The organism is Sphingobium sp. B2D3A (genome assembly GCF_025961795.1).
GTDB lineage: Bacteria > Pseudomonadota > Alphaproteobacteria > Sphingomonadales > Sphingomonadaceae > Sphingobium.
The window spans coordinates 1478641-1534206 of record NZ_JAOQOI010000001.1; the positions used below are offsets into that span (position 1 = coordinate 1478641).

Consider the following 55566-nt stretch of genomic DNA (forward strand, 5'->3'; position numbering starts at 1 on the left):
CTTGCGACCGCCCTTGGCCTTGAACAGATCGACCTGCATCTGCGCGGCCTCCGAAAGCAGGCCCTTATGCACGGAAAGCATCCGGTTGTAGTCGGAGACCATCGCGGCATTGTCCGGCCCCTGGCAGAGAAGCACGGCGACGTTCAGGCCCGAGCGCAGGTGCCACATGTCCTGCCCCTTATTCTCACCGATCAGGATCGGCGGCGGCGGCGGCACTTCGATCAGCGGGACATTCTGCGGAATGGGAACGGGAATGTTCTGCAGCGGCGCTTCAGCGACCTGCTTGGCGGTGCAGCCGGCCAGGGCCAGCAGCGGCAGAGCGGACAGTGCGACTGCGGCCTTGATCCGCCGGCCCCCGATCATGCTCAATGCCATAACGTTCTTCCTCCCGAGGGGGCGCCATGGGTGGCGGCCCTGTTCCCATCAAGAGGCGCTTATCCTCCTCTGATTCCACCAAGGCAAGACCCTTATGGACTCGATTCGTCGCACCGGTGGGAACCCGCGACTCGCCGAGATTCAGAGCTTTGTGGCGATGCGGTTCATCGCCGTTCAAAGTGCAATCAGTGTCGGGTGCCGGGGTGGGTGCCGGCCGCCTTTGCGCCGACCATATGCTGCAACACGATCACGCGCTGCCGCTCACGGTGCCAGTCGCGCGAGGGGTTGGCCTGAATTTGCGCCAGCAGGCTCTGCAGCTCCTGGCGGCGATGCTCGATGGTGACCGGATCCATGCGGAAATCTCCTTCGATTGTACCGCTAGGAATACGTGCGCGCTGGCGACCGGTTCCCGCTCGCAAGCGCCTTCCAGCAGCAATGCATCGCACATGTGCGCCTTTTCATCCGGCCGGGGATCACCAAGCCGGGATCACCAGCAGGCGGATTGCGCCGGATCGCATTTTTTCGGATAGTCGAGGGCGTTGGAAAACATCCGGCAATCGGAAAGGGATCGAGGACATGAAAACAAGACGGTCGGCGCTGCTTCTCGCGGTCGTGAGCGCATCCCTGCTCCTGTCTGCTTGCGCGACGGTGAAGGGTCTTGGCCGGGACATCGAGTCCGTGGGGCAGGCAGGTCAGGACGCGATCAACTGATCCTTGGCAACTGATCCCTGGCAACTGACCCTTGGCTGACAAAAGCCCGGCCCGCTGAGGTCAGCGCGCCGGGCTCATGCTACAGCTCTGCGTCGGTCCGGTTTAGCGGCAGACGACATCGCCCCGGTCGACCGACCGTCCGATCATCGCCCCGGCACCCGCGCCCAGCACGGCACCCAGGATCGAGGAACGGCCGCGATCGAGCTGATCGCCAAGCAAGCCGCCCAGCGCCGCACCGACGATCAGGCCGGTGGTGCCGTCCGACCGGCGGCAATAATAGCGATCGTCATAGCCCCGATACACGCGGGTATCGCGGTAGACGCGCACCGGCGCATAGCCGCCGCGATAGTAACGGTCCGCATAATAGCCGCGATAGCGCGGGTCCGGCCGGTTATAGTCATAGGCGTAGACGACGCGCGGGGCAGGGCGCACGACAGGGCGGCGGTCGATTACCACTACCCGGTCACGGCCCCGGCGGTCGTCCCGATCCCAGCGGCGATTGTCATGACGATAATCGCGCCGATCGTCGCGATCGCGCTGCCAATGCCGGTCATGCCCGCGACCCGGGTCGGCAAAAGCGGGGGTGGCGGCAAGACCGCCCACTGTCACGGCACCCAGCGCCAGCGCCGCGATGCTGTTCTTCAGAGCCTTGTACATCTGTCTCACTCCGATCCTTATTCTGTCTCTCCCGGCAGCGGGAGATCGGATCGGACTGTATCGCGAGTCGCCTGAACCGGTGGCGACGGGCGGTTCATTTGGGGGAAAGGGGGAAGGACGCCCTTGAGGTCAATGACGGTTGGGCATGCGATCCCACAACCGGAGGGTTAACTTGAACCCGAACCTTGTCCAGTCGGACAGGCGGCAGGGCCGCCTGTCCTTCCGGCTTAGTGCTGTTTGAGAAGAGGACTGACAAGATGGCTCGACACCGAGAGATCGCTTTGCGCATCGTGTTCGAAAGCAAAACAACGATCTGATCTCAAATACAAACCTTCGTCATCCAAAATTTCCCAATACCATTCACCGTTCCGGCTTTGAAAAACGCTAGAAACTAGCATGTCTCAATTCCTTTTTGAGTGAAGGGAATGCTGGCCCGTCCAGGTTTAGGAAAAGCGAAATTTGAGGCTTCCGGAGGTCAGGGTGCATATTAGTCTATTCGACCGCTCCCCCTTATTCCTAAGAATTGGCTAATCCGGCCCTTACTTAAGGTCAGCTATTTTTCCGGCTTGTGATTCACGCCGGGGCGCCTCCTTTATTAGTGGTTGAATGATTACTCCGCCGCCACCCCGGCCCGCGAGAACATGTCCTCGCCGCTATCGCTTTCGGCCTCGCCGTCATTGGCGCGCATTTTCTTGCGGCGGTCGAAGCTGTCCCACACCTCGTTCCAGTTGCCGCGCGTGGCGCCCTTGGAATATTCGGTGGCGCGCGTTTCGAAGAAGTTGGCGTGCTCCACGCCGTTGAGCAGCGGGGTGAGCCAGGGCAGCGGGTGTTCCTCGATCATGTAGATCGGCTGGAAGCCGAGCTGGCCCAGCCGCCAGTCGGCGATGTAGCGGATGTAGCGCTTGATCTCCTTGGCGGTCATGCCGGGCACCGGGCCTTGCTCGAAGGCGAGGTCGATGAAGGCATCCTCCAGCCGCACGGTCTTCTGGCAGCAATCGATAATGTCTTCCTTCACCGCCTTGGTCAGGCAGTCGCGCTCCTTCACGAACTCGTGGAACAGGCGCACGATGCCCTCGCAGTGCAGGCTCTCGTCGCGCACCGACCAGGTGACGATCTGGCCCATGCCCTTCATCTTGTTGAAGCGCGGGAAGTTCATCAGCATCGCGAAGCTGGCGAAGAGCTGCATGCCCTCGGTGAAGCCGCCGAACATGGCGAGGGTGCGGGCGATGTCCTCATCGCTGTCCACGCCGAACTGCTGCATATAATCATGCTTGGCGCGCATCTCGTCATATTCGAGGAACATCGAATATTCGCTCTCGGGCATGCCGATGGTGTCGAGCAGGTGCGAATAGGCCGCGATGTGGATCGTCTCCATGTTGCTGAACGCGGTCAGCATCATCTTGATCTCGGTCGGCTTGAACACGCGGCCATATTTGTCGTGGTAGCAATCCTGCACTTCCACGTCCGCCTGGGTGAAGAAGCGGAAGATCTGCGTCAGCAGGTTGCGCTCATGGTCGGAGAGCTTCTGCGCCCAGTCGCGGCAATCCTCGCCCAGAGGCACTTCCTCGGGCATCCAGTGGACCTGCTGCTGGCGCTTCCAATAGTCATAGGCCCAGGGATATTCGAAGGGCTTGTAGACCTTGGAGGCTTGGAGAAGCGACATTTTTCCGGGCTCCGCAATTGGGATGGCTGTAGGGCACAAATAACTAGATGAAGGGGGATGCTAGTCCAATCCACCACAATGTCTAGCGGTGTTGTGGCGTTCATCCACAGTAAATTTTGTGTCCCCGGCCTTGACTTTCGCCAGCGCCGCAGGCCGCCGTCGGTTCAGCCGGCCATGCGCTCCAGCCCCCAGGCGAACAGCGCGAGGATGAGCGCGAAGGAGAGCGCCATGGTGCCGGCGATCCGCTTGCCATAGACCCCCTGCGGCGTCCGTGCCTTGCGCGCGAGGATGAGGGCACCGCAGAGCGCCGCAGTGCCCGAGACGCCGGCCATGATGAGCGCCGGGAGGGTCATTTCCAGAAGATGTCGCGCCGTCCCCGGCTGAGGCGAGTGCGGAACATCTGCACATACATCCACATGCCGGAAATCGCGAAGAAGACGAGCGCGAAGCCGGAGAGGAGGGAGATGATCACGCCGACCGGGCCGAAAAACTCGCCCGAGTGGAGATGATGGAACAGGCCGACCAGCTTGCGGGCGGGGTTCGGCGCGGCTTGCTGGGCGGCGGGCGCACCCGCAGACGGGCTAGCCTTCTGTACCGCGACTGGCGTCTGCGCGGCCGGCGGGGCACCGCGCTCCTCGGTCTCGAACACGCTCCCCCGCGCGACCATCGCGGCGAAATGGCTGCCCAAGCCGGTCAGGGCGATGAACAGCATGAACAGGCCGATGAAGACGGTGGTCCAGCGGTGCCATTTACGCATGGGTGCATCCTTTCGTGCGGAAGGCAGGTGTAGCGTCGGGAGGACGGGCGATCGCCATCACCGGCCGCGCCAGCGATCGACATAGACGGTCACCGTCTTGGTCTTGCGCGCGCCCACGCCGAAGACGACGATGCCGAGGAAATAGCCGAAATCATACCATCCGCCATTATTGGGCACGGCATAGACGGCGACATCGTCCGCGATCAGCGACAGCGCCCAGGCGAAGGGGAAGATGAAGCCGTGCCACAGGCCGAGCAGGAAGCCGGGCGTATCCGGCGCGCTGCTCACCGCCGCGGCGCTTTGCCGGGCGCATCCGCCGAGGATCAGCAACAGGGCTGCCGGTAAGGCGAGCGCGGCGCCGGTGCCGGCGGACGGGCGGGGCATGGGATGCATGGTCATCGCGTCGGTCATCCGCTGCTCTGTGACCGCTCCGGCGGCCGGACGCATTGACCCGTATCAAAAGCCGCGCGCGCCGTCTCGCGCCGGATTGCGCTCGGCGTTGCCCGTGAACGGCCCAGTCGTGGCTGCGATGCGCTGGATGGGGCGGGGTATTCGGAACGCTCCGCCGCCTCGGCCGTTCTGTCTTCAGTACCATCTAGTTCATTGTATCTGCAGAGAAAAGGAGCGAGCCATGTTCGAGAAGTGGCGCATCAAGGAGCATATGGAAGTCGCGGATGCGAGCGGCCGCCATGTCGGCACCGTCGACAAGGTGGACGGCGATCTGCTGGTCCTCACCCGCACGGATTCGGCGGACAGCCGCCATCACCAGATCAACCTCGATTATGTCGACAGCATCCATGACGATCGCGTCACGCTCAAGCCCGATACGCCGATGCCCGAGGGCCTGACAATTGGCGGCGGCTATGCCGATGGCACGCGCCCCGGCGTCCAGTCCGGCGGTGTGAAGACGGACAGCTATGCCGGCAGCGCGGCGACCACCAGCACGACCGGCACCAACGAGAATTCGCAGATCTTCGGCACCAGTGGCCTCGGCACCGGTATGGGCGGCTCCGGCACGCCCTCGACCTGAGGCACATTCGCCCGAACAACCCCGGTGGCCGGGTCCCTCCCGCCCGGCCACCAACACATAGCTGCGACGAAAGAGCGCCTGCATACGTCCGTCCGATGCACCGGGACGGCCCAACGTGCGTCAGGCGCGATTGATCGCGCAGCCCTTGTTCCCTGGCCTGTCGACCCTATCTGATAGGGAACAGGTTCAGTGAATGCTGCACCCAAAGGGGTAGAAAGTCGCTTCGGCGGTGATCTCCCACACACAGCCGAGCGGCTGAAAAGGGTCCGGTCTCCCATCCCCCCACCCCCCGGGAGGCCGGACTTCTTTTCCGCTCTATCTTCCGAAAAATTTAGTCCCAAGGTCAGTCGCGCAAGAAGCCCTGCAGCGCGGCCAGCGTCGCCTGCGGGTCGCTCTCCTGCAGATTGTGCGTGGCATTGGGCAGCGCATGGCCGCGCACATCCGTCGCCTCGGCCTGCCACACGCCAATATGTCATCGAACAGGCGCGGATAGAGGCCCTTGCCGGCCCAGATGGCGAGCAGCGGGCAGGTGATCTTCTTCCCCGCCGCCAGATCGGCGTGGTCCAGATCCAGATCGACCGAGGCCGAGGCGCGATAATCCTCGCACATCGCATGCAGCATCGCGGGGTCGAGCCGGTGGCGGTTATACTCCCGCTCGATCTCGCTGGTCGCATTGGCAGCGGCGGCCTGATAGCGCGCCAGCGTCTCCTCTTCCGGAATGGGCGCGGGGCGCAGGAAGCTGAACCAGTGATAATAGCCGCGCACGAAGCCGAGCGTGACATGGCTGTAGAGATAATGCTCCGGCAATATGTCCAGCACGGCGAGCTTGCGGACCTTCTCGGGATGATCCAGCGCCATCCGCCGCCCGACCCGCGCGCCGCGATCATGGCCGACGAGCAGGAAGCGCGCATGGCCCAGCTGCGCCATCACCTCCACGCCATCCTGCGCCATCGCCCGCTTGGAATAAGCCGAATGATCCGCGCCGCCCTCCGGCTTGCTGCTATCCCCATAACCGCGCAGATCGGCCAGCACGACGGTGTAATCCCGCGCCAGCGTCGGGGCGACGAGATGCCAGGTGACAAGCGACTCCGGCGCGCCATGGAGCATGAGCAACGGCGGCCCCGATCCGCCCGTGACAACATTGATCTCCGCGCCGCTGGTCTTGATCCGCAGGTTGCGAAAGCCGGGGTAGAGCTTCTGCCAGAGCGGCGGGGCGGGGGCCTGCGCCGTGGCGGGCGGGATGCTGGGGGCGAGGCTCGCGGCGCCGACGGCGGCGGTGTGCTTGATGAAGTCGCGTCGGCTGTTCATTGGCGGCCTCTCCTACGGATAATCTAAGTGCGTTGCTCAATTTACTGCAGTTAGGCCCTTATCACGATTTCTACTTGTTCTGGTTTAAGCCCCAACGCGTTGGCTAGCCCCAACTTGGCCTCCGAAATTGTCAGATGTAGATCAGGGCCATCTACTTCATTTTCTGGATTTTCGTTTACATATACAAATGAGATTTTCTCGTTATGCAGATCAACACTAGCTGTCTTCCAACCCGCACTTTGCCAAGCCATGCTTTGTGATCTCATTTGGTTGGCCCACCATGCTTGGTATTGCCTTGCGCTCGTAGGTAACGAAAATCCGAGAATGTGTTCTACTTCATCGAAAGTTGTGTTCCACACGCCTTGATCAAGGCGAGCGAGATATGTGGTAAGATTGACGTACTTAGACATATTCTCTCCTGCGCAATATGAGATTTATATGTCAATTATACATCTACGTCAAGATCACTCCGCCGCCTCGCTCACCGCGTTCTTCCCCAACAACGGCGCCAGATACCGCCCCGTATAGCTCCGCTTCTCCTTCACCACCTGCTCGGGCGTGCCGGTCGCGACGATCTCGCCGCCCTTCACGCCGCCTTCCGGCCCCAGGTCGATGATCCAGTCGGCGGTCTTGATGACATCGAGATTATGCTCGATCACCACCACGCTGTTGCCCTGTTCGACGAGCGCGTGGAGCACTTCGAGCAGTTTGCGCACATCCTCGAAGTGGAGGCCGGTGGTGGGCTCATCGAGGATGTAGAGCGTGTTACCGGTGGCGCGGCGGCTCAGTTCCTTGGCGAGTTTCACGCGCTGGGCCTCGCCGCCTGAGAGCGTTGTCGCCTGCTGGCCGACCTTCACATAGCCCAGACCCACTTCCGCGAGCATGGCCATGCGGTCGCGGATCGGCGGCACGGCCTTGAAGAACTCGACGGCGTCTTCCACCGTCATGTCCAGCACGTCGGCGATGCTGTGGCCCTTGAACTTCACCTCCAGTGTCTCGCGGTTGTAGCGCTTGCCGTGGCATTCCTCGCAGGTGACGTAGACGTCCGGCAGGAAGTGCATCTCGATCTTGATGACGCCATCGCCCTGGCAGGCCTCGCAGCGGCCGCCCTTCACGTTGAAGGAGAAGCGGCCGGGCTTGTAGCCGCGCGCCTGGCTCTCGGGCAGGCCGGCGAACCAGTCGCGGATGTTAGTGAAGGCGCCGGTATAGGTCGCCGGGTTGGAGCGCGGGGTGCGGCCAATGGGCGACTGATCGATGTCGATCACCTTGTCGAGATGCTCCAGCCCCTCGATCTTGTCATGCGCACCGGCGATCACGCGGGCGCCATTCAGCGCGCGGGCGCTGGCGGCATAGAGCGTGTCGATGGTGAAGCTGGACTTGCCCGAGCCGGAGACGCCGGTGATGCAGGTGAAGGTGCCGAGCGGGATGGACGCGCTGACGCCCTTGAGATTGTTCGCGCGCGCATTCTTCACGGTCAGCTTCTTGCCGCTGCCCTTGCGGCGCTTGGCGGCGACGGGGATTTCGCGCGTGCCGTTGAGATAATCGGCGGTGAGCGAGCCCTGCGTCGCCAGCACATCGGCCAGCGTGCCCTGCGCAACGATCTCGCCGCCATGCACGCCGGCGCCCGGCCCCATGTCCACGATATGGTCGGCCGCGCGGATCGCGTCCTCATCATGCTCCACGACGATGACGGTGTTGCCGAGATCGCGCAGGCGCTTGAGCGTCACCAGCAGCATGTCGTTGTCGCGCTGGTGGAGGCCGATGCTTGGCTCGTCCAGCACATAAAGCACGCCGGAGAGGCCCGAGCCGATCTGGCTGGCCAAGCGGATGCGCTGGCTCTCGCCGCCCGAGAGCGTGCCGCTGGTGCGGTCCAGATTGAGATAATCGAGCCCGACATTGTTGAGGAAGCCGAGGCGCTCGATGATCTCCTTGAGGATGGCCTTGGCGATCTGGTTCTGCTGATCGGTCAGCTGCTGGGGCAGGGCAGTGAACCAGGCAAGCGCATCCACCACGCTCATGCGGGTGGGGGTGGCGATGTCCTGCATCGCGACCTTCACGGCCAGCGCCTCGGGCTTGAGGCGCGCGCCGCCGCAGGTCTCGCAGGGCTGCGCGGTCTGGAACTTGCCCAGCTCCTCGCGCATCCAGGCGCTGTCGGTCTGCAGCATCCGGCGGTTGAGATTGCCGATCACGCCCTCGAACGGCTTGGAGACGCTGTAGCTCTTGCGCCCATCCTGGAAGGTGAGGGTGACCGGCTTGCCGCCCGTGCCGTGCAGGATGATGAGGCGCACCTCACCCGGCAGTTCGCTCCACGGCGTCTCGAGGCTGAAGCCATAGGCCTTTGCGAGGGAGGCGAGCACCTGCATGTAATAAGGGCTCGGCGGATTGGACTTGGCCCAGGGCACGATCGCGCCCTTTTTGAGGGTCAGCGCCTCATTGGGGACGACGAGCTGCTCGTCAAACTCCAGCTTCTCGCCCAGACCATCGCAGGCCGGGCAAGCGCCCTGCGGCGCGTTGAACGAGAACAGGCGCGGCTCGATCTCCTGAATGGTGAAGCCGCTGACCGGGCAGGCGAATTTTTCTGAGAAGATGATGCGGTTGGCCGGGATGCCGGCGTTTTTCATGCCGGTCTTGCCTTTGGCACTGCCTCCGTTCGCATCGAGCGAAGTCGAGATGCCAGCAGAGTTCTCCTCTTGTGTCTCGACTTCGCTCGACACGAACGGGGAGGGCGTGCTGCCCAGTTCTGCCACCGTCCCCTCAGCCAAATCCACATAAGCCAGCCCCTCGGCCAGCTTGAGCGCCGTCTCGAAGCTCTCCGCCAGCCGCTGCGCCATATCCTCGCGGACCACCACGCGGTCCACCACCACCTCGATGTCGTGCTTGTACTTCTTGTCGAGCGCGGGCGCTTCCTCGATGGGGTAGAATTCGCCATCGATGCGCACGCGGGTGAAGCCGGCGCGCTGCCATTCGGCCAGCTCCTTGCGATACTCGCCCTTGCGGCCGCGCACGACCGGGGCGAGCAGATAGACCCGCGTCCCCTCCGGCAGCGCCAGCACGCGGTCGACCATCTGGCTCACCGTCTGCGCGCTGATCGGCAGGCCCGTGGCGGGGGAGTAAGGCACGCCCACGCGCGCCCAGAGCAGGCGCATATAGTCGTAGATCTCGGTCACGGTCGCGACCGTGGAGCGCGGGTTGCGGCTCGTGGTCTTCTGCTCGATTGAGATGGCCGGCGAAAGGCCGTCGATATGTTCGACATCCGGCTTCTGCATCATCTCCAGGAACTGGCGCGCATAAGCGGAGAGGGACTCCACATAGCGCCGCTGCCCCTCGGCATAGATGGTGTCGAAGGCGAGGCTCGACTTGCCGCTGCCGGAGAGGCCCGTGATGACGACCAGCGCATCGCGCGGCAGATCCACGTCAATGCCCTTGAGATTGTGCTCGCGCGCGCCGCGCACCGAAATATGGGTAAGGCTCATGGGCGGTGTTCTATCTCTGTTCCTGAAGGGAATCCAGCGGCAAGGTTCAGCCAGAGGCACAGATAGGATCGCCCGAGGCCAGATGCGAGATGGCCCGACGGACATTCGCGCGATTGACCGTGCATCGAGTCTTGATCTTAATCATTGTACCAACAGGCCGTGGCGTGGAATGCCCGGCCCGACAGACGACGGAGAACGACATGACCCTGGCACGTTACGCACGACTGGCGACCCTTGCAGGCACCATGATGGTTTCAGCCACCGTCGCGCTGGCGCAGGACACGCCGCAGGAGCAGGAAGAGCGGCGTGTGCTCCATGCCGAGCAGGCAAAGCTGGCTGCGCAGCAGATGAGCGATTTCGAAGCGCAGAAGAAAGCCATTGCCGACGAGCAGGCCGCGCGCGAACAGACCTATCGCGACGCGCTGGCGGCGCGGGATGCGAAGATCGCCGCCGAACAGGCGCAGGCCGCCGAGGCGCGGGCGAAGTGGGAAGCAGATGTCGCGGCCTGTCTGGCTGGCGACAAGACCAAATGCGCGCCGCTCCCGCCCAAGACCAGAAAGTAGGAGGCCGTCCCTGCGCGTCACCTCCTGGCAAACGCTAGGGGCTGACGTCGTGGACCAGGTGCTCAAGCTCGGCGGGGTCTGGATAGACGCCCGCCAGCACGTGATCGAAATGGGTGCGCACCATGTCGTTGCATGAACAGGCGCGCTGACGCAGCCGATCCGCATCCAGCACGACGAGCGAGCCGCGCCGGGTCTGGACGAGCCCGTCGGTCTTGAAACTCTTGATCAGGCGGCTGGCATAGCTGCGCGCAATGCCGAGAAGGGACCCGAATTCCTCCTGCGTCATCATCACCTGATTGTTGCCAGTGCGATCGACAGCGGCCGTCAGCCATTTGGCCGCCCGCATCTCCAGACTGTGAACGGCGTTACACGCGACCGACTGGAAAATCTGGGCGAGCAGACAGTCCGCATAGCGGCTGAGCAGATCGCGAATGGCGGGAGAACTCGCCTTCAGCGTCTCCAGCGTCGCAGAATCGAACCGGGCGAAATAGCCGCCATGCATTACGCAGGAGCGGGAGTAAGCCGCCAGCCGCCCGCTGCTGACGATGCCACCCACAGCGCCCTCCCGTCCGACCATCGCGATCTCGACCGACGAGCCGTCGTCCATCAGGACGTGGAATGTGGCGACCGCATCGCCAAGGGGGAAATAAGCGGCGACCACCGTATCGCCGGGGTCGTACAGGGTCGCGCCCGTCGGCAGCCGCACGACGCGCGCCACTTTGGCCATCAGGGCCAGATCGGCAGGGTTCAGCGCTGCCACCAGATTGTTATGATCGATGCCGGGCGAGACGATGTCGTGCATGCGATGCATAACGATCAGCCCCCGCCGCAGTTCCCATCTATGTTCAAAAGTGAACAGACATCCATCAACTCACCGCGCATAGAGGCACCGCAGAGCCGCGTTCATGATAGTAAACGGGCCGCAAAGGGTCAGTAACAGGGGCAGGCCGGCGCCTCTCGTTGAATGTTCGAGGAACCGGGGATGCTGAATGTTCTTTTGCTTGAAGATGAAATGCTTATCGCGCTCGACCTTGAGTTGACGTTGCGCGAATTGGGGGCGGATGAAGTCTATCCCGTCGCCACAGTGAGCCAGGCGATTACAGCTCTGGAAAGCGGCAATATCACCGGTGCGATCGTCGATTATAATCTGGGCGGCGAAACCTCGGAGCCGGTTTTGATGGAACTGGAGGCGCGCAAAATCCCGTTCGTGGTGATGAGCGGCTATCCGGACAGCAGCTATCTGGGCGATGGCACCAGGGATTGGCCAATGCTTCCCAAGCCGGCGGGGCTGAGCGCCCTGCGCGAGGTTCTTGCCAGCATGAAAGCCTCGAAAAGCTAGGCGGGAGGCGCTATCGCCGTGACGCGAGGCTGGCGAAGCAGGGCGCATTCCAAGCGTGGCGAATACTTGACCATGCTAATGATTGTGCTACTATCGGCCTCCTCAGGAGCAGGATAGACTGATGACGATCACGGCCACACCCATCACCCCCCGTTTCGGCGCCGAGATTTCTGGCGTGGACATCAGCAAGCCGCTGGATGCGGATACGGTCGCCGAGCTGATCGCTCAGCAGGATCGCTGGGGCGTGACCGTCTACCGGAACACCGGGCTGGACGATGAGGGGCAGATCGCCTTCGCACGCAATTTCGGCCATCTGGAGAGCCTGCCGCCCCGCGAGGGCCGCCCGCGCATCTTCCTGTTCAACGCCGGTAATCTGAATGCGCAGGGCGAGATCAACTGGGATCCGGGCGCCACGACCTATCGCAAGGGCGACCAGATCTGGCACACGGACAGCAGCTTCATGGATCTGCGCACGTCCTATTCCATGCTCCGCGCCGTGGAAGTGCCGCCGTCGGGCGGGCCGACCTGGTTTGCCGATGCACGCTCGGCTTATGACGACCTGCCGCAGGACGTGAAGGACAAGATCGAAAATCTGGAATGCGAGCACAGCCTCTGGTGGTCGCGCAAGCAGGGCGGCGCAGAAATCAGCCGCGAGGATATCGAGGCGCGTCACCGCCCGGTCCACAAGCTGGTGCATGTCCACAAGGGTTCGGGCCGCAAGATGATCTACGCCGGCGCGCACTGCTATCGCGTCGTCGGCTGGGGCTGGGAAGAGAGCCGCGAACTCATCGATTATCTCAACAACTTCGCGACGCAGGACCAATATGCCATCAGCGTCGATTACGCCGTTGGCGACATGGTGATCTGGGACAATCTCGCGGTGTTCCACAAGGGCGGCCAGTTCGACTGGAACGAGCGTCGCGACATGCGCCGCGCCACCGTGCGGGAAGCGCCGGCACCCGAGGTCGAGGACGATCCGTTCGGCGAGCTGTTCCGGACTGCGCCCCCGATTTCGCCCAAGGGCGCCGCGGCGGCTTGATCCTCACTTTGCGGGCTTTCCCGCAGCCGTTGGCATTTGTCGCACGTACCGGTCTGCTTGCCTTGTGGCGCCAAGCGACTACTATCGGGTGGACGAGGGCAAAGAAACACCGGCCGGTGGCTGGCGGGGGCCGCGACCGGACTCGGTATTCTTCGTGGAATGTTGCGCTGCAATATCGTTTGTTCCGCCGATACTTCGCGAAATAGATCCGAAATTACAAAGACTTTCCGAATTTTCCGACAGGACGAATGCGGCTCGGAAAAAATCCTGTTGCGTTGCACAAGATAATCTGATTCCATGTGAACGTTGCACAACGGAGGCTTAAGCTGCCGGTAACCAGGCAGGGCATAGTCTCCAAGACGTAAAATGATGGAGGCAGCATTGGGTCAGCATTCCAAGCCGACTGACGGGGCCGTAACCCTCGCGGAACTGCGCGAGTTCGCCTCCTTCCCGGCTGCAACGCAGCGTTACATCCGCCGCTCTCTCGATGTCGCCTTCCATCGCGGCGCGCCCATGGAAACCTGGGGACGCGACGTGGTCGAGGCGGCGAGCATCAAGGCGCAGAGCCGGCTCTATGGCAGGCTGGACGAGATCAAGGCGCGGGTGCCCGATGATAGCGGCCTGGATCAGGTCGAGCCGTTCATGGCACCACTGGTCACCGTCTCCGCCTTCGACCTTGGCCAGAACCGGCTGAACAGTTTCTCGGCCTATCGTTTCCTCTACGAGCGTCTCATCGGCGCAGGGTCACGCCCCTGGCTGCCCGGCGCCTTCTGCGCCGCCGCCAGCCTGCCGCACCTCCACCCCGAACGCCGCCGGGCACTGCTCCAGTCGATCAGCGAAGCTGCCGCCACGGCTGCGGGCTGGTCGAGCCGCGAGCCGAGCTTCTACCCGGAATGGGTGGAAAAGGTGGATGTGAGCAAGGAGCCGCACTGAGGGCTGGCGTGCCGCTGGTTCAGGCGACCTGACGGTACATTCAAAAACGTCGTCACCCCGGACTTGATCCGGGGTCCCGCTACCTTCTGCACTTAAGAGCGCAAGCCCGTTCCGGTAGTCCCCATCCAACGCATCACAAGAAGCTTAACCCCGGATCAAGTCCGGCGTGACGAAGCGGGGTAGGGCGGCCCTACTCTTATGCGGCGCCATCGGTGTCGCTCACTCCGCCGCCAGCAAATCCTCCGCCGCCTGCAGGTCCACCGACACCAGCCGGCTCACACCCTGCTCGATCATCGTCACCCCGAACAGCCGGTGCATCCGGCTCATGGTAACGGCATTGTGCGTCACGATCAGATAGCGGGTCGCGGTATCCTGCACCATCCGCTCCAACAGCCCGCAGAAACGCTCGATATTGGCATCGTCCAGCGGCGCATCGACCTCGTCGAGCACGCAGATTGGTGCCGGATTGGTTAGAAATAATCCAAAAATAAGGGCGACTGCGGTAAGAGCCTGCTCGCCGCCCGAAAGGAGCGTGAGCGTTGTCAGCCGCTTGCCCGGCGGCTGCGCCAAGATTTCAAGACCGGCCTCCAGCGGATCATCGCTCTCGATCAGTTCCAGATGCGCGCTTCCGCCCTGGAAGAGTGTGCTGAACAGGCGTTGGAAATGGCCGTTCACGGCCTCGAAGGCCGCGAGCAGCCGTTGCCGCCCTTCGCGGTTGAGATGGCCGATGGAGCCGCGCAGCTGGTTGATCGCGGTGGTGAGTTCCTCGCTTTCGGCGCGGCTCCTGGTCTGCGTCTCCTCCAGCTCGGACAGTTCCGAGGCGGCGACGAGATTGACCGGGCCGATCCGCTCGCGGTCCAGCACCAGCTTGTCATAGCGGGCCTGCTCTTCGGAGGCGGCGACGACCTCCTCGCTCGCGAAGCCAAGCTTGCTCGGCAGCACGGGGGGCGGGCAGGAGAAGCGCTCGCCGCAGGCCTGGCCGATTTCCCGGCGGCGCGCGACGGCATGTTCGGCGCGCGCCTGCGCTCCGGCCCGCGCCTCGCGGGCGGTGGAGAGAGCTTCGTTGGCATTGGCGAGCGCCTTCTCGGCGGCGATCAATGTCGCCTCGGCGGCGGCTTCCTCGCTACGGCTGCGCTCGACAGCGGCCTGGTGGTCGCGAGCGGCCTGCGTCAGGGCATCGAGTTCCGTCGCCAGCGCTGCGGGCCGATCGCGCAGCCCGTCCAGTTCGCTGGCCTGCGCTTCGGCGCGCGTCTTCATCTCGGCGACGCGGCGCACGGCATCGCCAGCGCGCGCTTTCCAGCCCGCCACATCGCTGCGGATCGCCTTCACGCGCTCCTCATCGGCGGCCAGCGCCCGCTCGGCCATGGCCCGCTCGGCCTGCACCTGGCCGATCGCGGCCCGGCACCGTTCCGCGCCGGACTTGAGCAGATCGACGCGCGCAGCGGTGTCGTCACCGGCCGGGAGCGCATCATGGGTAGCCTGCGCGCTCTCCAACTCGCGCTCGGCGGTGGTGAGATCGGCAGAGGCTTCCTGTTGGCGCCGGTCGAGGTCCGCCCGCTGTCCGGCAAGGCGTTCCAGTGCGGTCGCCACTTCGCCGAGCGTGCGCTCCGCCCCGCGCAGGGCCGTGTCGGCAGCGCTCATCGCCTCGCGGGCAGCGCGCTCGTCGGTGCCGGCTTCGCGCAACGATGCCTCAGCGGCCGCCAAGGCCTGCTCGGCAGCGCTGACGGTGGCGGCGACGGCAGGCCGCTCCCGCTCGATCGCAGCAAGGCGGTTGATGCGGATCAGCCGCTCGGCCGCCGCGCCACCGCCCTCCTGCGCCACAAAGCCGTCCCAGCGCCGCAATTGCCCGTCGCGCGTGACAAGGCGCTGGCCCACCGCAAGCGGCTGGCCGTCATCCTGCTCGACCACGGCGATCTGGGCGAGACGGCGGGCGAGTGCCTCGGGCGCGCGCACATGGGAGGCGAGGGCATCACATCCATCCGGCAAAGCGGGGTCGCGCGCATCGATAGCGGCGCCGCTCCAGCGGGCCAGACCTTGCGCCCCCAGCGCGGCCTGCAAATCGTCGCCCAGCGCGGCGGCGAGCGCGTGCTCATAGCCGGGGTCGACGCGCAGCGCATCGATGGCGCGATCACCGCTGCCCTGCGTCTCCAGCCCGCGGGCCAGTGCCTTGGCTTCGCTGTCCAGCGCGGCGACGGTGGCGCGGGCGGCGGCGAGCGCGCGCTGTTGCTCGGCGACCGCCTGCGTATGCGTCTCGCGCGCCTGCGCAGCGGCGGCGATGCGCGCCTCGGCATCGGTGCGCCCGGTGAGGGCATCGGCCTTGGCTTGCTCGGCCGCGCGCTGGCGGGTGGCGAGCGGCGCGGCATCGGGCAGGGCGGTGAGGGCCGAGGCGATCCGCTCGGCCTCGCCGCGGGCGCGGGCGAGCTTCTGCCGCGCGGCATTCAATCCAGCCTCGGCAACCCGGCGCTCAGCCTGTTCACCGGCCAGTCGCGCCATGGCTTGTGCCAGCGCAACCTCGGCATCGCGGCTGGCCGTCTCGGCCTCCGCGAGACGCGTGACGAAGGCCGGCAGCGTCGTCTTCGCCGCCTTGATCCGCTCGGAGAGCGTCGCATCCTCGGCCTGCAGCGCCTCGATGGCATTGGCGGCATCGGCGGCAAGCGCACCCTCACGTTGCTGGTCTTCGCTCACGCGGGCGAGCTGGCTTTCCAGCTCGGCGATCCGGCGCAGCAGGGTATCGCGTTCGCCTGTCAGCCGCTCCAGCGCGAAACGGGCCTCGGTCGCGGCTTCTCGCGCCTCGTTGGCGGCGCTGCGTGCGCGCGCCAGTGTCTCGATGGCGGACTGCTGATGAGCGGCGGCGCCCAGCTGCGCCTCCTGCGCCACCCGCACCAGAGCCTCGGCCTTCTCGGCATCCTGCGCGGCGCGGTCGGCTTCGGTCGCGGCCTCGCGATGGCGGGCGAAGAACACGCGGCCCTCGGCCAGCACGATCTTTTCGCTCAATTCCGTGTAGCGCTCGGCGGCCCGCGCTTGTCGACGGAGCGCATTGGCGCGCACGTCCATTTCGGCAAGGATCTCGTCCAGCCGGGCGAGGTTGGCCGCGCTGGCCCGCAATTTCTGCTCGGCATCCTTGCGGCGCACATGCAGGCCGGCGATGCCCGCCGCTTCTTCCAGCATCGCGCGGCGCTCGGCGGGCTTGGCGGCGATGACGGCGGCGATCTTGCCCTGGCTGACCAGTGCCGGGCTGTGCGGACCGGTCGCAGCATCGGCGAAGAGCAATGCGACATCCTTGGCGCGCACGTCCCGCCCATTGGCGCGATAGGCGCTGCCCGCGCCCCGCTCGATGCGCCGCATGACTTCCAGCTCGCCATCGCTGCCCATGTCGATCGCCGGCAGCACGGTGCCCGGCGGCACGCTGGCGAACAGTCCGACTTCGGCAAAATCGCGCGCCGGGCGGGTGGCGGTGCCGGCGAAGATCACATCGTCCATGCCGCCGCCGCGCATGGATTTGGGGCTGGATTCGCCCATCACCCAGCGGATCGCCTCCAGCAGATTGGATTTGCCGCAGCCATTCGGCCCGACGATGCCGGTCAGCCCCGGCTCGATCCGCAACTCGGTCGGCTCGACGAAGCTCTTGAAGCCGGTCAGCTTGAGGCGGCGAATCTGCATGGCTTAGCGGGCAGGGCGGCCCAGCCGGACTGACCCAGCCTGCGAGGCGGTGCGCCGTCCGACGCCCCCCCCGATGCTATGGCCCCCCAGCCTCGCCAATCAGGCGCCTGCGTTCTTCAGCTGCTCGACGAGCTGCGGCCAAGTCGACACATTGTCGAGCTTGCTGCCGTTCATGATGAAGCTCGGCGTGCCGGTGATGGAATATTGCGCCGTGTCGCGCTCCACATTGGCGGCGAGCGTTTCGGCCGTCTTGGGGTCGGCGAGGCACTGGCGGGCCTTGGCCTCGGGCACGCCGCGCTCCATGGCGAACTCGATCAGCCCGGCAGCCTCGGCCATGCGCTGGAAGCGCTGATCCGGCGCGGCCGACATCGCGTTCTTATACGCATCCTCGCCGGCGGACTGCAGCTTCTCGATGATCGCCTGCTGATTGGTGAAGAACTGGTGGGTCAGCGGGAAGAAGGCTTCCGGCCCGGTGCAGCGGGCCAGCATCGCCATGCTGATGTCGAGCGGGTTCATCACGAAGTTGCGGAACTCGAAGCTGACCTTGCCCGTGTTCACATAATCGCGCTCGAGCACATCCTTGGATTCCTCGGAGAAGTGCGCGCAGTGCGGGCAGGTGTTGGATGCGAACTCGATGATCTTGATCGGCGCATCCGGGTTGCCCATGCGGATGCCGCCCTCGGGCGTCGCGACGACCTGCTGCGCCCATGTGGTCCCCGCCGGCGCGGCCTTGCCCTCCACCTTGCCGATGGGCGCGCTCGAGTTGCTGTCCTGAGAGCCGCAGGCGGCGAGAGCCAGCAGAGCGAGGGCGAGCGGGGCGGTAGCAAGGCGTTTCATGGGACGGATGGGCCTCATCGATCGGGGGGACGGAAAGTGGCTGTGCGGGCCGGTCTAGCTCACTTGCCGGACGCGGGCAATGGCGGCAGCAGGGGGCGCAGCGCGTCCCACGTATGCACATTCTCCAGCGGTTTGCCGTTGAGCAGGAAGAAGGGCGTGCCGGTGAATTCCTTGATCGTGCCGGCGCTGGAGGTCAGCCCGAGCACCGTCTTGAGCATCGCCTCGTCGGCCAGGCATTTGCCCTGCGCCGCTGGCGTCAGGCCGCGCCTGGCGAGGAGCGGGCCAAGGCCGGTGCCCTCGGCAATGGCGGTCAGCTGCGCGGCGCGATTGGCGGCCGGCGGCTTGCCTTCCTGCGCCTGGGCAAAGCTCTGCGCGCGGGTCATCCAGGCCTGATAATCGGCGAACATCGCTTCATGATTGCCAACGAACCGCGTCGCGCCGCCGCAGCGCGCGAGCAGCGCCGCCGTCAGGTCGAAGGGATCGCGCACGAAATTGCGCAGCTCCAGCGAGACGAGGCCGCGCCGGATCCACTGGGCCTTGAGCGCGGGCGTTCCGGTCGCCTGAAAATCCGCGCAATGCGAGCAGGTGTAGCTCAGATATTCGACCAGCTTGGTGGGCGCCGCCGGATTGCCGACCACGAAGGCGCCGTTCGCACCCAGCGTTACGGTCTGGCTCCAGTCGCGCGTCGCGCTGCGCTGCGCACTGGCGGGGGCTGGCAGCAGCAGGGCGAGGGCAAGCGTCAGCGCCGCAAGGCATAGGGCACCCAGTGCGGCGATCTGTCGGGAGACGGACGAAGCTGGCGAGATGACGGTCATGGGCATGGTCCCGTGGTGGAAATTTGGCTTAGCTGATCTTGGGTGGGCGCACAGGGTTGGAGAAGCTGCGCGCCATTGATTCGAGCACGGTGCGCAGTTCCGGGTCGCTCACTTCGCGCAGGCCCTCGCCCAGCTCCTGGGGGATCGGGCGCAGCATCGTGGGCGGCGGGCGATGCACCGGCTCACGCGGGATGACCTGGCCCTGCTTGATGGCGACGCGGGAGACGGCCTCATAGCCGAAGAAGCGGTTCACCCGCTCGATGATCTCCGGCACGATATGCTGGACCATCGGCGCATGGCCGCTGGCGACGGTCAGCTGCAGTGTCCCGCCCGAGCGCTTGCCGGTGGGGAAGCGGATCGAGTCGGGGCTGGTCAGCTCCGCATAGCGCTTGCCGACAATCTCGGCCCAGCGCGTGACGATGCTCGATTGGATGAAGCCGAATTTGCGGAAGGCGGCCCGGCCAATGTCCGGCATGAGATCGGAAATCGCGCGGGGCGCGTTGATTCGCGGCCGTTCCTGCGGAGGCGCCTCGGCCTTGCCGGCCCCATTGGCCTTGCGCGCGGCCGGGCGTTTGGCCCGGCTGGCCTTTGTGGGCGCCTGCGCATCTGGGGTGGCTTCTGTCATGGCTGCGTCCATGCCATAGGCACGCCATGGCCGTCGATGGATTAATCGCAACGCGGGGGATGGAAGAGGCGGTCGCGCCGGCGTTGCTGGCGCATTATCGCCGCCATGCCCGCTCGCTGCCCTGGCGCAGCCCGCCCGGCGCGTCCCCGCCGGCCCCGTACCGCGTCTGGCTCTCGGAAATCATGCTCCAGCAGACGACGGTGGCGGCCGTCGCGCCTTATTATGAGCGCTTTGTGGCGCGCTGGCCCACGGTCGAGGCGCTGGCGGCTGCCGAGGATGGCGATCTGATGGCCGCCTGGGCAGGTCTTGGCTATTATGCCCGCGCCCGCAATCTGCTGGCCTGCGCGCGCTATGTGGCAGGGGCGCTGGGCGGGCGCTTCCCTGCCGACGAAGCGGGATTGCGTGCGCTGCCGGGAATCGGGGCCTACACAGCGGCGGCGGTCGCCGCGATCGCCTTCGAGCAGCGCGCCGTGGTGGTGGATGGCAATGTCGAGCGCGTAGTGAGCCGGCTGTTCGCGGTGGAGACGGCTCTGCCGGCCGCAAAGCCGATCCTGCGCGCGCTGGCCGCCCGCATCACGCCACAGGATCTTGCCGGCGATTTCGCGCAGGCCATGATGGATCTGGGCGCGACGGTCTGCACCCCGCGCAATCCCGCCTGCCTCGCCTGTCCGCTCTCGGAGCTTTGTGCCGCGCGGGCGACGGGCGAGCCGGCGCGCTATCCGCTCAAGGCCGCGAAAAAGGCGCGCCCGACGCGCGGCGGCACCGCCTGGTGGGTGGAGACCGGCGATGCTGTCTGGCTCGTCCGGCGACCGGACAAGGGCCTGCTCGGCGGAATGCTGGCGCTGCCGACCAGCGACTGGAGCGAGGCGCCAGAGTCTCTGCCGCTTGCGCCGTTGGCGGGCGGGTGGCGCGTGCTCAACCAGCCGGTGCGCCATGTGTTCACGCATTTCGCGCTCGACCTGCGCGTGGCCATGCTGCGGATCGAGGGCGAGACCGACCCTGCCGCGCTTGCAAGCGCCCTGGGGCCGGGCCAATTGTGGCCCCTCGACACGCTGGCCGATGCGGGGCTGCCCACCGTCTTTGCCCGGGCGGCGCAAGCAGCACTGGACGCCAGAGAGCAGGAGAATGCGCATCATGACCCGGCCTGATCTGCCCGCGCGGCAGGCAATCACCTTCACCGGCGGCACGCTCGACCGCGCCGATCAGCTGCGCGTGCACCCCGACCGGCTGGCCGGGGCCTGGGCCGATCCGCGCGCGCGCATCGTGCAACTCGATGGGCTGGACCCGGTGATCGAGGCAGATGGCACGCTCGCCAGCGAGCTGGTGCCGCCCGGCGCGGTGCTGGCCGACCACGCCCTGCTCGGGCTGCGCGAGGATGGCACGCCGGTCTTTGTGTCGCTGCTCGTCGAGCACAGCGTCGAGCCCCCGAGCTTTCCCGCGAAAGTGTGGGACATCATCCCGCAGCTCACCATGGCCGAAGCCGCGCATTATGCGGCGGCGCGCAGCCTGGTGGACTGGCATGATCGCCACCGTTTCTGCGCACGCTGCGGCGGCGATACCCATCCGATCAAGGCCGGCTGGGCGCGCCAGTGCAGCCGGTGCAGCGCGGAGCATTTTCCGCGCACCGATCCGGTGGTCATCATGCTGGCCGAATATCGCGGCAAGGTGCTGATCGGGCGCAATCCGCGCTTTCCGGCCGGCCGCTTTTCCGCACTGGCCGGCTTTGTCGAGCCGGGCGAAACCATCGAGGAAGCCGTGCGGCGGGAGCTGTGGGAAGAATGCGGCGTGCGCACCGGGCAGGTCGACTATCTGTTCAGCCAACCCTGGCCGTTCCCCTCCCAGCTCATGGTCGCCTGCATCGCGCAGGCCAATGATGACGCGTTGACGCTGGATGAGGATGAAATCGCCGAGGCCATCTGGGTGAGCGTTGAAGACGTCCGCGCCGCTCTGGCCGGGGAGGAAGGCGCCAGGTTCCTGCCGCCGTCCCCCATCGCGGTCGCCCATCACATGCTGCGCTACTGGTTGGAGAGCAGGCAGACGGAACAGCCGCCCGCTGCCTAATCGCGGTGCCGAAGCATCCAGTCGCCGGATTGCTCGCTTTGCGCCTGTCGCAAGGCCGCGTCTCGGCCCAATCCGCCAAAGCGCGGCAAAATGATGCCGAGGCGGGTGCGCTCGGCATCATTGCGGTGCGGCGCCGGCGCGGCGGCGTCCTTATCGGAAGATTCGAACAATGAAAACGCCGCCGACATGCCGTTCCGTCCGGGTCAGACGGCCGAAACGCTGAGCGTGCGCGGCTCTGCCGGGGGCAGGCCTTCGCTCTTCGCCTGCGCCAGCAGCTCTTTCTTGCGGGCGAGCATCCGGTCGCGCAGTTCCACCAGGTCGACGTCGGTCTTGCGGCACTGGGCGAACATGCCCTTGGAGGGCTGTTCCTCCTCCTTGACGTGATGCTCGATCTCTTCCGAGAGCACCTTCACCTTGGCATCGTAGAAATCTTCCTGCGGAGAGCCGGCTTCGATCTCGTTGATCAGCACCTTGGCGCCGTCATGCTCGACATAGGCCTCGTCCATGAGATCATCTTCGATCTTGCCGCGAAAGGCCGGATAGAAGATCTCTTCTTCCAGCATGGTGTGGATCTTGAGTTCGGTGCAGATTTCCCGGGCCAGCGATTCCTTGCGGCCAGCCGCATTGGCCTTCTCGAACTTCTCGAACAGATCCTCGACCGTGCGATGATCCGCTTTGAGCAGGGCAATCGCGTCGGTGAATGTTTCAGTCGCCATGAGATGCTCCTGTGGGTTGATGTTATCAACAAAAGGATCGGCAAGGCCTGGTGGTTCCCTATAAAAAATGTTGCTGTCCTCGGTTCGTCGCAAAGCGGGGCGGCTGGTCGGAAGGCACCTGACGCAGCCGCATTGCGTCGCCTCGCCGCGGGAGCTAAAGCGCGGCCTTTCATCAGACATCATTCGGACCGCGTCTTTCATGCTCAGCCTTAACGAAGCTCTCGATCGCGCCCGGTCGCTGGTCACCGCGGCCCGCAAGGCGGGCGCGGATGCGGCCGACGCCGTCTATGGCTGCGATGCCTCGTCCGGCGTGACGGTGCGGCTGGGCGCGCTGGAGGATGTCGAGCAATCCGAGTCCGAGCATTTCGGCCTGCGCGTGTTTGTCGGCCAACGCTCGGCCAGCGTCTCTTCATCGGACCTGACGCCCCGCACGCTCGAAACCTTGGTCGAGCGCGCCGTGGCCATGGCCCGCGAGGCGCCGGAAGATGCCTATGCCGGTCTCGCGCCCGAGCAGATGCTGATGCGGCGCCGGCTGCCCTCGCTCGATATCGAGGATGATGAGGAGCCGACGCCGGCCCAACTGCGCGAGAGGGCGCTGGCGGCGGAAGATTCAGCACGCAGCGTGCTTGGCGTGACCAACAGCGAAGGCGCCGGCGCGGGCTTCTCCCGCGCGCAGGCGGCTCTGGCCACCAGCCACGGCTTCTCGGGCGCTTATGCCGGGACTAGCCATTCGCTCTATGCCAGCGTGCTGGCGGGTGAGGGCGCCGCGATGCAGCGGGACTTTGCCAGCCACAGCGCCCGGCATCTCGATGATCTGGAAGGGCCGGACAGCATCGGCCAGCGCGCCGGCGCGCGCGCGGTCTCGCGGCTCAACGCGCGCCGGGTGCCGAGCGGTACGATGCCGGTGATCTTCGATCCGCGCGTGGGTAACAGCCTGATCGGGCATCTGCTCGGCGCCATCGCCGGGCCATCCGTCACCCGCAAGGCGACATTCCTGCTCGACAGCCTCGGCCAGCGCATTCTGCCCGAGGGGCTGAGCGTGATCGACGATCCGCTGCGCGAGCGGGGCCTGCGTTCGCGCCCGTTTGATGGCGAAGGACTGCCAACTGGGCGGCGGCGCCTCATTGATGACGGCGTGCTGACCGGCTGGATGCTCGACAGCGCCTCGGCCCGCCAACTCGGCCTTGATCCCACCGGCCATGCCACGCGGGGCGGTGGCTCGCCGGGGGTTGGCGCGAGCAATGTGCATCTGGAAGGCGGCACGGCCAGCGTGCGCGATCTGTTCGCGGACGTGAAGCGCGGCGTATTCATCACCGAACTGATCGGCCAGGGCGTCAACGGCGTCACCGGCGATTACAGCCGGGGCGCCTCCGGCTTCCTGATCGAGAACGGCACGGTGAGCCACGCCGTGTCTGAAATCACCATCGCGGGCAATCTCAAGGAGATGTTCGGGCGGATCATCGCTGCGAACGATCTCACCTTCCGCCGCGCCATCAACGTGCCCACCCTGCGCATCGACGGGATGACCGTTGCCGGGGAGTGAGCCCCCCTCTCTGGATCTTCTGGCCGATATTCTGGCCATAGCCGACGCTGCCGGCCTGCTGGCCATGCGTTTCTGGGAAGCCGGCGCACCCATGCACGGCCATTGGGAGAAGCGGCCCGGCGAGCCGGTGAGCGAGGCCGATCTCGCCGCCGATGCGCTGCTGCGCACACAGCTTGGCGCGCTTCTGCCCGACGCCGCCTGGCTCTCCGAGGAAAGCGCGGAGACGCCCGGACGTGCCGGTGCCCGGCGCGCGTGGATCATCGACCCCATCGACGGCACCCGCGATTTCGTGCGGGGCCGGGCGGGCTGGGCGGTCTCGGTCGCATTGGTGGAGGATGGCGTCCCGACCGTCGCGGTGCTGACCGCACCGGCGCGCAACGAGCGTTGGTGGGCGGTGCGCGGCGCCGGTGCCTGGCGGGAGCGCACGGGGGCACAGCCGGAGCGGCTCGCCGTGGGCGATCACGCTACGCTCTCGGGCGCACGCGTGCCGCTCGATCATCTGGGCGGCATCGATATCGACTACCGGATGGTCGCCAAGCCCAACAGCATCGCCCTTCGCATGGCGATGGTGGCGGCCAATGAAGCCGATCTGGTGGCAGGCTTGCGACGCGGGGCGGAATGGGATCTGGCGGCCGCGACCCTTATCGCGCAGGAAGCCGGCGCCCGCGTCACCGATGCGCTGGGCGAACCCATCATCTTCAACAAGCCCGACCCCTATGTGACGGGGATGCTCTGCGCCGTGCCCGCCTTGCACGATGCGGGCCTGGGGCGGCTGCGCGCGCGGGCGCTCAGGCTGCTCAAGCAGGGATGATCGGATTGTCTGGGCGCGGCTGCGCTCAGGCCTTGAGCCGGACGACCTGCCGCAGCCGCGATTCGCGCGCGAGGCTGAGATAGGCCTCCACCAGACGATCGTGCATCAGGCGCTGTGCAGGTTCCGCGGCGACTTGCGCCAGACGGCGATGTTCATTGGCGCGGTTGCGATAATAAGCGTGACGTGACGGAATCATGCATGTCCTCCCGCCTGCCTCTTCAGCAGATCGCGCCCATGCAGAAATTGATCGGGATCAAGCCTGTGAAACGGGCGCGCCTTGGCGTGGTCGGTTCCAGAGCGATGGATCACGCGGCGCGGGCGGGTAGAGGCTGGTGCGCCGACCGGCCTGCGTACCGGCTCGGAGCAGCCAACCCAGCTTCTCCGCCTTGCTGGTGAACAGGCGCCGACGCAGCGCCTCCTGCGGGTCGGCGGCGACCTTCCGGGCAATGCCGCCATAGATGCCCGCGGCAGCCAGCACCGCCCATGCCGAGCGGAACGGCAGCTTTGGGGTGCCAAGCCGGGCGCTGTCTTCATAGCGCGCCGCCATCGCCGCCACGCGCCCCGTGACCGCCGCGAGGGCTGGGCGCTGCTCCGCCGCCATAGGGTCGGCCGGGTCGATGCCAGCCTCGATGAGCCAGTCCGCGGGTAGATAGCAGCGCCCGCCTGCCGCATCCTCGGCGACATCGCGGGAGATATTGGCGAGCTGGAAGGCCAGCCCCAGATCGCAAGCGCGGTCCAGCGTCGACTCGTCATCGGGCGCGACGCCCATCACAATGGCCATCATGCAGCCGACCGCACCCGCGACATGGTAGCAATAGCGCAGCAGATCGTCCTCGGTCTGCGGTCGCCAGCCCTGCGCATCGAGCGCGAAGCCTTCGATGAGATCGTCCATATAGCGGCGCGGAATGGCACATTCGGCCGCGACCAGCGCCCCGCCGGCAAAGGCAGGATCGTCCAGCCCGGCCCGCCCCGCGAGAGCGCGCTCGGTTCGCGCGCGAATGTCCGCCAGCCGGGCCATGGGGTCGCCGGTCGCCTGCATGGTCCCGCCATGATCCTGCCCGTCAGCTATGTCGTCGCAGGCGCGACACCAGCCATAGAGCAACCACGCCCGCTCGCGCGTCTCCCGGTCGAACAGCCGCGAGGCCGTGCGAAAGCTCTTCGACCCCCGCGCAATGCTCTCCTGCGCGAGACCGACAAGGGCAGGGCGTTGCTCCAGCATCTAGCCCCTCCCCTTCAGGGGAGGGGATGGGGTGGGGGACGGCGCTGCCCAACGGGCTGGTGCTGAATTCAAACGCGTCAGTATTGCCTCCAGAACCTCGGTCAGATTGATGCGCACATCTTCGTTAGTGAACCGCAGAACGCGATGACCTTCCGCGGTTAACGCAGCATCCCTGCGCGCATCTTCTTCCGGATCGTGCGTATCGCCATCCACCTCGACGATCAGCTTTTTGGCGGGGCAGAAGAAATCCACAATGAACGGCCCCAGCACATGCTGCCGACGAAATTTGTGCCCGCCAAGCTGGGACCGACTCAGATGTCGCCAGAGAATGATCTCGCATGGCGTCGCCTCGTGCCGCATCGCTTTTGCGTGGATCAGAAGGCGTGCATCTTGCGTCACGGGCGCTCCCCACCCCAACCCCTCCCCTGAAGGGGAGGGGCTCATGTTTCCCCTCAAAGCCGGTCGACCTTCATCGCGAAGATCGTCTCATGGGGCGTGTAGGCGGCCATCGCGTCCAGCAGGTCGTCCAGCGTCTCGCGGGCGATGAGGATGTTGGCGTGGGGCGGGCGGATGAAGCCGGTTTCGATCATCTGGCGATTGAAGCCGATCAGCTGATCGTAGAAGCCGCCGGTGTTGAGCAGCCCGACCGGCTTGTCATGATAACCAAGCTGCGCCCAGCTCACGGCTTCCCACAGCTCGTCCATCGTGCCGACGCCGCCCGGCAGCGTCACGAACCCATCGGAAAGCGTGGTGAACAGCGCCTTGCGGCTATGCATATCCGGCACGACGTGCAGTTCGGTGAGGCCGCGATGGGCGACCTCGGCATTCACCAGTGCCTCGGGGATCACACCGATCACCTCGCCGCCGGCCGCCAGCGCGGAATCCGCAATGGCGCCCATCAGTCCGACCTTGCCGCCGCCATAGACGACGCCGATGCCGCGCCGGGCCAGCCCGGTGCCGACGGCGCGCGCGGTCTCCATGTAGATCGGGTCGGGCGGGGTGGCGGAGCCGCAATAGACGGCCAGCCGGTTGAACGATGTCATGCCAGATCCTCGAGCATCAGGGCCGCCGTCGCGCGGGCCGAGCCGACGACGCCGGGAATGCCGGCGCCCGGATGGGTGCCCGCGCCGACAAAATAGAGATTGTTGATCACATCGTCGCGATTGTGGGTACGGAACCAGGCGCTCTGGGTGAGCAGCGGCTCCAGGCTGAAGGCGCTGCCCAGATGCGCGTTGAGATCATGGGTGAAGTCGCTCGGTGCATAGGAGAACTGCACCTTGATGCGCGAGCGGATGTCCGGGATCAGCCGGCGCTCGATCTCGTCGAGAATGCGCCCGGTGAGGATCGGCCCCACCTCGTTCCAGTCCACTGGCAGCTTGCCCTGATGCGGCACCGGGGCGAGCGCATAGAAGGTCGAGTGGCCCGGCGGCGCCAGATCGGGGTCGGTGACGGTCGGGTGATGCAGGTAGAGCGAGAAATCCTGCGACAGCACGCCATGGTCGAAGATGTCGGTCAGCAGTTCCTTATAGCGCGGGCCGAACAGGATCATGTGGTGCGGGATGCCCGGCCAGGTCCCCTCGATGCCGAAGTGGACGACGAACAGGCTGGGGCTCCAGCGCTTGCGGAACAGCTTGGCGCCCTGCCGCTGGCCGCGCGGATGGTCGGCCAGCAGGTCGGCATAGCTGTGCATGATGTCGGCATTGCTCGCCACCGCGTCGGCCTCAATGTGCAGGCCTGAGCGGGTCACGACGCCCGTCGCGCGATCACCCACCGTCTCGATCTTGGCGACCGGATCGCCGAGGATCAGCGTGCCGCCCAGCCGCTCGAAATGCGTGACCATGCCGCGCACCAGCGCATGGGTACCGCCCTTGGCGAACCAGACGCCGCCCTGCTTCTCCAGCTTGTGAATCAGCGCGTAGATGGCGCTGGTCGTCATCGGGTTGCCGCCGACCAGCAGCGTGTGGAAGCTCAGCGCCTGGCGCAGCTTCTCGTTCTTCACGAAGCTGGAGACCATGGAATAGACGGAGCGCCACGCCTGATGCTGGGCGAGGTCCGGCGCGGCCTTGAGCATCGACTTGAAGTCGAGGAAGGCGACATGCCCCAGCTTCTCATAGCCCTCGCGATAGACCTCGGCGCTATAGGCGAGGAAGCGCTGGTAGCCGGCGATGTCGGCGGGATCGAGCTTGGCGATCTCGCGGTTGAGCGCGGCATCGTCATTGCCATAATCGAAGGTCGTGCCGTCCTGCCAGTGCAGACGGTAGAAGGGGCTGACCGGCAACAGCGTCACGTCCTGCGCCATGTCGTGGCCGGTCAGGCGCCACAGCTGGGCAAGGCAATCCGGGTCGGTGATGACGGTCGGCCCGGCATCGAAGGTGAAGCCCTCCTTCTGCCACATATAGGCGCGGCCGCCGGGCAGTTCGCGCCCTTCCACGATAGTGGTGGCGATGCCCGCCGATTGCAGGCGCAGGCCGAGGGCAAGGCCCGCAAAACCGGCGCCGATGACGATGGCTGTCTTCATCCGCGTGTCGCTCCAAGGGCTGAAATGGCTCGGCTGACGGGAACAGGAGGCTTCCCGGTCAGAACGCGCAGCTTGTCGAAAAGGGTGCTCTGCCCGGCATAAAAGCGGGCGATGAGGGATGGGTCAAGCCGGTAGAAGCGCGCCAGCACCCGCCAGCGCTCCTGCGGCTCGGCGGCGCGGAAGAGCAGCCGCGAGAGCATCCGGTAATAAGCCTGGCCCCGCCAGTGCGCGGCGCCGCGCGCGCGCATCGCCTGATGCAGGGCTGGGCCGGAAAGATCGTCCATCGCCGCGATGGCGAGCGCGTTGCGCACCGCGTCCGGCAGCGAATAGCCGGTGAGTGCGTGGAAAAAGCCGCCGCGCAGTCCGGCCTTGGCGACGCCGGGGGACTCGGCCTCCCACAGCCGCGCGAAATCGCCGCCCATGCACACGGGCAGCACGCCGGTCTCGCTATGGCCGCGCGCCGCGCCCTCCCAGCCCTGCGCCTGGGCATAAGCCGCAATTCTCGCCGCGAGCAGGGGCTCATCCAGCGCCGGGCCATCGGCATAATAAGTGTCTTCGATGAACAGCTCGGTGGGGGAGAGCGGCAGGGTGTAGACGAAGCGATAGCCGTCCTGCTGATCGACGGTCGCGTCCATGATGATCGGCTCGGCAAGGCCGTGGGGGGTATGACACAGCCAGCTCGCCCCGACGAATTTCTGATAGCCCAGCTCCAGCGCGCTCATGTCGCCCGGCCCGCGCGCATCGATGACGCCGCGCGCCTCGATCACGCGTCCATCGGCCAAAGTGACGCTGTTCGGCGTGAGTGCGGTTGCCGCCCGGTCGAACAGCAGGTCACCCTCCGGCATGGCGCGGTGCAGGCGCATCCCCAGCCGCTCGCTGGTCAGCGTCGCATAGCTGCTCGGCAGGCGCCGCTCCTGACCCGGGAAGCGCACGTCATAGCCGCCCCAGCCATGCACGATCAGCGGTTCGATCAGCCAGCGATCGGCGGACGCGACATCCTCGGCAAAGCAGGACCAGAGCTGATTGCCGCCGGCGCGCGCGGCTTCCTCGATCACCACGACGCGCAGCTCAGGTCGCCGCGCGCGCAGGGTCAGCGCGATCAGGCTGCCGGCAAGGCCGCCGCCGACAATGGCCAGATCGATAGGTCGTGCGCCTGTCATCCGCGCAGCCCTAGCCGAGGGGGAGGCGCTTGGCTATCGGCCAGTGATGGGTGAACGATGCCCGAAGGGGCGGGGGAACTCATCCCTGCGCTTGGCGAGCGACTGGCGCGAACGCTTTACCGATTATCGTTTCCCTCGCAGGCGGGGCTCCCTATAGCATCGCCATGCAGCCCGCGATGCTGATCCTTGCGTCCATTCTGGCGATGTCCGGCATCATCGCGGTGCGTTACCTGCTTTCCAGTGGCGGGTTCGCGCTGGCGACCCGGATGACACGCCCCGGCCATTATGCCGGGCTGCGCCGGCAGATCGGTGCGGAAATCCGCTGGTCGCTCCTCTCGGCGCTGATCTTCGGCCTGCCGGCAGGGATTGTCGCCTGGGGCTGGCAGAGCCACGGCTGGACGCTGATCTACACGGATGTCGATGCCTACCCGCTCTGGTATCTGCCGATCTCGGTGCTGCTCTATCTCGCCGCGCACGATACATGGTTCTACTGGACGCACCGGCTGCTCCACCGCCCGGCCTGGTTTCGCGTCGCCCATGCGGTGCATCACGCCAGCCGGCCGCCCACGGCCTGGGCGGCGATGAGCTTCCATCCGTGGGAAGCGGTGACCGGCGCAGTCGTTATTCCGTTTCTCGTCTTCGTCATTCCCATTCATGTTGCGGCACTGGGGGTGGTGCTAACGGTGATGACTGTCATGGGCGTCACCAATCATATGGGCTGGGAGATGTTCCCGCGCTGGCTGGTGAACGGCCCCGCCGGGCGCTGGCTGATTACCGCTTCCCACCATGAGAAGCATCATGAGCAGTATCGCTGCAATTACGGCCTCTATTTCCGCGTGTGGGACCGGCTGTGCGGCACGGATCGCGGCCTGTCTCCCCGGTTCGCGCCGACACCGGCGGGAGGCTCCGCCGCCATGCCGCACAATGATGACCCCGCGCCGGCAAGGGATAATGCTGCATGATGTTCTTTGACGGTGCCGACCATGGTCTGGCGCGTCGTATCGCACGACCGCTGGTGCTGACCGGCCTGCTGCTCTCGCTCGGCGCGCCGACCCTGGCGCTGGGCGAGGATGGCGCGGCCACCGTCCGCACCGCCGATGCGGTCGTTCCGGCGGCGGCGGGCCAGATCGACGTGCGGTTCGAGGGCTTGCGGTCCAGTCGCGGCATGTTGCGCGCCTGCCTGACCAAGGACCGCTCCCATTTCCCCAAATGCGAGAAGGACCCACTCGCCCTCACGGCCAGCGTTGCGGCGGGCGACCATGCCGAACTTCTGTTCGCACGCGTGCCGCCCGGCGACTATGCGCTGCTCGTCTTCCACGATGAGAACAGCAACAGCCGGCTGGACACGATGCTGGGCATCCCGCGCGAGGGGGTCGGCTTTTCGCGCAACCCCCGCCTGCGCTTTGGCGCGCCGGGCTTTGAGTCCGTCGTCCTCACCATCACCCCCGGCGCGGCGAAGCAGACGGCGGTGAAGCTGCAATATTTCCTGTAACGCCTTGTGCGGTCAGGGCGTGACGGTCGGACCCTGCTGCTGGGCCTCACGCTGCGCCTTGAGGCGCGCGGCCTCCTCATCGGCCTTGGCCTGCGCTTCGATCTGCGCGGATTCGGCATCGAGATTGCCGAGCCGCTCCTCGCGCGCCTTGGCGACGGCATCGGCCCAGGTGCCGGAACCGAGCATCTTCTGGCGCTCCTCGCGCGCCGCACGCGCGATCTGCGTGAAGCAGCCGGTGAAGCCAGCCGAGCCGGTGGGCGAGCAACTGTCCGTGCCGGACGCGCCGACATATTCGATCGAGCGGGCGCGATTGGCCCAGCTTTGCACGGCCGGGCTGTTGGGGTCGGTGCGCAGTTCCTTGGGGATGCGGTAGCGATCATTGTCGGGCATCCGCGCGCAGACGACGATCTCATCGCCCTCGCTCGCCGGGCACGGGTCTTCGCCATAGACGAACACCTGCTTCACCTTCGCGACATCCTCCGGCCCGGCGGCGGCAGCGGGAGCGGCCGGGGCGGCCTGCGCGAAAGCAGGGACCGCAAGAGCGAGGCTGAGGGGGAGTGCAAGGACGAGGGCACGCATCGACAGGTTCCTTCTTAAATCCGCTTCGAGAGGGCAATGGCAGCGCGGCAGCCAAGCCGGATTGCCCCGAAAAGCAAGGGATAGGCAGGCGCGGATTCTGCGCCATGGGCAATCGCGGCATCGCGATGCTCGACTTCTTCGGCCTGGAAGTCCGTGATCGCTTCGGACAGCGCCGGGTCGTCCTCGCCGATCTCCTTGAGCTGTTGCCCGTAATGATCGTCGATCTCGGTTTCGATGGCGGCGGTGCAGGCCATCGCCGCGCGCGGGCCGATGAGCGCGGTTGCAGCGCCGAGCGCGAAGCCGGCAACATGCCAGAAGGGCTGCATCAGCGTGGGGCGCACGCCGCGCTCTACCATCATCGCATCGAAATGCGCGCGGTGGCGCTCTTCCTGAGCGGCCATGCCGGCAATCTCGCGGCTGATCGGATGACGGTCGCCCAGCACGGCGAGCTGGCCGGCATAAATCCGCACCGCGCCATATTCGCCGGCCTGATCGACCCGCAACATCGCGGCGCGGTCCGCACGGCGCTGGCCGGGACGGGGCGAGACGCGCGCGCTGTCGGTCATGACCGGCTCCATTTGAGGACCAGGACCAGGATCAGCAACGCCCCGCCCAGCGAGAGGATCGCGTTGTAGCCGGCGAGCGAAATGCCGAACATCGACCAGGGCGCGACATCGCAGCGCACCAGCGTGGCCGACATGATCGAATCCAGCATCGACTGGCCGGAAGACGTGTCCATGGTCGCCGTGCAACTGGTCAGGCCCTGCCACCAGCCATATTCGACGCCGGCATGAAATGCGCCGATGGCGCCGCTGGTCGCGACGGCCAGCGCTGCGAGCATGGTGAACATCGCGCTCATCGGCGCGGTACGGCGCAGGGCAATCGCGGCAAGGGCAGCGATGATCGCGCCCAGATGCGGCCAGCGCTGCCACATGCACATTTCGCACGGGAACAGCCCGCCGACATGTTGCGAGAGCAGCGCGCCGCCCAGCAACAGGGTCGGCAGCATCACCGCTACGAACCGGGCGAGGGACAGGGAGTCGTCACGCGACATCGGTCTGTTTACCGCCGCGCCTTCGTCGCCGGGGCTGCCGCCATTTGCGGCGTTCCGTTCAGGCGGCCGAGAGTCTGCAGCGCGTAATGGAGCTGGAAGTCCTCAACACCCTGCTTCTTTAGATCCTCCGCCGTTGCGGTGAAGCGCGGATCGGGGTTGCTGTCCGCCTCCAGCTCCGAGCGATCCAGCTTGGCCTCGTTGATGAGGTGACGGCGCAGGTCGCTTTCGCGATATTTCGGCCGCTTGGCGTAATCCGGGTCGGAGAGCTGCGGCACCAGAATGTCCGGCTCGATGCCGCCTTCCTGCACCGAGCGGCCCGATGGCGTGTAATAGCGCGCCGTGGTGAGCCGCAGCGCGGTATCCTGCGAGAGCGGCAGCAGCGTCTGCACGCTGCCCTTGCCGAAGCTGCGCTCGCCCATGATGAGCGCGCGCTTCTGGTCCTGCAGGGCGCCAGCCACAATCTCGGAGGCGGAAGCCGACCCCGCATCGATCAGCACGACGACGGGCAGGCCCTGCGCATCATCGCCGGGCCGGGCATAATAAGGCCGGGTGTCGCCGCGCTGGCGGCCGCGCTGCGAGACGATCTCGCCGCGCTCGAGGAAGGCGTCGGAGACGCGCACCGCTTCATCCAGCAGCCCGCCGGGGTTGGAACGCAGATCCAGCACATAGCCGATCGGCTTGTGGCCGAGCGACTTGTCGATGCCGCGAATGGCGCTCTGCACGTCAGCGCCGGTGTCGGCGGAGAAGCTGACGATCTTGATGACGCCGACATCACCCTTCACCTGCCATTTGACCGGCTTGATATCGATGATCGCGCGCGTCAGTTCCACGTCGAACGGCTCGGTGCGGCCTTCGCGGGCGATGGTGAGCTTCACCTTGGTGTTCGGCGCGCCGCGCATCTTCTCGACTGCTTCATCGAGCGTGCCGCCATAAATCAGCTTGCCGTCGATATGCGTGATATAGTCGCCGGCCTTGATGCCCGCGCGCGCGGCGGGGGTGTCGTCGGTCGGCGCGATCACCTTCACCACGCCTTCGTCCATCGTGACGGAGAGGCCGAGGCCGCCATAGCTGCCCTCGGTCTGGGTACGCAGATTCTCGAAGGAGCGGACATCCAGATAGGCGCTGTGCGGATCGAGGCTGGAGAGCATCCCCTCGATGGCGCCCTTGATCAGCGTCGCATCATCGACCTGCTCGACATAATTGGCGCGCACCCGCTGGAACACGTCCATGAACAGATCGAGCTGTTTGTAAGTCTCGCCCTCGGTCTCCGTGACGGCAGAGGTCGACGCGGGAATGAGCGCGATGGCGCCCAGGATCGCGGCGGAACGGAGAAACAGGGTGCGGCGGGCATTGGCCATGGAGACGCTTTCGACAAAAATGCTGTCCTGACCTATAGCAGGAACAACGGTTCTGCCTAGGTCGCACGCCAGCGTAGCGAAGATAGCGTTACGCGCTGCTGAACGGCGCTAGCGGACAAGGGAAGCAATATCGACAGCGCGGTCCTGTTGGCGCAGCTCGATGATGAGGCGGGCCGGGTCGCTGCCGGTCGCGCCGACCGGGTCGCCCTGGCGCAGGGAGTCTCCCGGCGCCACGCTCAGCCGGTCGAGCCCGGCCAGCAGGCTCGTCCAGCCGCCGCGATGCTCCAGGATGACGATCTTGCCATAGCCGCGAAACGGCCCGGCAATGGCGACTCGCCCTGCCGCCGGCGCGATGACCGCGGCCCCGGCTGCGGTCGCCATGGTGATGCCCCGCGCGCGCACGCCGCCTGCGCTCAATTCCCCGAAGCCGGTGACGATGTCGCCGATGGCGGGCAGGCGATAGGGCGGGGCCGGGGTCTGGCCTGCGGCGACGCTCGGTCGCTCAGGGGCCGGTGCGGCGCTGTTTTGCGGACGGGCCGGCCGCGGCATCGGGCCGGGCAGGCGCAGCAACGCCTCCTGCACCTGCGCCGCATCGCCGATCCGGTCCATCAGATCGCTGATATCGCGGGCCTGCTCGCCCATGGCCAGGGCGCGCTCGGTCTGCAGGCTGGCCTCCGCGCGCAATTGCCGGGAGGCGCCGCGCTGGCGCTGCTCAAGCGTGCTGAGCGCGGCCTGCTGCGTCTTCAGCCCGGCGCGGGTGCGGACGAGGGATTGCGCCGCCGCCTGCGCGCTGCGCTGCAGATCGGCACTGCGCGCAATGGCGCCCCGCAGATCCTGCGTGGAGGCGGTGATGGTCGGCAATATCTGAGCGAGCGCGATGCGGCGATGCACCGCCTCGCTGATCGTGCCGGGCGCGACCAGTGCAAGCACGGGCGAGCGCCGGGCCAGTTGCTGCAGGGCAGCGGTTAGTCGCACGATCGGCTGTTGGCGGGTGGCGAGCTGGCGCCGCTGCTCGCGCTGGCGCGTGATGATGATCGCCATGCGTGCCTCGCCCGCGCGCAGATCTGCCTCGCTCTGCTGGATGCGGGCGGCGAGCGCGGCGATCTCGTTGCGGGTCTTGTCGGCTGCTGCGGAGGACGCGCGGGCACGGGCCTCCAGCGCTTCGCCACGCTTGCGGGCTTCCTCGCCCTGCGCGCGGGCGCGAGCCAGCGCGGCCTGCTGTCGGGCGATCTCCGCCTGAGCGGCCTGCGGCGCCGGATTGCGCTGGGCAGAGAGAGCCAGCGGTGCCGCGATGGCGGTGACGAGCAGGGCAGCGGTGGCCAGCATGACGGGCAGTGACGGCCGCAGTGCCAGTGGCCGGGGCAGTCGTGTCCAGCTCGCCGCCACCACGCCTTATCCCTCCCGGTGATAGGGGTGGTTGGCGAGGATGCTGGTGGCGCGCCAGAGCTGTTCGGCCAGCATCGCCCGCGCCATCATGTGCGGCCAGGTCATTGCCCCGAAGGCGATCAGCAGGTCCGCGCTGGCCCGGTCCGCGGTCTCGAACCCGTCCGCCGCGCCGATCATGAAGCGGCATTCGCGTACGCCATCGTCCCGCCAGCGGCCGATCTGCTCGGCAAAGGCCATGGAGGTCAGCTGCTTGCCGGTTTCATCGAGCATCACCATGACCGACTGGGCGGGCAGCGGTGGCGGCGCCTTGCCGCCACGATCCGGCAGTTCGGTGACCTTGGTGGGCAGCGTCACACGCTTGAGATAGCGCTCGACCAGATCGGCCTCTGGCGAGCGGCCGATGCGTCCCCGTGCGACGATGTGCAGCAGCATTCGGCCCCCGGGGTACGCTTGAAGGAGATCAGGCCTCGCCGGCGGCCAGCGGTGCGTCCGAGAAACCCCACATGCGCTCGAGATTGTAGAAGCTGCGGACCTCCGGGCGGAAGACATGGACGACCACGTCGCCCGCGTCGATCAGCACCCAGTCGGCCACGGGCAGGCCTTCGATGCGGACATTGCGGCCCATCGTCTGCTTGATCCGCTCGGCCAGCTTCTGGGCAATGGCGGCCACCTGCCGGGACGAACGACCCGACGCGATCACGATGTGATCGGCAATGCTGCTCTTGCCGGCAAGCGGAATGCTCACGACTTCCTGCGCCTGATCATCGTCCAGCGATTCCAGAACGATCGCCAGGAGGCGATCCGAGGATGCATCGATGCCGGGTTGGGACAGTCCTCCAGCGGGGGCAGGACGGGCGGGCATGGGTAACGGGTCGGGCAATGTCACTCCTGTGGGATGCGGCGACCGGTCACGCCGTCGATCGGCGCAACATCAGCAAAGCTACGGTGCCAAAGAGGCGCCTTCTGCCGAAGCAGCGTGGCTGATCTGGGATCGGGGCGAAAGCGCAAAAGCACGAGCGCCGGCAGTCTCCATGTCGTCCAGCTTTTGCTCTGACTGGCGGGTCGGACGAAACGCCGCAACCAGGCCATGGCCGGTGAGCCTACAGCCGCCCGACTATAGCCGGGTCGGGCGATAACAGCAATGGCCGTTGTTCGTGCAATATCGCGCCATCCTTTCCACTGGTGGAACTGGGCCAGATTGTCCTCGCCCATCAGCCAGATGAACCGGCGATGCGGGTAGCGGCGCGTCAGCCGGCGCAGCGTGTCGAGCGTGTAGCGGGTGTGCATATCCCGCTCGATGGCGGTGACGCGGATGGGCGCGCGGCGGGCGGCCGCCTTGCCGCTGGCGACGCGCGCGTTCAGCGGTGCCATGCCGGCGCGCGGCTTGAGCGGATTGCCCGGCGAGACCAGCCACCAGACCTCATCCAGCCCCAGCGCGCCGTGCGCGAACAAGGAGATGGCGCGGTGGCCGCCATGGGCGGGATTGAACGATCCGCCGAGCAAGCCGACCGGCACGCGCTTGCCCCGCGTCACGCAGACTCGCTCCTGCAAGTCTGCGGCTGGTCAGGGGCGGGCGCGCAACAGCTCATGGCCTGTCGCTAGAGGCCGGGCGGGATCAGGTCAAACCGGCAATGGCAAGGATGAACCGCGGAAACGTTAACGCCGCGAAAAGCATCATTGCTCCAGGTCCCTCATTATGCTCAATAAATCGCTCGGCAGCGCAGGGGGAACGCGGTGTCGACTCGGGGGGGAAGATGGGTGGGACACTCGCTTTGAGCGAGCTGCTGTGCAGCGAGCTTCTCTTGTTTGCAGCCTTGGGGCTTATCATCGGTGGGCTGGATGATCTGGCCATCGACCTCATCTATTTGGCGCGGCGCGGCTGGCGGTCACTGACCGTCTACACCCGGGTGGCGCGGATGACGTCCCGGGATTTGCCGCCGGCTGGCTCTGCCGGGCCGATCGCGGTGTTTATTCCCGCTTGGGACGAGTCGGACGTGATCCGTCCCATGCTCACCGGCTGCCTCGACAAATGGGCCGGCGAGGATGTGCAGATTTTCGTTGGCGCCTATCCCAATGATCCGGCGACCTTGTGGGCGGTCTGCACGCTGATCACCGAGCGGGGCGGTGGGCGCGTGACCTTGGTGGTCAATGAACGGCCCGGCCCGACCACCAAGGCCGATTGCCTGAACCAGCTGTGGGTCGCCATGCAGCGCTGGGAAGCCGAGCAGGGGCGCCGCGTGCTCACGGTGGTGCTGCATGATGCCGAGGATGTCGTGCATCCCGATGCGCTGCGGGTGATCGGCTATCTCGCGCCGCGCTTCGCGCTCGTCCAGCTCCCGGTCCTTCCGCTCAAATCGGCGCGCTCGCAATGGGTTGCGGGCCATTATCTCGATGAATTCGCGGTTGCGCACGGCGCCTCGCTGACGGTGCGGGAAGCGCTGGGCGCAGCCATGCCATCGGCCGGCGTCGGCTGCGGCTTCAGCCGCGACGCGCTCGCCGCCGTGGCGGTGGAGCGCGGCGGGTGCCCATTCGATGAAGCCAGCCTCACCGAGGATTATGAGCTGGGCCTGCGCATTGGCGATGCCGGCGGGCGCGGCATCTTGGTGCGGATGCGCGATGCCAGGGGCGAGCTGATCGCCACGCGCGAATATTTCCCGGATAGTTGGGGCGCCGCCGTTCGGCAAAAGGCCCGCTGGACGGTGGGTATTGCGCTGGCCGGGTGGGATCGGCTCGGCTGGTCTGGCCCCTGGCGCGAGCGCTGGATGCGCCTGCGCGATCGACGCGCGGCGCTGGCAGCGATCGTCCTGGTCGCGGCTTATGCCGGGCTGGCGCTGGCCCTGTTCATCCACATCACACGCAGCTTGATGGGCCTGCCGCCGATGACCTGGCCCGAGCCCTTGCCCTGGCTGATGCGCGCGACAGCGGTGCTGCTCGCCTGGCGGCTCATCATGCGCATGCTGTTCGTCTGGCGAGCCTATGGCTGGGGGCAAGCGCTCCTCTCCGTGCCCCGCACGATCACCGGCAATATCGTCGCCATTCTCGCCGCCGGGCGTGCCATTTCGATTTACGTGCGGCATCTGCGCGGACGGGCGCTGGTGTGGGACAAGACGCGCCATCGCTTCCCTGACGCGGCCACGGGAGCCTCGGCATGAGCGCCGGGCGGCCGCTGCGGTTCTTGGGCGCGGTCCTGGGCTGCTGGGTCTGCGTGCGCGGCGTGATGCTGGGCTGGCCCGTGATGGCCGAAGGCGAGCGCGGGGCGACGGACGTTGCGGCCTTGCCTGTGGCGGAGGCGCCGACCGGCGGGGGGCGGGCTGACGATAGCGACGGGCAGCGCAGCGCGGGATTGTCGGGCGGTACCCTCGCTGTCGCCGGCCGACCGGCAGGCAGGGCGGCGCGGCCTCACCATACCGTTCCTTCATACCGGACACCCGTCGCGCTTTGGGCGCAGGCTCCTCAAACGGACATGCCACAGCCAAGGTCGGACGCTCCGCGCAATGCGCCGGCTTCGGCAGCGACGCTTTCGCAAGGGACCGTGCTCGGCGAGCCGTCGATGAGCACCCTGCGAGAAGCGCGCAAGAGCGGCCGCTTGTCCGGCCAGGCATGGCTGTTCTGGCGCCCCGATGCCGGCGGGTCGCGCGCCTTTGCGCCGCTGCTCGGCGGATCGCAAATGGGCGTCCGGCTCGATTATCGCGTCAGCAGCAGCGAGATGGGCGTGTTCAGCCTCTACGGACGGGCCAGCCGCGCGATCGAACGGCCGTTCGCGGAGGAGGGAGCATTCGGCCTCGCCTGGCGCCCGGCCGGGCTGCCCGCTGCCTTGCCAGTCTCGCTGATGGTGGAACGCCGCCAGCGTCTCGGGACAGGCGGTCGCAACGGGTTCGCCCTGCTGGCGGCCGGCGGCCTCAACACCACCGAGATTCTGCCGCGCGTCGAGGCGGACGGCTATGCACAGGCCGGATTTGTCGGCTTGCCCGGCAGCGATGGCTTTGCGGACGGCAAGGCTGCCCTCTCTTACCGGCTGTTTCCGCCCGGACGGGGGCTCGCGCTGGCGGTCGGCGGCGCGCTCTCCGGCAGCGTCCAGCCCGGTGCACGGCGTCTGGACATCGGGCCGCAACTCCGTGCCCGGCTGCCGTGGGCCCGGCCGGGGCTGAGCCTCTCGGCCGAATGGCGCTTCCGCATCGCCGGCAATGCACGCCCAGCAAGCGGCCCTGCAATCACGCTCGCGACGGATTTTTGAGCATCGGGCGGCAAGCCCCTTTTTGATCGGGCGCTTTGCGACTACCGAGGGCGACATGGATATCTATCTGCCGATCGCCAACCTGTCGGTGAACGCCCTGGTCATCATCGGCCTGGGCGGCCTTGTCGGCCTGCTCTCGGGCATGTTCGGCGTGGGCGGCGGATTTCTCACCACGCCCTTGCTGATCTTCTACGGCATTCCGCCGACTGTCTCCGCCGCATCCTCCGCCACGCAGGTGATGGGCGCGAGCGTTTCCAGCGTGTTCAGCCATCTCGGCCGCAAGACGGTCGATCTCAAGATGAGCGCCGTCCTCGTCGTCGGGGGCGCTATCGGCGCGGCGCTGGGCGCGGTGATCTATCGCGTGCTGGAGCGGATGGGCCAGATCGATACGACCATCGCCGTGCTCTATGTGCTGATGCTCGGCTCGATCGGCATGTTGATGGCGCGGGAATCGATCCATGCGCTAGTGATGGCGCGGCGCGGGCAGCGGCAGGCCGCGCGCAAGCGGCGGCACCACCCGTTGGTGGCGGCGCTGCCGCTGCGCTGGCGCTTCTATGCCTCGGGCCTTTACATCTCCCCGCTGGCGCCGCTGCTGCTTGGCATCTTCTCGGGCATCATGACCATGTTGATGGGCGTGGGCGGCGGCTTCATCCTCGTGCCCGCGATGCTCTACATTCTTGGCATGTCGACGCAGATCGTCATCGGCACGTCGCTGTTCCAGATCCTGTTCGTGACGATGTTCACGACGATGGTCCACGCCACCACCACCCATGCGGTGGACCTCGTCCTCGCCTTCCTGCTGCTCATCGGCAGCGTGACCGGCGCGCAGATCGGCAGCCGCATCTCGATGCGAGCGCGGCCGGAATATCTGCGCGTCGCGCTGGCTTTCATCGCTTTGGTCATCGCCATCCGCATGGCGCTGGGCCTTGGCTGGCGGCCGGACGAGATCTACTCGGTGGTTGTCCAGTGATCGCCCGCATCGCCCCCTGGCTGGTGGCGCTGGCGCTGCTGGGCGGCGCCCCGGCGAGCGCGCAGCGGGCCGCGCCGCAGCTGGTGCCGGATGTCTCGCAACGCACCGTCGAGATCCAGTTCAGCTTCACCGGCGCGGAATTGCTGCTGTTCGGCGCGATCCTCTATCCCGGTGGGCGCGTACCGGAGGAGCCGGTCGACATCATCGTCGTGCTCAAGGGCCCCAGCCAGGCGATCACCGTGCGCGAGAAGCGCAAGCTCGCCGGCATGTGGGTCAATGCCGACAGCATCGCCTTCCGCTCGGCGCCGAGCTTCTATGCCGTGGCGTCCTCGCGCCCCATCGACCAGATCGTCGATGAACGTACGGCCGCGATCTACGAGCTGGGGCTGAGCAAGCTGCAGCTCTCGCCCGCGTCCTTCAGCGATACCGAGGAGATCGGCCGGTTCGCCAGCGGCCTCAATGATCTGCGCGCGCGCAGCGGGCTGTATCTGGAGGCGCCCAAGGCGGTCGAGATCACCGATGGCGTGCTGTACCGCGCGCGCCTGCCGCTCTCCGCCCGGGTGGTCACCGGCACCTACACCGCCGAGACGTTTCTGGTGCAGAATGGCCGCGTGCTCGCCGCCGCGGTGCGCGAGATCGAGGTCCACAAGACCGGCTTTGAGCGCGACATCGGCGTCTTCGCGCAGGAGCATGGCGTGGCTTATGGCCTGGTCGCCGTCTTCTCGGCGCTCGCTATGGGCATGTTCGCCGGCTTCGTCGCGGGTCGCGTGAAAATGCGCTGAGCCCAAGCGGCGCCCACGGCGCAGGCATTTGTTTACGCATATTCGATACGCCCTGCATCCTGGCCACAGGTGGGAGCGACGCGGTGAACTATTTTTCTGGCAGGGATCTGGATGGCCAGCCGGTGCCGGTCGATGCCGTGGCGCAGCCCGGCGTGCGGCCGCATTTCTCGGATATCGAGATCGGCGTCATCTCCGCGATATCCGGCGGCTCGGCCAAGATCCTGCTCGACATCGCCGCCATGGAGCAGCTGGCCGGGGAGAGCGACCCCAGCATCGCCATGGGCGGGCAGGTCGGCAGCCAGCTCAAGATGCGGGTCGGCGCCTGCTGGATCGTCGCGACGGTGCGCACGCTGGCGCTCGATTCCCGCTCCGCGACGCACATCCTCGCCGATATCGACTTTGTGGGGGAGGGCGATCAGGAGCAGCTGACCGGCCGCATCTTCCGCTTCCGCCGTGGCGTCACGCGCTTCCCGGTGCCCGGCACGCCCATCTATCCCGTCTCCAGCCCGGACATGCTGGAGATCTATTCCGCCCATGATCAGGCGCGGATCGAGATCGGCACGGTCTACCCCACCGCCAACACGCGCGCCTCGCTGCTGGTCGATGCGCTGCTCGGCAAGCATTTCGCGCTGCTCGGCTCCACCGGCACCGGCAAGTCCACATCCGCTGCGCTCATCCTGCACCGCATCTGCGACATGGCGCCGCAGGGGCACATCGTGATGATCGATCCGCATGGCGAATATGGCGCCGCCTTTGCCGGCAATGGTGCGGTTTACGATACCAGCAATCTCGAGCTGCCCTACTGGCTGATGAACTTCGAGGAGCATTGCGAAGTGCTCGTCACCTCCAAGGGGCCGGAGCGCGCGCAGGATTGCGACATTCTCGCCAAGTGCCTGCTCGCCGCGCGCGGCCGCAGCCGGCTGGCGGAAGGCATCGGGCGGCTGACGGTCGATTCGCCCGTTCCCTATCTGCTCTCCGATCTCGCGGCGATCCTCGCCAATGAGATGGGCAAGCTGGACAAGAGCACCAATTCGCTGCCCTATCTGCGCCTGCGCACCCGGCTAGACGAGATCAAGGCGGACCCGCGCTTCAGCTTCATGTTCTCAGGCATGCTGGTGGCGGATTCCATGCAGAATTTCCTCGCCAAGGTCTTCCGTCTGCCGGCGATGGGCAAGCCGATCTCCATCGTCGATACCTCGGCCATGCCGTCCGAGATCACCCATGTCGTCGTCTCGGTGCTGGCGCGGCTGATCTTCGATTTCGCCATCTGGGCGCGGGACGAGGAGCAGAAGCCCATCCTGCTCGTCTGCGAGGAAGCGCATCGCTACATCCCCTCCAGCAACATCGAGGCCGGGCAGAGCGTCCGCAAGATCCTCGAGCGGATCGCCAAGGAAGGGCGCAAATATGGCGTGTCGCTGGGGCTGATCACGCAGCGCCCGTCCGACCTTGCCGAGGGCGTGCTCTCCCAATGCGGCACGCTGATCGCCATGCGCCTCAACAACGAGCGCGATCAGCAGTTCGTGAAGGCAGCGATGCCGGAAGGCTCGCGCGGCTTCCTCGATTCCATCCCGGCCCTGCGCAACCGCGAGTGCATCGTCTGCGGCGAGGGCGTCACCGTGCCGATCCGCGTCGCCTTCGATGATCTCGAAGCCGCCCGCCGCCCGGCATCGGCGGACCCGGTCTTCTCCGACCTGTGGCGCCAGACCGGCGGCGAGGAGGAAATCCTCGAGCGGACGATCAACCGCTGGCGCAATCAGGGCCGCTGAGCGGGCGGCGCGGCCTGCGCTGAAATATTTCGTAATATGCCGAAATCCGGCTGAATTGCTTTTGGGGTAGCACGGCGCTTCCACTCCCAGGAGCTGCTGCATGATTGACGAGAACCAGGCGCCGAAATTGGCGCGGCAAGACAATAATCACGATCACGGGCTTGCCCACGATCTGGTCGCCATCCGCAAGCTTGAGGTCGGTCGACGGCGCGCGTTGCTGTGGCTCGGCGGCGCGGGCAGCACGGCGCTGCTGGTCGGTTGCGGCAATGACAGCAGCAGCGGCGCGACAAGCACGACCACAATCGCCACGCCGACGCCAACACCGACTCCGACGCCCACGCCGACGCCCACGCCGACCCCCACATCGTCGGGCACCTGCACGGTCCCGGCAACCGAGACCAACGGGCCTTATCCCGCCGACGGGACCAACACCTCTTCGGGGGTGACCTCCAACGTGCTGACCTATACAGGCGCAGTCCGGCAGGACATCCGTTCGAGCTTTGCGGGGTCGTCAACCACAGTGGCGAGCGGGATTCGCATGGATGTGACGATCACCCTGGTGAATGCCAATAACAGCTGCGCGCCCCTTGCAGGTTACGCCGTGTACATGTGGCATTGTGATCGTAGCGGCGATTATTCTTTGTATGATCTTCCGGCGGAAAGCTATCTGCGCGGCATTCAGGTTTCGGATGCCAATGGGCAGGTGACATTCACCACCATCTTCCCCGGCTGTTACAACGGACGCTATCCGCACATCCATTTTGAAGTGTTTTCCAGTTTGTCCAATGCAACCAGCGGACGGTATGCCGTGCTGATTTCGCAATTTGCCCTCCCGGCGACGCAATGCGCGGAAGTCTATGCAACGTCGACCTACGCAAGTAGCCGATCGGCCTATAACAATGCGTCGATTGCCAACGACAATGTGTTCGGCGACAACTCGTCGGCGCAGATGGCAGTGATGACTCTCGCTGCGACCGGGGATACGAGTAACGGCTATGCAGCGACCGCGACCATCGGCATTGCAACCTGACCCGCCGGTGGGAAATAACGGGTTCTGATGCGCACGGGGGGTGATCGATGAATGACTCCGGCGAGCGCAAGCATGTGGTCGTGCTTGACGATGACGCTGAGCTGCGCACGCTGATCTGTGAATATCTCGAGGCGCATGAGCTGCGGGTCAGCGCTGTGGGAAGCGGTGCTGAACTGCGACTGTTGCTGGGCACTGACCGACCGGATGCCATCATCCTCGACGTGATGATGCCTGTCGAGGATGGTCTTTCTGTCCTCAAGGACATCGCGGGGAAGGCCGATCGGCCGGCCATCCTGATGCTCTCCGCCATGGCCTCCGATGTCGATAGAATTCTTGGACTGGAACTGGGGGCGGACGACTATATCGCAAAGCCGGTCAATCCCCGGGAATTGCTTGCCCGCGTGCGTGCGGTGCTGCGTCGCAGGACTGCGGGACGCGGGCCGGAAGAAGAGGAGGTCGAGGCGATCCGGTTTGATGGCTGGGTGGCGCTGCCCGCAAGCTATGGACTGGTTTCGCCCGGCGGCACAACTGTTGAACTGACGACCAACGAGTATCGGCTGCTCCTCGCCCTGCTCAGGCGACCGGGGCGGGTGGTCAGCCGCGATACGCTGATGTTTGATGTCCACGGGGCGGATGCCGAGTTCTATGACCGGGCCGTCGATGTCGGCATCTCCCGCCTGCGCGCGAAGCTTGCGGAGCACGATGCGTCGGAGCTGATCCGCACGGTCCGGGGCGAAGGCTATCTGCTCGTGCGGCGGTCGTGACCGTGCGCCTATCTGGTCTTGCACGCTGGAGCATTTCCCGGCAGCTTGGCGTTCTCCTCTTCGGGGCGTTGCTGCTCTCGACGATGGCCAATTTCCTCACCACTTTCATCGGCCCGCCCCCACGGGCAGCGCCTGTGCAGCTCATCGAGCTAGCGGCTACCCTCGCCGGGCGTCCGACATTGGAGAGGGATTCGGGCCTCATGCCGCGCGAGACCGCCGCCTCGTTCACGCCGCGTGCGGACGAGCAGCGGAACGAGCGCTACGAGGCGCAGCTGGCCAGCATCATGAACCTCCCGCCGTCGCACGTCAGGCTGGCAAGCGAAATCGCAGCCGGGCCTGCGGGCGGCCATCGGGCCGCGCCCGCGCCGAGCGCGTTGTTCGGATCGTTCTCCGCCGCCGTGCGGGACGATACCGGGGGGTGGCAGATCGTTCGCAGCGCGCCGCAGCCGGTTTTCACGGCCTGGCATCGCACTGTGCTTCTCGTCACGATTGTCGTTGCGATCGTTCTTGGGATTGGCGCTGCGCTGATGGGACGCGGGATCGTAGCGCCACTCCACCGGCTCGCCCAACAAGCCGACCAGGCTTATGTCGAGGGCAAGCGTAGCCCCATTTTCGTGGATGGCCCGCCCGAGATTGCCCAGCTGGCGACCACCATAGCGGCCATGCGGGATCGGTTCGCGGATCTGGTGGAAAGCCGCACCATGATGCTCGCGGCGATCGCGCATGACATGGCAAGCCCGTTGGCCCGCCTGGAGTTTCGCGTCGCCAGATTGCCCAAGGATATCCGCGCCGACGCCGAGAAGGATCTGGCCGAACTGGCGGCTCTGATTGCCAGCATTCTGGCTTATGCCAAGGGAACGGGGCAGCTCGAGACCGGGCTGGTGAATATCGCAGCCGTCGCGCGCGATGTGGTGGATCGCAGCACCACCGGCCCCGCGATGGTTCTGGCGGAAGCGCCTGCGGCCGCCTGGATATGGGGGGACCGTCTCGCGATTCAGCGCCTGATCGGCAACCTGGTCGCCAATGCCCAGCGCTATGCGGGCGGCGGCTTCATCACGATCGTGGAGGCGCATGGCGAGATCGTTCTCACCGTTGCGGATGATGGCCCTGGCTTCCCTCCGGCCCTGCAGGAAAGGCTGTTCGAGCCATTCTTCCGCGTCGAAACCTCCCGTAGCCGGGAAACCGCTGGCGTCGGTCTTGGCCTTGCCGTCGCGCGGTCCATTGCCGAAGCGCATGGCGGGACGCTGGTGGCCCGGACGCGCCCGCAGGGCGGTGCCAGCTTCGTCCTTACGCTCCCCGCTTCGGAATGGCAGGCTCCGACTCCGGCGTGACGCTTTCCTCAATCGCGTGCATATCCTCGTCGGAAAAGCCGAAATGGTGGCCCACCTCATGGACGATGACATGGGCGATCAGCGCGTCCAGCGCGACGCCGCTGTCCACCCATTCGTCCAGCAACGGCCGGCGGTAGAGGCGGATGATCGGCGGCAGATCGCCGGATGACCAGATGCTCTGCTCGGTCAGGGCATGGCCCTGATAAAGCCCGGTCAGCTCCCAAGGGTCTTCGATGCCCAGCTCATCGAGCACATCCTGCTCGGCGAACTCCTCGATCTGGATCGCAATGCCATCGAGATGCTCTTGAAACAGCGGCGGCATCGCCGCAATGGCCTGCCGCGCCAGGCGCTCCAGCACGGTGGCGTCCGGCGCGTGGCGCAGGGGTTCAGTCACGCGCGAACGGGTCCAGCGCCGAGCGCCCACGACGGAGCGCCGCCGGGCGCGCGCTGCTGCCCGGTCCCATGGCCTGCAGCGCGGAAATGCGCTTCTCGGTCTTGGGGTGGGTCGAAAACAGCTCGGAGACGCTGGTCGGCACGATGTAGAGCTGCGCCGCCGCCGGGTTCTGCGCCACCGCCTGTGTCGGGCGGCGCTGCGCCGCGCCGGCGATCTTGGCGAGAGCGGATGCCAGCGCATGGGGATTGCCACTGATCTCCGCACCGGCCTTGTCCGCGCCATATTCGCGGGTGCGGCTGATCGCCATCTGCACGATCATCGCCGCAAAGGGCGCGACCAGCACGGCGAGGATCGCCGCGAGCGGGTTGCCGCCATTGCCATTGCCGCCCCGGAAGAACAGCGCGAAATTGGCGATCATCGAGATAGCGCCGGCAATGGTCGCGACCATGGTCATCACCAGCGTGTCGCGATTGCGGACGTGGCCGAGCTCATGCGCCATTACCGCCTCGACTTCATCGCGGTCCAGCATGTGCAGCAGGCCGGTCGTGGCCGCCACGGCGGCATTCTGCGGATTGCGGCCCGTCGCGAAAGCATTGGGGCTAGGATCCTCCACGATATAGACGCGCGGCATCGGCAGGCCGGCATTGCGGGCGAGATCGCGCACCATGCCGTAGAAATCCGGCGCGGAGGCCATGTCGACCTCGCGCGCATTGTGCATGCGCAGGACGATCTTGTCGGCATTCCAGTATGTGAACAGGTTCATGCCCGCCGCGACCAGCAGCGCGATCATCGCGCCGCCCGCACCGCCGAACATATACCCCAGAGCCATGAACAGCGCGGTGAGCGCTGCCAGCAGCATGGCCGTCTTCATCATATTCAACGTCTTCAACTCCCTGAGGAAAAACCCGGAAAAGACCTTGCCAATATGTAGGTGGACCGGTGTTTGCCCGCAATGGGAGCCGAGGTGAATTTGGCGCTCAGCCGTGCTGGAGATCGCAGTCGATCGGCAGCGCCGCGCCGGAGATGGAGCGCCCGGCCGGTGTCGTGAGGAACAGCGCCAGATCGGCGACATGTTCGGGCGGCACGATGCGCTTGAGCGATTGCGAGGCAAGGCCGAGCGCGGTTTCCTCCGCCACGCTGCGCCCGCTGACGGTCGCACGACCCGCGATCACCCGGTCGAACCGCTCGCCGCCGACCGCACCGGGCAGGATCGCGTTGGCGGTCACGTCGAACGGGCCGAGTTCCATCGCCAGCGTCTTGGTGAAGCCAATGAGGCCCCATTTGCTCGTCGCATAGGCAATGCGGTTGGGGTAGCCATAGCGCCCGGCGGCGGACGACAGGGTGATGATCGTCCCGGCGCTGGCCTTGAGCAACGGAATCGCCCGCTGGGTGACCTCGAACGTGCCGGTGAGGTTGATGTCCATCACCGCGCGCCAGTCAGCGCTGGGCAGCTCGTCCGCCGGTGCGGTGGGTCCACCGATGCCGACATTGTTCACCAGCACGTCCAGCCCGCCTAGGTGCGCCGAAACAGCTTCGAACAGGCTGTAGATCTCGGCGACCTGTGACACATCGCACCGCGCACCGACCATGCCGGGGTGCGCGGCAAGGGCCTTGCCGATGCCGTCCCGGTCCACATCCCCGATCAGCACGCGATGCCCCTCGGCATGGAAGCGCCGGGCGATGGCGAGGCCGATGCCGCCTGCGCCGCCGGTGACCAGAACGCGCATCATATCGTTGCCCTCACCCTGCGCTGTGAACCGGCGCGCTGCCCGGCATCCCCAGGCTCGCCTCCCGCCAGCGCGCCCAGCGATAATAGGCCCAGCCCAGCAGCAAGGAGACGGCCGCGGAGGCATTGAAGCTCCACCACAGCCCATCCGCGCCGAGATAGGGATAGCTGGCAAAGTAGAAGCCGATCCGCACCAGAAACAGCGAGAAGGTGAGGATGAACAGCGGCGCCAGCACCACGCCATTGGCGCGCATCGTGCCGAACATGACCGTGGTCACGCTGAACAGCAGGAAGCTCCAGTTGACGATGTTCATCATGTGGCGGCCGATCTCGATGGCATCGCCGCCGCCTTCCAGGAACAGGGCGAGGATGGGCCGCGTGAACAGCATGACGAGCATGATGAGGCTGCCGGTCATCGCCAGATTGACGCCGACGGCAACCAACGTGGTGCGCTCCACCCGGTCCCACTTGCCCGCGCCGATATTCTGGGCGGCAATGGCGGAAACCGCACCGCCGACCGCCATGGCCGGCATCTGGATGTAGTTCCACAATTGCTGGGCGGCGGCGAAGGCGGCCACGGTGGTCGTGCCCTCGCGGTTGACGAAGCCGATGACGACCAGCGTGGAGAGCGAGAAGATCACCATCTGCAGGCCCATCGGCACGCCGCGCCCGGCGACGATGCGCAGCAGCGCCCAGTCGGGCTTGAGATAGCCCCACTCAGTCCCGCGCAACCGCAGCGGCAGGTCGCGCCAGTAGATATAGGCGATCATCGCCGACAGGCCGCCGTAATTGGCGACGGCGGTGGCGAAGGCCGAGCCGGCGATCCCCATTTCCGGCGCCGGGCCAAGGCCGAGGATGAACACCGGGTTGAGCAGGATATCCAGCAAGACGGTCAGGATCATGAACCACAAGGGCGTCATGGAATCGCCGCTGCCGCGCAGGCCCATCATCAGCATCACGAACATCATCGCGCCGGGCAGGCCGAGGAAGACGAAGTGCAGGTAGGCGCGGGCGAGGCGGAAGACCTCCGGCGGGGTGGAGAGCATCGCGAGGATGCGGTCCGACCACAGGAAACCGCCGATGGCGATGACGAACGCCATGCCGAGGCAGAAGCCGATCGCCGAGCCGAAAGCGTGGCGCGCGGCCCGCAGGTCGCCGCGCCCGAAAGCCTGCCCGACGACGACATTGGCCGCCATGCCGAAGCCGAAGATCAGTGAGAACATCAGGAACATGATGATGTTCGCATTGGCGGTGGCCGCGAGCGCCGCTTCGCCCAGGAAATGCGCAACCCAGATCGAGTTGATCGAGCCGTTGAGCGTGTGGAGGATGTTGGAGGCGAGCGTCGGCAGGGTGAAGAGCACCAGCGTTCCGAAGATCGGCCCGCTCGTCAGGTCCCGCCCGCCACGGATGTGGCGCGGGCCGGGCACGAGGCCACTATCCTCGACCAGCGCCTCCGTCTCGGGGTCTGCGGCCGGTTGCCGCTCCCCCGAATCGTCCCATGATGGAGTCTCGCTCATCGCTTCGTGCCCACGTCCTTATCCAAGACGCGTCAGAGCAGCCTCCAGACGCTGGAATTCCGCGACTTTCTCGGCATGGTCGGCACGCGCCTTCTCGACCGCTTCGGGCTTGGCCTTCTCGACAAATGCCGGGTTGGCGAGGCGCCCCTCGAGCGACTTGGCCTCCTTCTGCGCGGCATGAAGGGACTTTGTCAACCGAGCGCGTTCGGCCTCGATGTCGATGACGCCTTCGAGCGGGAGGACGACGGTCGCTTCGTCCACGACCACCTGTGCCGCGCCGCCGGTCGCCTCACCGTCGAACTGCCAAGTCTCGATGCGCGCGAGGCGGGAGAGGGCAGGGGTGAGCCGCTCGACCCGGCCCCGCGTCTGCGGATTGGCCTCGTTCACGATGGCCGTAAGCTTGGCGCCCGGCGGCACGCCCAGTTCGGCGCGGGCGGTGCGGATTTCGCTCACCATACGGATCAGCCAGTCGATCTCCGCGCTGGCCTGCGCATCCACCTGCGCGGCGGGCGCCGGCCATTGCGCCACGATCAGGTCATAGGGCCGCGCGCCCTGCGCATGCCACAGCTCCTCGGTGATGAACGGCATGAACGGGTGGAGCATGACGAGAATCTGGTCGATCACCCAGCCGGCGACGGCCGTGGTCTCCGCGTCGATATTGCCCTTGATCAGCTCCAGATACCAGTCGCAGAACTGATCCCACACGAAATGGTAGATGGCATTGGCGGCGGCATCGAAGCGCAGGTCGGCCAGCGCCTTGTCCAGCTCGGCGACAGTGCTGACGACTTCGCCGATGATCCACTTGTTCACCGCCAGCGTGGCGGCGGGCGCGGCAACGCTCTCGCTCGCGCCGATGCCGTTGGATTGGGCGAAGCGCACCGCGTTCCACAGCTTGGTGGCGAAGTTGCGATAGCCCTCGACGCGCTTCTCATCCATCTTCACGTCGCGGCCCTGGCTCTCCATGGCCGCCATGAAGAAGCGCAGCGCGTCGGCGCCATATTGGTCGATGAGCCCGAGCGGATCGACCACATTGCCCTTGGATTTGGACATTTTCTGCCCATCCGCCGCGCGCACGAGGCCATGGAGGTACAGCCGCTTCCACGGCACCTCCTTCATGAAATGAATGCCCTGCATCGCCATCCGCGCATCCCAGAAGAACAGGATGTCGAAGCCGGAGATGAGGAGGTCGTTGGGGTAATGTTTGGCGAGAAGGGACGAAGCCCTCTCCCCTTGAGGGAGAGGGTTGGGAGAGGGGTCGGCGGCGTTAGCCGCCGCGTTCGCGCCGGACCCCTCTCCCTCCGCGCCTGAAGGCGCTCCCCCCTCTCCCTCAAGGGGAGAGGGGTTTCCTTCCGGCCAACCCAGCGTCGCGAACGGCCACAGCGCGGAGGAGAACCACGTGTCGAGCACGTCCTCATCGCGGGTCAGTCTGCGATTGCCGGCCTTGGCCTGCGCCTCTTCCTCGGTCTCGGCAACGAAGACATTGCCATCCTCGTCAAACCAAGCCGGAATCCGGTGCCCCCACCACAATTGCCGTGACACACACCAAGGCTGGATGTTCTCCATCCAGTTGAAATAGGTCTTCTCCCAGCTCTTCGGCACGATCTCGATCGCGCCCGAGCGCACCGCCTCGATGGCCGGCTTGGCCAGCGTCGCGGCGTCGACATACCATTGGTCGGTCAGCCAGGGCTCGATGACCACGCCGGAGCGGTCGCCATAGGGCGTCTGGATCGTGCGCGGTTCGGCGTCGTGCTCGGTCTCGTTGCCTTCTTTGTCGCGGGTGACGTGGGGGATGAGGAGCCCCAGCGCCTTCAGCTGCTCCACCACCAGCTTGCGCGCCTCGAAGCGCTCCAGCCCGATGAAGTCGGCGGGGACGAGGCCGTCGGCCGTCTGGACGACATTCGCGTGCGCATCGAGCATGTTGAGCATCTGCGCGGGCGCGATGCCGGCGCGCTTGCCGACTTCGAAGTCGTTGAAATCATGGCCCGGCGTGATCTTCACCGCGCCCGAGCCCAGTTCCGGATCGGCATGCTCGTCGGCGACGATGGGGACGCGGCGGCCGGTGATCGGCAGGATGACATGCTTGCCGATGACAGAGGCATAGCGCGCGTCGTCCGGATTCACGGCCACGGCCATGTCGGCCAGCATCGTCTCGGGGCGGGTGGTCGCCACCTCAATAAAGTCCTGGCCCTCAACGCCCGGCCCATCGAGGCGCACGCCATCGGCCAGCGGATATTTGAAGTGCCAGAATCCGCCCTTGACCTCGCGCGTCTCGACCTCAAGGTCGCTGATCGCGGTCTTGAGGCCCGGGTCCCAGTTCACCAGCCTTTTGTCGCGATACAGAAGCCCCTGATTGTAGAGATCGACGAACACCTTCACCACGGCGCGGGTGAAATGCGGGTCCATGGTGAACTGCTCGCGGCTCCAGTCCATCGAGCAGCCCAGGCGCCGGAGCTGGCCGGTGATCGTCCCGCCGCTCTCATGCTTCCATTCCCACACCTTCTCGACAAAGCCCTCGCGGGAATAGTCGGTCCGCTTCTGGCCCTTCGCGTTCATCTGCCGCTCGACGACCATCTGCGTGGCGATGCCGGCATGGTCCGTGCCGACCACCCACAGCGCATCCTTGCCGCGCAGCCGCTCGTAGCGGATCACGATGTCCTGCAGCGTGTTGTCGAGCGCGTGGCCGATGTGCAGGCTGCCGGTGACGTTCGGCGGCGGATTGACGATGGTGAAGGGCTGTGCATCCGGGCGCGCCGGGCGGAACTGGCCGGTCTGCTCCCAATGCGGATACCATTTCGCCTCGATCGCGGCGGGATCGAAGGTCTTTGCAAGCTCGGTGATGGGCGTGTTCGTCATGGCTGGGGCCTTAATCAGTCTTGCCGCGCCGCGCCAGTGGGTGCGCGGGGGGAGGGGAAGGCGGCGTTGCGCCACCTCGCATACGTTGTTCTCCCGCGAAAGCGGGAGTACAGGGCGGGGAAGGGCGGCGCCATGCGCCCTGGACTCCTGCCTGCGCAGGAGCACTGCTTGTTCCATCCGAAAGGGAATGCAGTCGTCCCGTGACGCTCAGACGCTTATCTGATGTTGCGAGCCGGGATTGCCGCTCTCAAATCTGCCGAACCGCTGCGATGGAGGGCCGCGGCCCGGCCATCATACTCGGCCGGTGATCCGGTCGATCTCGCGCTTCACCATCGTCTCGACCATGCCGGGCAGGTTCTCGTCCAGCCATTCCTTGAGCATGGGGCGCAGCATCTCGCGCACCAGGCCTTCGACCGTGTTGGGCTGGCTGTCTTCCGGGCTGATGAGCAGCCGCGAGAGGTTGACGAGCGAATCGCGGGCAGCGCGGGCCTTCTCGTCCGAGACGAGCGTGGCGGCCGTCGTGGATACAGCGGGGGCACCATCGGCGGAGGCCGCAGCAGCGCGCGGCTTGGCGGCGGCTCTGCTTTTAGACTCGGCGCTCTTTGGCTCGGCTTTCTGCTCCACAGCGGCTGGGGCGGGCTTGGCGGGGGCGCTCATCATCGGCTCCTCATGCGAGTCGTCGCTCTCGGCCCCGTCGGCATTGTCGCCGGGCAGCGCGTCCGTCAGCTCCAGAATCTGGTCATCCAGGCTGGCGCTCACGCTCGCCATGGCGGCCCGGCGCGGCACGCGCGGCGTCGCGGAAAGGCCGTCCTCCTCGGCGATGATCCGTTTGATGGAAGAGAGAATTTCCTCCATCGACGGCTCGTTCTGCATCGCCCCCATCATGGTTCCTGCGCTCAGTTGGTGTCTGAAGCGTTTACTGTCGCGTTTTGGGCGGCAGAGTCAACCGTGCGGGACGAAATGGGCGCCGGCTTGGCGTCATCGTCCCAGTCGAACCACTTGCCCTTCACGCGCTGGAAGTTGTCGGCCGGGTTGATGACCTGCTCGGGCGCGATGCCGAAGTCCGTCGGGTTGATCCGGCCCATCGCGGCCAGCAGCGAGAAGGCCGCGACATAGGCATTGCGCTCTGCCGTAACGAGCTGAACGCTGGCGATGAAGCTTTCCTGCTCGGCGTTCAGGATGTCGAGGATAGTGCGGGTGCCCACGCTGTTCTCGGCGCGCACGCCGCGCAGGGAGAGGCCGCTCGCATCCACCGCCACGCGATTGGAGGCGATCACTTCATTGCTCGCCTGCCAGCTCGAATAGAGCGAGCGGGTCTGCGCGATCACGCTGCGCTCGACGGCGGTCTCGGTTTCCATTGCCTGCTGCTGATAGGCCTGGCTTTGGCGGACCTGCGCCCCGGGCCGGCCGCCCTGATAGAGCGGCATGGAAAGGCGGGCGCCGACGATCACCTGGCCGCTGTCCTGCGCCTCGTTGGCGGCGCCGCGGGAGGCGAGATCGGTATAATGCTGGCCGCTGGCAAAGGCGGAGACCGTCGGCAGCCGCTGGCCTTTCGCCACGCGCACGTCATAGGCCGCGGCTTCGCGGATGTTGCGGGCCGCGAGCAGATCGGGATTCTGGGCCATGGCGATATCGACGGCTTCGTCAGGCGTCGCGGGCAGGCCCGGCAATTGCGGCGGGGTCTGCAAGTCGACCGGCTCGTGGCCGACCAACTGGATGTAGCGCTCGCGCGCCTCGATCAGCGAGGCTTCGGCCGTCTGCATGTCCGCGCGGGCCAGCGAAAGGCGCGACTCGGACTGGGCGACGTCCGTGCGGGTGAGATCACCGACCTGGAAGCGATTGTTGGTCGCCCGCAGATTGACCTCGAGCACCTGCACATTGTTGCGGCTGAGGCCCACGACGGACTCCGCGCGGATCACGTCCATATAGGCCGCCACCACCTGCGAGAAGATGGAGAGCTCGGTGGCGCGCAGATCATATTGCCCGGCCTCGATGCGCTCGCGGGCGCCGGCCAGCGCATTGCGCACTCGGCCGCCGGAATAGACCGGCACGCTCACGCTCAGCAGCGTGGTGAGCGAGCGGGAGGGCGCCAGCGGATTGAGCGGGCGCTCATGAGCGAACTCGTTATAGGTGGAGGAGACGCCCACATCCGGCAGGCCATTGGCCTTCTGGATGTTGAAATTCTCGTCCGTCGCTCGCTGGCCCGCCCGCGCCGCCGTCAGCGTCGGGTTGTCCCGATAGGCCGCGGCCAGTGCTTCCTGCAGCGTCTCGGCCTGGGCGGGGAGGGTGCTGGTGCTCAGCAGAGCGGCGAGCATCGCGAGGGGCTTGGTCCGGCGGATGAGCATAAGCGGTCGAGGCTTCCGGGTCAGAATGTGAAGGTCTTGGGCCGGGCGAAACCGGGCAGGGGCACGGCCTCCCAGTCCACGAAGGCGCGGGCGCCAAAGCCGCCGGTGGTGCGCGTGCCAATGCACAGGCGCGTCACGCCGCGCTCCAGCCGGGCGAACACCGCGCGGCCAC

The 55566-nt window shown here is 66.3% G+C and carries 59 protein-coding genes (2 of these 59 cut by a window edge); 20 read left to right on the top strand and 39 right to left on the bottom strand.

The features are described from left to right. On the bottom strand, positions 1-375 hold the 5' portion of the coding sequence (locus tag M2337_RS06850; protein WP_264569603.1) for a hypothetical protein. Its footprint begins 288 nt before the window's first position; 375 of the gene's 663 nt are visible here — the first part of the coding sequence; it begins with the start codon at positions 373-375; its stop codon lies beyond the left edge, outside the window. Positions 376-560: 185 nt separating this feature from the next. Continuing rightward, positions 561-728, bottom strand: a complete 168-nt coding sequence (locus M2337_RS06855) for a hypothetical protein (protein WP_264569604.1) — start codon at positions 726-728, stop codon at positions 561-563. A 223-nt stretch (positions 729-951) separates the two neighbouring features. Between M2337_RS06855 and M2337_RS06860 the strand changes: the two genes are divergently transcribed. Further along, positions 952-1086 carry an entericidin A/B family lipoprotein gene (locus M2337_RS06860; RefSeq protein ID WP_264569605.1) on the top strand — a complete coding sequence of 45 codons (135 nt, stop codon included), beginning with the start codon at positions 952-954 and terminating at the stop codon, positions 1084-1086. Positions 1087-1188: 102 nt separating this feature from the next. Here M2337_RS06860 and M2337_RS06865 read toward each other — a convergent pair whose 3' ends face one another. From M2337_RS06865 to M2337_RS06885, 5 genes are all read right to left on the bottom strand, one after another. Continuing rightward, positions 1189-1743, bottom strand: a complete 555-nt coding sequence (locus M2337_RS06865; RefSeq protein WP_264569606.1) for a glycine zipper 2TM domain-containing protein — start codon at positions 1741-1743, stop codon at positions 1189-1191. 610 nt (positions 1744-2353) lie between these two features. Then, positions 2354-3406 (bottom strand): ribonucleotide-diphosphate reductase subunit beta, encoded by a 1053-nt coding sequence (locus M2337_RS06870; protein ID WP_181558882.1) that lies wholly within the window; start codon positions 3404-3406, stop codon positions 2354-2356. A gap of 164 nt (positions 3407-3570) precedes the next feature. Then, positions 3571-3759: a hypothetical protein gene (locus tag M2337_RS06875; protein ID WP_181558883.1), complete on the bottom strand. Its 189-nt coding sequence runs from the start codon at positions 3757-3759 to the stop codon at positions 3571-3573. Beyond that, positions 3756-4163 carry a PepSY domain-containing protein gene (locus M2337_RS06880; protein ID WP_264569608.1) on the bottom strand — a complete coding sequence of 136 codons (408 nt, stop codon included), beginning with the start codon at positions 4161-4163 and terminating at the stop codon, positions 3756-3758. The genes M2337_RS06875 and M2337_RS06880 overlap by 4 nt, the downstream gene beginning before the upstream one ends. 57 nt (positions 4164-4220) lie before the next feature. After that, positions 4221-4574, bottom strand: coding sequence for a hypothetical protein (locus tag M2337_RS06885; protein ID WP_413716189.1), 354 nt, complete (start codon positions 4572-4574; stop codon positions 4221-4223). Positions 4575-4794: 220 nt separating this feature from the next. Between M2337_RS06885 and M2337_RS06890 the strand changes: the two genes are divergently transcribed. After that, the gene (locus M2337_RS06890) at positions 4795-5193 is read left to right on the top strand and encodes a DUF2171 domain-containing protein (RefSeq protein ID WP_264569609.1); all 399 of its coding nucleotides are present in this window, start codon (positions 4795-4797) and stop codon (positions 5191-5193) included. 315 nt (positions 5194-5508) lie between these two features. Here the strand turns inward: M2337_RS06890 and M2337_RS06895 are convergent, their stop codons facing one another. From M2337_RS06895 to uvrA, 3 genes are read right to left on the bottom strand one after another with little or no spacing between them, the layout of a single operon-like run. Continuing rightward, the gene (locus tag M2337_RS06895) at positions 5509-6501 is read right to left on the bottom strand and encodes an alpha/beta fold hydrolase (RefSeq protein ID WP_264569610.1); all 993 of its coding nucleotides are present in this window, start codon (positions 6499-6501) and stop codon (positions 5509-5511) included. Between the two features lie 50 nt (positions 6502-6551). Then, positions 6552-6911, bottom strand: coding sequence for a hypothetical protein (locus tag M2337_RS06900; protein ID WP_264569611.1), 360 nt, complete (start codon positions 6909-6911; stop codon positions 6552-6554). Positions 6912-6965: 54 nt separating this feature from the next. Continuing rightward, positions 6966-9974, bottom strand: a complete 3009-nt coding sequence (gene uvrA / locus M2337_RS06905) for an excinuclease ABC subunit UvrA (RefSeq protein ID WP_264569612.1) — start codon at positions 9972-9974, stop codon at positions 6966-6968. A gap of 200 nt (positions 9975-10174) precedes the next feature. On the opposite strand from uvrA, the gene M2337_RS06910 reads away from it, so the two are divergent. After that, positions 10175-10537: a hypothetical protein gene (locus tag M2337_RS06910; RefSeq protein WP_264569613.1), complete on the top strand. Its 363-nt coding sequence runs from the start codon at positions 10175-10177 to the stop codon at positions 10535-10537. Between the two features lie 34 nt (positions 10538-10571). Here M2337_RS06910 and M2337_RS06915 read toward each other — a convergent pair whose 3' ends face one another. After that, positions 10572-11348 (bottom strand): Crp/Fnr family transcriptional regulator, encoded by a 777-nt coding sequence (locus M2337_RS06915; RefSeq protein WP_264569614.1) that lies wholly within the window; start codon positions 11346-11348, stop codon positions 10572-10574. A gap of 153 nt (positions 11349-11501) precedes the next feature. Between M2337_RS06915 and M2337_RS06920 the strand changes: the two genes are divergently transcribed. The 3 genes from M2337_RS06920 (at position 11502) to M2337_RS06930 (ending at position 13848) form a co-directional block, all read left to right on the top strand. After that, positions 11502-11876, top strand: coding sequence for a hypothetical protein (locus tag M2337_RS06920; protein WP_264569615.1), 375 nt, complete (start codon positions 11502-11504; stop codon positions 11874-11876). Between the two features lie 121 nt (positions 11877-11997). Then, on the top strand, positions 11998-12915 hold the full coding sequence (locus M2337_RS06925) for a TauD/TfdA dioxygenase family protein (RefSeq protein WP_264569616.1): 918 nt from the start codon (positions 11998-12000) through the stop codon (positions 12913-12915). 369 nt (positions 12916-13284) lie between these two features. Then, positions 13285-13848: a hypothetical protein gene (locus tag M2337_RS06930; RefSeq protein WP_413715159.1), complete on the top strand. Its 564-nt coding sequence runs from the start codon at positions 13285-13287 to the stop codon at positions 13846-13848. A 219-nt stretch (positions 13849-14067) separates the two neighbouring features. Here M2337_RS06930 and smc read toward each other — a convergent pair whose 3' ends face one another. The 4 genes from smc to M2337_RS06950 form a co-directional block, all read right to left on the bottom strand. Continuing rightward, a complete protein-coding gene (gene smc / locus M2337_RS06935; protein WP_264569617.1) occupies positions 14068-17508 on the bottom strand; it encodes a chromosome segregation protein SMC in 3441 nt (1146 codons plus the stop codon). 99 nt (positions 17509-17607) lie between these two features. After that, a complete protein-coding gene (locus tag M2337_RS06940) occupies positions 17608-18345 on the bottom strand; it encodes a DsbA family protein (RefSeq protein WP_264569618.1) in 738 nt (245 codons plus the stop codon). A 59-nt stretch (positions 18346-18404) separates the two neighbouring features. Continuing rightward, a complete protein-coding gene (locus M2337_RS06945; RefSeq protein WP_264569619.1) occupies positions 18405-19160 on the bottom strand; it encodes a DsbA family protein in 756 nt (251 codons plus the stop codon). A 28-nt stretch (positions 19161-19188) separates the two neighbouring features. After that, positions 19189-19785 (bottom strand): DUF721 domain-containing protein, encoded by a 597-nt coding sequence (locus M2337_RS06950; protein ID WP_264569620.1) that lies wholly within the window; start codon positions 19783-19785, stop codon positions 19189-19191. Between the two features lie 26 nt (positions 19786-19811). On the opposite strand from M2337_RS06950, the gene mutY reads away from it, so the two are divergent. Together mutY and nudC are read left to right on the top strand one after the other, a co-directional pair. Further along, positions 19812-20933: an A/G-specific adenine glycosylase gene (mutY, locus tag M2337_RS06955; RefSeq protein WP_264569621.1), complete on the top strand. Its 1122-nt coding sequence runs from the start codon at positions 19812-19814 to the stop codon at positions 20931-20933. Continuing rightward, positions 20920-21846 (top strand): NAD(+) diphosphatase, encoded by a 927-nt coding sequence (gene nudC, locus M2337_RS06960; RefSeq protein WP_264569622.1) that lies wholly within the window; start codon positions 20920-20922, stop codon positions 21844-21846. Before mutY ends, nudC begins: the two co-directional genes overlap by 14 nt. Here the strand turns inward: nudC and M2337_RS06965 are convergent. Both M2337_RS06965 and M2337_RS06970 read right to left on the bottom strand, forming a co-directional pair. After that, positions 21843-22016 carry a hypothetical protein gene (locus M2337_RS06965; protein WP_264569623.1) on the bottom strand — a complete coding sequence of 58 codons (174 nt, stop codon included), beginning with the start codon at positions 22014-22016 and terminating at the stop codon, positions 21843-21845. The genes nudC and M2337_RS06965 overlap by 4 nt on opposite strands. Before the next feature lie 33 nt (positions 22017-22049). Further along, positions 22050-22562 (bottom strand): hemerythrin domain-containing protein, encoded by a 513-nt coding sequence (locus M2337_RS06970; RefSeq protein ID WP_181558900.1) that lies wholly within the window; start codon positions 22560-22562, stop codon positions 22050-22052. Positions 22563-22761: 199 nt separating this feature from the next. On the opposite strand from M2337_RS06970, the gene M2337_RS06975 reads away from it, so the two are divergent. Together M2337_RS06975 and M2337_RS06980 are read left to right on the top strand one after the other, a co-directional pair. Next, positions 22762-24105, top strand: coding sequence for a TldD/PmbA family protein (locus tag M2337_RS06975; protein ID WP_264569624.1), 1344 nt, complete (start codon positions 22762-22764; stop codon positions 24103-24105). Continuing rightward, complete coding sequence (locus M2337_RS06980; RefSeq protein ID WP_264569625.1) at positions 24092-24916, top strand: 3'(2'),5'-bisphosphate nucleotidase CysQ; 825 nt, start codon at positions 24092-24094, stop codon at positions 24914-24916. The genes M2337_RS06975 and M2337_RS06980 overlap by 14 nt, the downstream gene beginning before the upstream one ends. Positions 24917-24941: 25 nt before the next feature. Here M2337_RS06980 and M2337_RS06985 read toward each other — a convergent pair whose 3' ends face one another. The 6 genes from M2337_RS06985 to crtY are packed head-to-tail and all read right to left on the bottom strand — an operon-like array spanning position 24942 to position 29813. Beyond that, positions 24942-25112 (bottom strand): hypothetical protein, encoded by a 171-nt coding sequence (locus M2337_RS06985; protein WP_264569626.1) that lies wholly within the window; start codon positions 25110-25112, stop codon positions 24942-24944. Between the two features lie 57 nt (positions 25113-25169). Continuing rightward, on the bottom strand, positions 25170-26135 hold the full coding sequence (locus M2337_RS06990) for a phytoene/squalene synthase family protein (protein WP_264569627.1): 966 nt from the start codon (positions 26133-26135) through the stop codon (positions 25170-25172). Further along, on the bottom strand, positions 26136-26534 hold the full coding sequence (locus M2337_RS06995; RefSeq protein ID WP_264569628.1) for an endonuclease domain-containing protein: 399 nt from the start codon (positions 26532-26534) through the stop codon (positions 26136-26138). Between the two features lie 53 nt (positions 26535-26587). Then, on the bottom strand, positions 26588-27178 hold the full coding sequence (locus tag M2337_RS07000) for a TIGR00730 family Rossman fold protein (protein ID WP_264569629.1): 591 nt from the start codon (positions 27176-27178) through the stop codon (positions 26588-26590). Then, positions 27175-28653 carry a phytoene desaturase gene (locus tag M2337_RS07005; RefSeq protein ID WP_181558906.1) on the bottom strand — a complete coding sequence of 493 codons (1479 nt, stop codon included), beginning with the start codon at positions 28651-28653 and terminating at the stop codon, positions 27175-27177. Before M2337_RS07005 ends, M2337_RS07000 begins: the two co-directional genes overlap by 4 nt. Next, positions 28650-29813 (bottom strand): lycopene beta-cyclase CrtY, encoded by a 1164-nt coding sequence (gene crtY / locus M2337_RS07010; RefSeq protein ID WP_264569630.1) that lies wholly within the window; start codon positions 29811-29813, stop codon positions 28650-28652. The genes M2337_RS07005 and crtY overlap by 4 nt, the downstream gene beginning before the upstream one ends. Before the next feature lie 176 nt (positions 29814-29989). Between crtY and M2337_RS07015 the strand changes: the two genes are divergently transcribed. Both M2337_RS07015 and M2337_RS07020 read left to right on the top strand, forming a co-directional pair. Continuing rightward, positions 29990-30775 (top strand): sterol desaturase family protein, encoded by a 786-nt coding sequence (locus tag M2337_RS07015; protein WP_264569631.1) that lies wholly within the window; start codon positions 29990-29992, stop codon positions 30773-30775. Next, complete coding sequence (locus M2337_RS07020) at positions 30772-31305, top strand: DUF2141 domain-containing protein (protein ID WP_264569632.1); 534 nt, start codon at positions 30772-30774, stop codon at positions 31303-31305. Before M2337_RS07015 ends, M2337_RS07020 begins: the two co-directional genes overlap by 4 nt. Before the next feature lie 12 nt (positions 31306-31317). Here the strand turns inward: M2337_RS07020 and M2337_RS07025 are convergent, their stop codons facing one another. The 8 genes from M2337_RS07025 to M2337_RS07060 all read right to left on the bottom strand — a co-directional run bounded on the left by M2337_RS07025 (position 31318) and on the right by M2337_RS07060 (position 37215). Then, positions 31318-31884: a hypothetical protein gene (locus tag M2337_RS07025; protein WP_264569633.1), complete on the bottom strand. Its 567-nt coding sequence runs from the start codon at positions 31882-31884 to the stop codon at positions 31318-31320. 14 nt (positions 31885-31898) lie between these two features. Then, entirely contained in the window at positions 31899-32450 is a 552-nt protein-coding gene (locus M2337_RS07030; protein ID WP_264569634.1) for a demethoxyubiquinone hydroxylase family protein, read from the bottom strand. Then, on the bottom strand, positions 32447-32938 hold the full coding sequence (locus M2337_RS07035) for a disulfide bond formation protein B (protein ID WP_264569635.1): 492 nt from the start codon (positions 32936-32938) through the stop codon (positions 32447-32449). Before M2337_RS07035 ends, M2337_RS07030 begins: the two co-directional genes overlap by 4 nt. An 8-nt stretch (positions 32939-32946) precedes the next feature. Then, positions 32947-34296 carry a S41 family peptidase gene (locus tag M2337_RS07040; protein WP_264569636.1) on the bottom strand — a complete coding sequence of 450 codons (1350 nt, stop codon included), beginning with the start codon at positions 34294-34296 and terminating at the stop codon, positions 32947-32949. A 108-nt stretch (positions 34297-34404) separates the two neighbouring features. Beyond that, positions 34405-35685 carry a murein hydrolase activator EnvC family protein gene (locus M2337_RS07045; RefSeq protein ID WP_264569637.1) on the bottom strand — a complete coding sequence of 427 codons (1281 nt, stop codon included), beginning with the start codon at positions 35683-35685 and terminating at the stop codon, positions 34405-34407. 3 nt (positions 35686-35688) lie between these two features. Beyond that, on the bottom strand, positions 35689-36114 hold the full coding sequence (locus M2337_RS07050) for a 23S rRNA (pseudouridine(1915)-N(3))-methyltransferase RlmH (protein ID WP_264569638.1): 426 nt from the start codon (positions 36112-36114) through the stop codon (positions 35689-35691). A 28-nt stretch (positions 36115-36142) separates the two neighbouring features. After that, complete coding sequence (rsfS, locus tag M2337_RS07055; protein WP_181561330.1) at positions 36143-36544, bottom strand: ribosome silencing factor; 402 nt, start codon at positions 36542-36544, stop codon at positions 36143-36145. 20 nt (positions 36545-36564) lie between these two features. After that, complete coding sequence (locus tag M2337_RS07060) at positions 36565-37215, bottom strand: nicotinate-nucleotide adenylyltransferase (protein WP_264569639.1); 651 nt, start codon at positions 37213-37215, stop codon at positions 36565-36567. Positions 37216-37436: 221 nt separating this feature from the next. Here M2337_RS07060 and M2337_RS07065 point away from each other — a divergent pair, with 221 nt between their 5' ends. The 8 genes from M2337_RS07065 (at position 37437) to M2337_RS07100 (ending at position 46559) form a co-directional block, all read left to right on the top strand. After that, complete coding sequence (locus M2337_RS07065) at positions 37437-38834, top strand: glycosyl transferase family protein (protein ID WP_264569640.1); 1398 nt, start codon at positions 37437-37439, stop codon at positions 38832-38834. Then, positions 38831-39916: a hypothetical protein gene (locus M2337_RS07070; protein WP_264569641.1), complete on the top strand. Its 1086-nt coding sequence runs from the start codon at positions 38831-38833 to the stop codon at positions 39914-39916. The genes M2337_RS07065 and M2337_RS07070 overlap by 4 nt, the downstream gene beginning before the upstream one ends. A 55-nt stretch (positions 39917-39971) precedes the next feature. Continuing rightward, on the top strand, positions 39972-40886 hold the full coding sequence (locus M2337_RS07075; RefSeq protein ID WP_181558917.1) for a sulfite exporter TauE/SafE family protein: 915 nt from the start codon (positions 39972-39974) through the stop codon (positions 40884-40886). Further along, positions 40883-41668: a TIGR02186 family protein gene (locus tag M2337_RS07080; RefSeq protein WP_413716190.1), complete on the top strand. Its 786-nt coding sequence runs from the start codon at positions 40883-40885 to the stop codon at positions 41666-41668. Before M2337_RS07075 ends, M2337_RS07080 begins: the two co-directional genes overlap by 4 nt. A 239-nt stretch (positions 41669-41907) precedes the next feature. Next, on the top strand, positions 41908-43434 hold the full coding sequence (locus M2337_RS07085; protein ID WP_264572205.1) for an ATP-binding protein: 1527 nt from the start codon (positions 41908-41910) through the stop codon (positions 43432-43434). Between the two features lie 100 nt (positions 43435-43534). Then, positions 43535-44464, top strand: a complete 930-nt coding sequence (locus M2337_RS07090) for an intradiol ring-cleavage dioxygenase (protein ID WP_264569642.1) — start codon at positions 43535-43537, stop codon at positions 44462-44464. 47 nt (positions 44465-44511) lie between these two features. Then, positions 44512-45228 (top strand): response regulator transcription factor, encoded by a 717-nt coding sequence (locus M2337_RS07095; RefSeq protein WP_264569643.1) that lies wholly within the window; start codon positions 44512-44514, stop codon positions 45226-45228. Then, positions 45225-46559, top strand: coding sequence for a sensor histidine kinase (locus M2337_RS07100; protein WP_264569644.1), 1335 nt, complete (start codon positions 45225-45227; stop codon positions 46557-46559). Before M2337_RS07095 ends, M2337_RS07100 begins: the two co-directional genes overlap by 4 nt. Here the strand turns inward: M2337_RS07100 and M2337_RS07105 are convergent. The 8 genes from M2337_RS07105 to M2337_RS07140 all read right to left on the bottom strand — a co-directional run. After that, complete coding sequence (locus tag M2337_RS07105) at positions 46516-46953, bottom strand: metallopeptidase family protein (protein ID WP_413716191.1); 438 nt, start codon at positions 46951-46953, stop codon at positions 46516-46518. The two genes, M2337_RS07100 and M2337_RS07105, sit on opposite strands and share 44 nt — an antisense overlap. Then, on the bottom strand, positions 46946-47833 hold the full coding sequence (gene htpX, locus M2337_RS07110; protein WP_264569645.1) for a zinc metalloprotease HtpX: 888 nt from the start codon (positions 47831-47833) through the stop codon (positions 46946-46948). The genes M2337_RS07105 and htpX overlap by 8 nt, the downstream gene beginning before the upstream one ends. A 97-nt stretch (positions 47834-47930) precedes the next feature. Beyond that, the gene (locus M2337_RS07115) at positions 47931-48683 is read right to left on the bottom strand and encodes an SDR family oxidoreductase (RefSeq protein ID WP_264569646.1); all 753 of its coding nucleotides are present in this window, start codon (positions 48681-48683) and stop codon (positions 47931-47933) included. Positions 48684-48693: 10 nt separating this feature from the next. Further along, positions 48694-50196 carry an MATE family efflux transporter gene (locus M2337_RS07120; RefSeq protein WP_264569647.1) on the bottom strand — a complete coding sequence of 501 codons (1503 nt, stop codon included), beginning with the start codon at positions 50194-50196 and terminating at the stop codon, positions 48694-48696. An 18-nt stretch (positions 50197-50214) separates the two neighbouring features. Next, entirely contained in the window at positions 50215-53049 is a 2835-nt protein-coding gene (locus tag M2337_RS07125; RefSeq protein WP_264569648.1) for a valine--tRNA ligase, read from the bottom strand. Positions 53050-53340: 291 nt separating this feature from the next. Then, positions 53341-53922: a DUF2497 domain-containing protein gene (locus M2337_RS07130; RefSeq protein ID WP_264569649.1), complete on the bottom strand. Its 582-nt coding sequence runs from the start codon at positions 53920-53922 to the stop codon at positions 53341-53343. Between the two features lie 23 nt (positions 53923-53945). Further along, positions 53946-55394: a TolC family outer membrane protein gene (locus M2337_RS07135; RefSeq protein WP_264569650.1), complete on the bottom strand. Its 1449-nt coding sequence runs from the start codon at positions 55392-55394 to the stop codon at positions 53946-53948. A 20-nt stretch (positions 55395-55414) separates the two neighbouring features. Further along, positions 55415-55566 carry the 3' end of a protein-L-isoaspartate O-methyltransferase family protein gene (locus tag M2337_RS07140; RefSeq protein WP_264569651.1) on the bottom strand. The gene runs 502 nt beyond the window's last position, so only the last 152 of its 654 coding nucleotides appear in the window; the start codon falls outside the window, past its right edge; its stop codon occupies positions 55415-55417.

Coding starts and splice junctions, on each gene's coding strand:
- M2337_RS06880 (WP_264569608.1), bottom strand. CDS start 4,163: ATGCGTAAATGGCACCGCTGGACCACCGTCTTCATCGGCCTGTTCATG.
- M2337_RS06885 (WP_413716189.1), bottom strand. CDS start 4,574: ATGACCGACGCGATGACCATGCATCCCATGCCCCGCCCGTCCGCCGGC.
- M2337_RS07120 (WP_264569647.1), bottom strand. CDS start 50,196: ATGAGCGAGACTCCATCATGGGACGATTCGGGGGAGCGGCAACCGGCC.
- M2337_RS07075 (WP_181558917.1), top strand. CDS start 39,972: ATGGATATCTATCTGCCGATCGCCAACCTGTCGGTGAACGCCCTGGTC.
- M2337_RS06920 (WP_264569615.1), top strand. CDS start 11,502: ATGTTCGAGGAACCGGGGATGCTGAATGTTCTTTTGCTTGAAGATGAA.
- M2337_RS07005 (WP_181558906.1), bottom strand. CDS start 28,653: ATGAAGACAGCCATCGTCATCGGCGCCGGTTTTGCGGGCCTTGCCCTC.
- smc (WP_264569617.1), bottom strand. CDS start 17,508: ATGCAGATTCGCCGCCTCAAGCTGACCGGCTTCAAGAGCTTCGTCGAG.
- M2337_RS07135 (WP_264569650.1), bottom strand. CDS start 55,394: ATGCTCATCCGCCGGACCAAGCCCCTCGCGATGCTCGCCGCTCTGCTG.
- M2337_RS07085 (WP_264572205.1), top strand. CDS start 41,908: ATGGAGCAGCTGGCCGGGGAGAGCGACCCCAGCATCGCCATGGGCGGG.
- M2337_RS07040 (WP_264569636.1), bottom strand. CDS start 34,296: ATGGCCAATGCCCGCCGCACCCTGTTTCTCCGTTCCGCCGCGATCCTG.
- M2337_RS06975 (WP_264569624.1), top strand. CDS start 22,762: ATGCTCAGCCTTAACGAAGCTCTCGATCGCGCCCGGTCGCTGGTCACC.
- M2337_RS06915 (WP_264569614.1), bottom strand. CDS start 11,348: ATGCATCGCATGCACGACATCGTCTCGCCCGGCATCGATCATAACAAT.
- M2337_RS07050 (WP_264569638.1), bottom strand. CDS start 36,114: ATGCTGCTGCACATCGTCGCACGGGGACGCATCGGCCGCTCGCCAGAG.
- M2337_RS07130 (WP_264569649.1), bottom strand. CDS start 53,922: ATGCAGAACGAGCCGTCGATGGAGGAAATTCTCTCTTCCATCAAACGG.
- M2337_RS06910 (WP_264569613.1), top strand. CDS start 10,175: ATGACCCTGGCACGTTACGCACGACTGGCGACCCTTGCAGGCACCATG.
- M2337_RS06875 (WP_181558883.1), bottom strand. CDS start 3,759: ATGACCCTCCCGGCGCTCATCATGGCCGGCGTCTCGGGCACTGCGGCG.
- uvrA (WP_264569612.1), bottom strand. CDS start 9,974: ATGAGCCTTACCCATATTTCGGTGCGCGGCGCGCGCGAGCACAATCTC.
- crtY (WP_264569630.1), bottom strand. CDS start 29,813: ATGACAGGCGCACGACCTATCGATCTGGCCATTGTCGGCGGCGGCCTT.
- M2337_RS07020 (WP_264569632.1), top strand. CDS start 30,772: ATGATGTTCTTTGACGGTGCCGACCATGGTCTGGCGCGTCGTATCGCA.
- M2337_RS06925 (WP_264569616.1), top strand. CDS start 11,998: ATGACGATCACGGCCACACCCATCACCCCCCGTTTCGGCGCCGAGATT.
- M2337_RS06895 (WP_264569610.1), bottom strand. CDS start 6,501: ATGAACAGCCGACGCGACTTCATCAAGCACACCGCCGCCGTCGGCGCC.
- M2337_RS07125 (WP_264569648.1), bottom strand. CDS start 53,049: ATGACGAACACGCCCATCACCGAGCTTGCAAAGACCTTCGATCCCGCC.
- M2337_RS07095 (WP_264569643.1), top strand. CDS start 44,512: ATGAATGACTCCGGCGAGCGCAAGCATGTGGTCGTGCTTGACGATGAC.
- M2337_RS06985 (WP_264569626.1), bottom strand. CDS start 25,112: ATGATTCCGTCACGTCACGCTTATTATCGCAACCGCGCCAATGAACAT.
- M2337_RS07030 (WP_264569634.1), bottom strand. CDS start 32,450: ATGACCGACAGCGCGCGCGTCTCGCCCCGTCCCGGCCAGCGCCGTGCG.
- M2337_RS06860 (WP_264569605.1), top strand. CDS start 952: ATGAAAACAAGACGGTCGGCGCTGCTTCTCGCGGTCGTGAGCGCATCC.
- M2337_RS06855 (WP_264569604.1), bottom strand. CDS start 728: ATGGATCCGGTCACCATCGAGCATCGCCGCCAGGAGCTGCAGAGCCTG.
- M2337_RS07000 (WP_264569629.1), bottom strand. CDS start 27,178: ATGACATCGTTCAACCGGCTGGCCGTCTATTGCGGCTCCGCCACCCCG.
- M2337_RS06950 (WP_264569620.1), bottom strand. CDS start 19,785: ATGACAGAAGCCACCCCAGATGCGCAGGCGCCCACAAAGGCCAGCCGG.
- M2337_RS07070 (WP_264569641.1), top strand. CDS start 38,831: ATGAGCGCCGGGCGGCCGCTGCGGTTCTTGGGCGCGGTCCTGGGCTGC.
- M2337_RS06870 (WP_181558882.1), bottom strand. CDS start 3,406: ATGTCGCTTCTCCAAGCCTCCAAGGTCTACAAGCCCTTCGAATATCCC.
- M2337_RS06990 (WP_264569627.1), bottom strand. CDS start 26,135: ATGCTGGAGCAACGCCCTGCCCTTGTCGGTCTCGCGCAGGAGAGCATT.
- M2337_RS07115 (WP_264569646.1), bottom strand. CDS start 48,683: ATGATGCGCGTTCTGGTCACCGGCGGCGCAGGCGGCATCGGCCTCGCC.
- M2337_RS06865 (WP_264569606.1), bottom strand. CDS start 1,743: ATGTACAAGGCTCTGAAGAACAGCATCGCGGCGCTGGCGCTGGGTGCC.
- nudC (WP_264569622.1), top strand. CDS start 20,920: ATGACCCGGCCTGATCTGCCCGCGCGGCAGGCAATCACCTTCACCGGC.
- M2337_RS06940 (WP_264569618.1), bottom strand. CDS start 18,345: ATGAAACGCCTTGCTACCGCCCCGCTCGCCCTCGCTCTGCTGGCTCTC.
- rsfS (WP_181561330.1), bottom strand. CDS start 36,544: ATGCCCGCCCGTCCTGCCCCCGCTGGAGGACTGTCCCAACCCGGCATC.
- M2337_RS06900 (WP_264569611.1), bottom strand. CDS start 6,911: ATGTCTAAGTACGTCAATCTTACCACATATCTCGCTCGCCTTGATCAA.
- M2337_RS07090 (WP_264569642.1), top strand. CDS start 43,535: ATGATTGACGAGAACCAGGCGCCGAAATTGGCGCGGCAAGACAATAAT.
- M2337_RS07015 (WP_264569631.1), top strand. CDS start 29,990: ATGCTGATCCTTGCGTCCATTCTGGCGATGTCCGGCATCATCGCGGTG.
- mutY (WP_264569621.1), top strand. CDS start 19,812: ATGGCCGTCGATGGATTAATCGCAACGCGGGGGATGGAAGAGGCGGTC.
- M2337_RS07025 (WP_264569633.1), bottom strand. CDS start 31,884: ATGCGTGCCCTCGTCCTTGCACTCCCCCTCAGCCTCGCTCTTGCGGTC.
- M2337_RS07035 (WP_264569635.1), bottom strand. CDS start 32,938: ATGTCGCGTGACGACTCCCTGTCCCTCGCCCGGTTCGTAGCGGTGATG.
- M2337_RS06930 (WP_413715159.1), top strand. CDS start 13,285: ATGGAGGCAGCATTGGGTCAGCATTCCAAGCCGACTGACGGGGCCGTA.
- M2337_RS06970 (WP_181558900.1), bottom strand. CDS start 22,562: ATGGCGACTGAAACATTCACCGACGCGATTGCCCTGCTCAAAGCGGAT.
- M2337_RS06890 (WP_264569609.1), top strand. CDS start 4,795: ATGTTCGAGAAGTGGCGCATCAAGGAGCATATGGAAGTCGCGGATGCG.
- M2337_RS06945 (WP_264569619.1), bottom strand. CDS start 19,160: ATGACCGTCATCTCGCCAGCTTCGTCCGTCTCCCGACAGATCGCCGCA.
- M2337_RS07065 (WP_264569640.1), top strand. CDS start 37,437: ATGGGTGGGACACTCGCTTTGAGCGAGCTGCTGTGCAGCGAGCTTCTC.